The following is a 40,902-nucleotide window of genomic DNA, read 5'->3' as shown; positions in this document are numbered from 1 at the left end:
AAGTGTCAAAGCCTCAATAATTACAATTTTATCCTTAACTTAATGACATTGTTTTGAAAAAAACCCCGTCCCCAATTGAAGTTTAACCTGTCCATTTTTGAATTGTGCAATTTTGGTACACATTTTGAAAAGGGAAAACTTATTGGCATACTGGATATTATCAATGAAATTTGTTATAATAGTGACACATATAAAAGCAGGTGATTCGAATGAAAATGGAAAAGAAAGATCCGCTATATCGAAGTTTCGGCTATGCCTTTCAGGGGATTTTTACTTGTGTCCGGAAAGAACGGAATATGAAGATTCATTGTGTGGCGGCAGTGCTTGTTGTGATTGCGGGTGTGATTTTGAAGATTTCAGCGATTGAGTGGTGCATCTGTATGGTGCTGTTCGGACTGGTCATGGCGCTGGAACATGTGAATACGGCAGTGGAAGCGGTGGTGGATATGGTGACAGAAGAATACCACCCGTTGGCGAAAGTTGCGAAAGATACCGCAGCGGGAGCAGTGCTCATTGCGGCAATTATGGCAGCAATCGCAGGGTGCATTATATTTTTGCCGAAGATAGCGCAGATATTGCAGTAATCCAATTTAGAACAAGACTTCCGTGATATAGAAGTTTTAGAATAGACGTAAAGGAGATATGACTTATGGAAAGATTAGGAGAAGGATTAAAGAAACTGGCACTTGCAGGAATCGGAACAGCAGCGTATGCAGTGGAGAAATCTGCAGATATTCTGGATACTCTTGCAAAAAAAGGTGAGGAGACAGTTGAGCAGGGAAAGGTGCTCAACAAAGAGTTAAAGCATAATGTGAAGTCTACGATCAAAGATTACAAAGCTTCCAATGGAAAGATGCATACGGTACATGAGGCAGAGGTTGTGGAAGCGGAGGTCGTAGAGGACGATGATATTCCAGGTTCAGCAACTGAGGTGGAAGATGTCGATGACCATGAGGAAACGGAGACAGAAGAAGCTGAAACTGACAGTAAAATGGAAACTGTAGAAGAAACTGAGACAGAGGAAGAATAACGTGTCCGAAAAGAAAAATGAAAATGGATACAAAGGAAGATTTCGTGAAATAGCGGCGGTTCTTCACAAGCATGAAATTTCAAAAGGAATCACTCCGGAAAAGTTGAGGTTGATTTTGGAAGACTTGGGACCGACTTTTGTTAAGGTCGGTCAGTTGATGTCTCTGAGATCAGATATTTTACCGAAGAATTATTGTGATGAATTGCAGAAGTTGTGTTCCGATGTACCTCCGATGCCTTTTTATGAGGTGGAGGAGGTGCTTCGGGACTCTTTTGGATATGAGTGGCAGGAAGAATTTGAGTGGATCGATGAGACACCGCTTGGTTCAGCGTCTATCGCGCAGGTGCATCGGGCACGGTTAAAAACTGGAGAAGAAGTGGTCATTAAGGTACAGCGAAAAGGTATTTATGAGACCATGGCGCGAGATATCGGACTCATGCACAAGCTGGTATCCCTTGTTCCACCAATCAGTATCACTGACATGGTGGATTTTAAAATGGTATTGAATGAGCTGTGGAAGGTCACTCAAGAGGAAATGAATTTCATCATTGAAGCCGGGAATATGGAAGAGTTCAAAGAGAAGAACAGGGACGTTGCATTTGTGGATACGCCGGTTCTTTTTAAAGAATACACCACGTCTTCGGTTATTGTGATGGAGTACATTGATGGTTACGCCATTGATGATAAGGAACATTTGCTGGAAGATGGCTATGATATGAATGAAATAGGAAGCAAATATGTGGACAATTTCATCAAACAGGTCATGGATGACGGTTTTTTTCATGCGGATCCGCACCCGGGAAATGTACGAATCCGGGATGGTAAAATTGTCTGGATCGACATGGGTATGATGGGACGACTTACAGAACGCGACCGGGAACAGATTGCCAAGGCAGTGGAAGGTGTTGCCCTTAATGATATCGGCATGATCCAGGATGCTGTGCTGGCGCTTGGAGAATTTCGCGGAGAGCCAGATCCAAGCCAGCTTTATAAGGACATTCGAGGTTTGATGGCAAAGTATGGAACGGCAGATATGGGAAATATTGACGTGGCAGAAGTCCTTCAGGATCTCATGGATGTCATGAAGGAAAATAAAATCACCATGCCCCACGGACTGACTATGCTGGCGAGAGGACTTGCTCATGTAGAGGGGGTGCTTGCGGATATCAGTCCGCAGATTAATATGGTAGAGATTGCAGCATCCCGGCTGAAAAGTCAGTTTATCCAGAATCATGACTGGAAAAAAGAAGCAAAATCCGGGGCGAAGAGCATTTATCTGTCTATGAGAAAAGCAGTGGATATTCCGGCTCTTGTGGCAGATCTTTTAGACGGTTACATGAAAGGTCAGACGAGGATCAATCTGGATCTGCATGCAGGAGAAGACCTGGCGAATTTGTTGCGCCGCGTCACGAGAAATGTGGTCATGGGTCTTTGGGTCATGGCGCTACTTATTAGTTCCAGCATTATCTGCACGACAGATATGAAGCCGAAGATTCTGGGCATCCCGGCACTTGGTGCAATTGGATACTTAGGCGCATCTGTAATTGTACTCTATGTGTTTATAAAACACATTTTTTCAAGAAAATGATCGAGCCTGAGGCAGAGGCAGCCTGAGGCTTGGAAAGCTATGCTTCAATATCTGAAAAGTGATAAGGAATAAAATATGAGGAGAGGTTAAAATGGAAGTACAGTCGGTTATTAATGAGTCAGCATTAAAAGAGGCGAGAAAATATCTGATCAAGCCGGGAATCCGTAAGATCAGTGCAATTGCCAGTGCAGCATTTGTGCTGCTGGCAGCATATTGTATGTTGGCAGGAAGACCGTCTACGATGTTGCTGGCAGTATTTGCAATTGTCATTTTTTATGGGGAATTAAAAATGATCGAGAGCAAACAGATTAAAGGATTCCTGAAAAAATTGGATGAGCTTTATGGAAAAAAAGAAGTGATCGCACCAATTGTATTTCGTGATGCAGATATTCTGATCCAGAATCCGCTTTCCGGTGGGAAAAATGCAGTCAGATATGAAGTTATGGATACATTAATTGAGACAGAGCATTATTTCCTTCTCTTTACAAAGGAGTGGCAGATCACAATCATTGAGAAAGATGGAATGGATTCAGGAGAAAAAGACAGGTTCTTGAAAATGATGGAAGAAAAGATGCCGGGCTTAAAGAGAAAATATGGAAAGAAATAATCCAGAATATATGTAAAATGGAGAAAATACAGAAGTAGGATTTAAAGGCAATTTTTATTATGGAGAGAGATTTGACGAGTGGCAGTGTGTTCAAGACGGTAGTTTATTTTTCTTTACCGTACTTGCTGTCATACTTTTTACAGACATTATATGGAATGGCAGATCTGTTCATTGTAGGGCAGTTCGGAGGAGTCAGCAGTACGACAGCAGTGTCGATCGGAAGTCAGATCATGCATATGTTAACGGTAATGATAGTGGGACTTGCCATGGGTTCGACAGTGATGATCGGTCGTAGTATCGGTGCAAAAAATAAACGGCAGGCAGCGGAATGTATCGGAAATACGGTGACGATGTTTATGGGAATATCTATGGTTCTGATGGCAGTCCTTCTTGTGCGTGTCCGACCAATTGTGGGAATAATGTCTACTCCGGCGGAGGCAGTAGAAGGGACAGTTCGTTATCTGACTATTTGTTTTATAGGGATTCCTTTTATCACAGCTTATAATATTATCAGCTCCATTTTCCGGGGGATGGGGGATTCTAAGAGTCCGATGTATTTTATTGCGGTGGCATGTGCGGCCAATATCGGATTGGATTATCTGTTTATTGGGTTGCTGGGGTTGGATGCAGCCGGTGCTGCCCTTGGAACGACGATCGCACAGGCAATCAGTGTAGTTGTATCGATGGTTGTGATTTTGAAAAGAAAGAGTGGAATTCGTTTGGAAAAATCGGATTTCAGACCGAAACGCATGACCATGAAAAATATTTTAAAGGTCGGAATTCCGGTGTGCCTGCAGGACGGTTTCATCCAGGTATCTTTTGTTGTAATCACGATTTTTGCAAACCAGCGAGGACTGACTGATGCGGCAGCAGTTGGAATTGTGGAGAAGATTATCAGTATTTTATTCCTTGTTCCATCGTCTATGATGTCTACAATCTCAGCACTTGTGGCGCAGAATATCGGAGCGGGAAAACACGACCGTGCAAAGCTGACATTAAAATATGTGCTGATGATTACGGTGACATATGGATTAATTATGACGATTATCATACAGTTTGTGTCAGTTCCGCTGGTAGGATTATTTACAAATGATGGTGCAGTTGCAGTAAGTGGAGCCGGATATCTTCGCAGCTATGCGTCAGACTGCATTTTCGCAGGAATTCATTTCTGCCTGAGTGGATATTTCTATGCATATGGTCTGTCAGTGATTTCGTTCATTCATAATTCGATATCGATTGTGTGTGCGAGAATCCCACTATCCTACTATGCGTCAGTGCATTTTAAGGATACGCTGTTCCCAATGGGATGTGCAGCTCCGGCAGGCTCACTCATTTCTGTGGTGATTTGTGTTGGTGCCTTTATCTGGCTGGAGCACCACGAAGATAAGTATCAAAATACATAGTAAATGCATTGATTTTGATATCTGTAATGTATTGTTTATTAGTCTCAAATTCCGTCTCGTTTTTTGCACCTTTTCTATTGATTTTGCAGTTGAATCAAGATAAAATCGGTTGTAAAAGTGAGGCAAAACGGAACAAAAAAGAGGAGGCGGAATATGAATCAGGCAGATATTGAAAAATATGCATTTTTGTATTTTTGTGGAGAGAAGGACAGAGATATTTTACTTGAAAATAGAAAAATGACATTTGAGGATTTGGAGCGGTTTAGTTATCTGACAGATCTTTTCGGGTTTCAGAAATATCATGCACAGATCTGGAACAAATTTTCCGGGCAGTTTGAAGAAAAATTCGAGGCGTTGGAACATTTATATGAAGAAAGTGCAGATATTGTTCGAGACAATTATATTTCACAAGATCAGGAAGTTTTAAACGATACTGACCAACAGACACAATGGAAAAATGATTTCTTAAGAAATGCACCTTGCCATAACTTAAAGTTATGACAAACTGCGCTTTTTATATATTTTTCAAATCTTCTTTTCTCTTGTATAGTGTAATGCATGAAGAGGATAACAAAAAACATGGGAAAAGGAGATTTTGATATGATTCAGATAAAGTATGATATTGTAGGTTCTTTCCTCCGCCCGGAGGCAATTAAAAAAGCGAGAGCAGAGTTTAAAAGTGGTGCAATCACAAGAGAAGATTTGAAAAAGGTTGAGGACGAGGAGATTGCAAAGCTGGTTAAAAAAGAAGTGGAGCATGGCCTTCCATTTATCACAGATGGAGAGTTCCGCCGCCGCTGGTGGCATCTGGACTGGCTGAAAGAGTTCGATGGATTTGATACAATTCATTTTACGAAGGAAATCAATGGAACGAGCAATGAAATCGAGCTTGGAACAGTGACAGGAAAGATTTTCTATGACAAGAATAAGGTTCACCCGGAGGTGGAAGCATGGGATTATCTTCACAGGCTGGCATCCCAGTATGAAGGCGTGACTGCGAAGAAATGTATTTCCGGTCCGAATATGATTCTGATCGATCACTTCCTTCAGCTTGGCAACAAAGAAACTCCGTATTACGAAAGAGATTTAAAAGCTTTGATTGATGATATTGCAAAGGCTTATCAGGATGCAATTTTGGATTTTTATGATCATGGATGCCGTTATCTGCAGATTGACGATACTTCATGGACCTACCTGATCGATGAGAAGTTTTTACAGAAAGTAGAAGCACTTGGTTATACGCAGAAAGAGGTGTTGAACTGGTTTTGGAATGTGTCCACAAAAGCACTGGAAAAGAAGCCGGTTGATATGGTTGTTGCAACACATTTCTGCAAAGGAAATTTCAAAGGGAATCCGTTATTTTCTGGATTTTATGATGCAGTGGCACCAGTCATTGCAGACATTCCGTATGATGCATTCTTTGTAGAGTATGACGATGCGCGCTCAGGTTCTTTTGAACCTTGGAAAGTGTTAAAAGATAAGGACGCTCTCTTTGTGGCAGGTCTGATCTCCACAAAGAATCCTGTTCTGGAAGACCACGATGAAATTAAGAAACGTTATGAGGAAGCAAAAGCGGTAGTGGGAGAGCAGATTGCACTCTCCCCGCAGTGTGGATTTGCTTCCGTGGAAGAAGGAAACTGTATTGACGAAGAGACGCAGTGGAAGAAGATAGACCTTCTCGTATCCTGCAAGGACTTCTTATAAGAAATCTGTTTGCCAGGCAGACTGAAAATTCACATTGAGGATTATGAATGAGTCTTGAAAATATATATCAGCTGACTAAATGAGAAAATCACTTATTTAGTCGGCTTTTTAGCGTGTGTGCATATGACAAAAGGGTCTGGAAAGCTTAGCAGAGTGCCGAAACTCCATAGTTTCTTAAGGAAACTCATAAATTTTATTAAGATATTCTAAAGTATGTTGTTATTTTATTTTCTGCGTATAAAATAGGTATTATGAACAAATTAAGCAGAGAGAAAATGTGTAAAAAAGAGAAAAAAGAAATCTTAAGAATTTTATTGCCACCGATATTTACATTTTTGTTGAATTCTGTGGTATACTGGAGTGCACCCTTAATCAAAACAGGAATTGTGGCACACAATCTGTCGAGTTCTGTTGACAGGATTGTTCCATTTATGCCGCAATTCATCATAATTTATTTTGGATGCTATATATTCTGGGTTGTGAATTATCTACTCATTGCGGCGCAGAAAGATGAGCACAGGTATCAATTTTTTACTGCTGACTTTTATGCGCGGCTGATCTGTTTTGTCTGTTTTGTATTTTTCCCAACTACAAATACAAGACCGGAACTTACAGGCAGTGATATCTTTACTGGTGCAGTTCGTTTCCTGTACCAGATTGACAAGCCGGTAAATTTGTTTCCGTCCATTCACTGTATGGCGAGCTGGTTTTGCTGTATAGGACTTAGAAAATGTGAAAATGTTCCAAAGTGGTACCAAAATTTGTCTGAGATTATCGCAGTTCTGGTATTTATTTCTACCCTTGCGCTCAGACAGCATGTACTGGTTGATGTATTTAGTGGAATTTTGGTGGCAGAAGCAACATGGCAGATAAGCAGACGTACGAATGGATATCAGATTTATCAGAGAATCGTTGAATATATGTCAGATTGGCTGCAACATATCATTAACCGGCTGAAACATGTATGGAAGGATTTTTTTTTCGGGCCAAAAGGAAACAGCTGACAGGGGGAAGGAAGAATGGCAGATAAGAAGAAAATGATATTTAATATAGTATTCCTGATCCTTGTATTTGCCGGAACACTGTATGGCGTCTTTCACGGGGAGGATCTGGGAGAAATCGTCCACATTGTGAAGACAGTGGATCCGCTTTGGCTGATTCCAGGTGTGATCTGTGTCGTGATTTTTATCTGGGGTGAATCCATCATCATTTTTTATATGATGCATACGCTTGGAATCAAACTGAAAAAATGGACCTGTTTTTTATTTTCCTCGGTCGGTTTTTTCTTTAGCTGTATTACTCCGTCAGCGACAGGCGGACAGCCGGCTCAGATATATTATATGAAAAAAGAGAAGATTCCGATTCCGGTGTCTACGCTTGTTCTTATGATCGTGACGATTACATATAAGCTGGTACTTGTGGTCATCGGAGTTACACTGACAATTTTTGGTCAGGGCTTTATTAAGGCACACCTTTACCGGGTTCGTCACATTTTTTATCTGGGGACGGCACTCAATGTATTCTGTGTGTCAGGAATGCTGGTACTTGTATTTCATCCGATGCTTGCAAGATCAATTCTTGTAAAAGGACTTGACCTTCTGGAAAAAATGCATTTGATGAAGAAAAAGAGTTCAAGACTTGAAAAGTTGAATGCTTCTATGGATCAGTACCGTGCTACGGCGGTGTATCTGCGGGAGCATGTATGGGTGCTTGTGGGAGTGTTTGCAATTACAGTATTCCAGAGATTTGCATTGTTCGCGGCAACCTGGTTTGTATATAAAGCATTTGGACTCTCCGGAAGTTCTGCGTTTGTCATAATTATATTGCAGGGAACCATCTCTGTGGCTGTGGATATGTTGCCACTGCCAGGAGGAATGGGAATCAGCGAACAGTTATTTTTAAGAATATTTTTACCAATATTTGGAAATAAGTTATTGCTTCCGGGAATGCTCTTAAGCCGTGGCCTGGGATATTACACCGAGCTGCTCTTAAGTGCACTGCTTACAATTTTTGCGAATTTTACAATAGGAAGAAATGTTAAAAAGGGATAAGAAAGTTGAGGAAAATGAATGATGTTAGGTGTATATGATTACACAGTAGTGCTGACTTATGTAAGTGTATTGATTTCGATGGGAGGAATGCTGTTTTCTATGAATGGTTATCCGAGAATGGCGATTGTCTGTCTGGCACTGTCAGGATTTTGTGATATGTTTGACGGCAAGATTGCCCGGACGAAAAAAAATCGTACTGAAGTGGAGAAAAAGTTTGGAATTCAGATTGATTCGTTGGCAGATATTATCTGTTTTGGTGTGGGTCCGACATTGATCGCATATCGTATGGGAATGAACCATGGTATCGGAGTTGCGATTCTGATGTTCTATGTGCTGGCAGGACTGATCCGTCTGGCATGGTATAATGTGTCTGAAGAAATCCGTCAGGAAGAGACCACGGAAAACAGGGAATGTTATCAAGGACTTCCGATTACTTCTATGGCAGTTGCACTTCCTATTTTATATGTGTTCCGTCCGATACTTGGCAAAGATTTTATCATTGCCTTGCATGCGCTTGTACTGATCATCGGACTTTTGTTTATCACAAATTTCAGACTCCGCAAGCCGAAGAAGCTGGGACAGACTGTCATGGTTGTCATTGTCGCACTGGCAGTGCTGCATGGACTGCATATCTGGTAGAGAATTCCTGCAAAGCCAGGTGGAATCGTGAAAGAATATATGAGAGATTGAACATTAAGTGAGGGAAAAGACATGGCTGTGACATATATCACTCGTGATGGAACGAAAATAGACGGAACGACTGGACAGGATCACCTGTTAGAAGTTATTTATGGTCATGCGCTGACCAGAATGCTGCTCCGCCCATTTTTGTCTCCGGCAGTTTCTGATATTTGTGGAAAGTTTTTAAGTACAAGACTTTCCAGGAGGATAATCCCTTCCTTTGTAAAAAAGAATCACATTGATCTTGGCATTTATGAAAAGCAGGAATTTGATTCCTATAATGCATTTTTTACAAGGAAGATCAAGGCGGAGCAAAGACCGATCAATGAACAGAAAAATATTCTGATCAGCCCAAGCGACGGAAAAGTCACTGCATATCCAATCACGCAGAAAGGGAGATTCTGGATCAAACACACACAGTACACGGCAGCGCAGCTTTTAAAAGATGAACGTTTGGCAGAACGTTATATGGGTGGCTGGATTTATGTGATCCGTCTGACAGTGGATGATTATCACCGGTACTGCTATGTAGCAGATGGACGAAAGTCAAGGCAGCGGAAGATTCGCGGCGTACTTCATACCGTGAACCCAGTGGCAAATGATTACTATCCAATTTACAAAATGAATTCGAGGGAATATTGTCTTCTAAAGACAAAGGAGCTAGGAACAATCCTTCTTATGGAAGTAGGAGCTTTGATGGTTGGAAAAATCAATAATCATGAAGAAGATTCTGCTCAGGTAAAACGTGGTGACGAAAAAGGAATGTTCGAATTCGGTGGTTCTACGATTGTGGTGATGACAGAGCCTGGCATGGCAGAACCGGACAAGGATATTATCCATAATACAAAAGCACAGGCAGAGACATTGGTAAAAATGGGCGAGCCTATTGGGGGTAAATATGAATAATTCCGGGCGTTAAAAAAATATAATCTTATGTTGACATTATGAAAAATGAGTGTTATATTACAAGTAGAACAAAAAGAGTTCTAAAGTAATCGAGAAATTATGTTTTATGGCAGATATGATTACCCCACAGGTAAATTCCTGTGGGGTAATTTAAGATATCAGAGGGTATCAGAATACAATCTGCAGACATTCTTGAATATGAAAAACAGCAAACTAAGGGAGGAACAGATTATGTCAGCAAAAAGAGATTATTATGAAGTCCTAGGAGTTAGCCGGGATGCAGACAAGAACACAATAAAAAAGGCATATCGGAAACTGGCAAAAAAATACCACCCGGATACAAATCAGGGAAATGCACAGGCGGCAGAGCGCTTCAAGGAAGCAACAGAAGCCTACAATATATTAAGTGACCCGGAAAAGAAAAAAATGTATGACCAGTTTGGTCATGCTGCATTCGATGGAAGCGGTGCAGCAGGTGGTGCTTATGGTGGCGCTTATAGCAGAAATGGAGGCGGTACTTACCAGTATGCAGGACCGGACGGTACATTCCATGAATATCATTTTGAAGGAAATGGCGATATGGACGATTTCCTGAAGAACATTTTTGGAGGAAGCTTTGGTGGCTTTGGCGGCGCTACAAGAAGTTCTTCGAAAGGATCAAGGAGTGGCTTTAGTGGAAGTGGCTTTGGAAGAAGTGGCTTTGGCGGCACTGGTTTTAGTGGAAGTGGCTTTGGAGGAAGCGGCTTTAGTGGAAGTGGCTTTGGCGAAAGTGGATCGTATGCAAATTACAGCCAGGGCGGAGCAGATGTTACAGCAGAAATTACAGTAGGATTTGACGAAGCTGCCTTTGGTTGTGAGAAAGTCATACATTTGACGGAAAATAATGGAAAAGTAGTAGGCAAAGCATTGAAGGTAAAGATTCCGGCCGGCATTGATACGGGTAAGAGTATTCGGCTTCGCGGAAAAGGAAATCCGGGAATCAATGGCGGAAAAGCAGGAGATCTTCTTCTGAAAGTGAAAGTCGCATCAAAACCAGGATATGAACGGAAGGGCATGGATGTTTACACAACAGTCAGAGTTCCATTCACAACAGCAGTACTTGGCGGTGAGGCGAAGGTTGAGACACTTCACGGAAATGTATTGTGTAAGATTAATCCGGGAACTCAGTCCGGAACAAAGATTCGTTTGAGAGGCAAAGGAATTGTTTCTATGAAAGATAAGAATCAGCAAGGAGATCAATATGTGACGGTCCAGATTGATGTGCCGGGAAATCTGAGTGAAGAAGCAAAAAGAAAATTAAGAGAATTCGAAGTAGCATGTAAGAAAGGACAACAAGGTGTAGCATAATAATAAAAGAATAGATTTATAATATAGATTTACAGGATAAACCTAAACCTACAGTTTAACGAATTACTGTGTTCGTGTATTGACGCTTTCTTAAGAAAAGCTTATAATGAACAAAGATATTGTCTGCGTAGATATTGCTTGCGTAGATATTGCTTGCTTTGAATCTACGCTTTAAGCATAGATAATATAAGGAAAGCAGGCAGATTATAAAGACATGTAATTGTATATGGATACAGATTATGTAAAATATATGCTAAGGAGAACAAAAAATGAAGAAAATTATCTTAACCGGTGACAGACCAACAGGACGTCTTCATGTGGGACATTATGTAGGATCACTGCAGGAGCGTGTGAAATTGCAGAATTCCGGTGATTATGATGAAATCTATATTATGATTGCAGATGCTCAGGCATTGACAGACAATGCGGAACATCCAGAGAAAGTAAGACAGAATATTATGAATGTGGCACTGGATTATCTTGCTTGCGGAATCGACCCGGCAAAATCTAATATTTTCATTCAGTCTATGGTTCCGGAACTGACAGAGCTTACATTTTATTATATGAATCTGGTTACAGTGTCCAGGGTACAGAGGAACCCTACAGTAAAAGCCGAGATTCAGCAGAGAAATTTTGAGGCAAGCATTCCGGTCGGATTTTTCTGCTATCCGATCAGTCAGGCAGCAGATATCACGGCGTTTCGTGCAACAACTGTACCGGTAGGAGAGGATCAGCTGCCGATGCTGGAGCAGTGTAAAGAAATCGTACACAAATTCAACAGCGTGTATGGTGAGACACTGACAGAGCCAGATATTATTCTTCCATCTAACAAAGCATGCCTGAGACTGCCAGGAATCGACGGTAAGGCAAAGATGAGTAAATCACTTGGAAATTGTATTTACCTGTCAGATGAAGCAGAAGACATTAAGAAAAAAGTTATGTCCATGTTCACGGATCCGAATCACTTAAGAGTCGAAGATCCAGGGCAGGTAGAAGGCAACCCGGTATTCATTTATCTTGATGCATTCTGCAAGCAGGAATATGTAGACGAATTTCTTCCAGATTATGCAAACCTGGAGGAACTGAAAGAACATTACAAACGCGGTGGACTTGGAGATGTAAAAGTAAAAAAATTCCTGAACAATGTAATGCAGGCAGAACTTGCACCAATTCGCGAGAGAAGAAAATCATGGGAGAAGAGACTCCCGGATGTATACGACATTCTCAAAGAAGGAAGCAAGGTTGCAGAGGCAAAAGCTGCAGAAACACTTCGAGATGTAAAAAATTCTATGAAGATAAACTATTTTGAAGATCCAGACTTTTTGAAATAATTGGAATTGTTTTGACGATTACAAAAAGGGACAGGTTAAAGTTTAATTGGGGACGGGGTTTTTTTGAAAAAACCCCGTCCCCAATTATATATTTTCAAAATTGTATATATAATATTACTAGCGATTTTGGGTAGAAAGAGGTTTTTAAATGCATACGTTAAAGAGATTTATTCAATATTATGCGCCGTACAAAGCTGTTTTTTTCTTAGATCTTGTCTGTGCAGCGATAATCAGCCTGGTGGATCTGGCTTTTCCTCAGATTTTACGGACACTTACGAGGACGTTGTTTGTGGAAAATGCGTCTTCAATTATGCGTAATCTTGTACCGATAGGGATTGTGTTGTTCTTGATTTATGTTCTTCAGGCATGTTGCAAATATTATGTCAGTTATCAGGGGCATATGATGGGAGCACATATGGAGCGAGATATGCGCCAACAATTGTTTGATCATTATGAAAAATTATCATTTTCTTATTATGATCAGAACAATTCCGGACAGATGATGAGTAAACTGGTATCGGATCTGTTTGATATTGCGGAGTTTGCGCATCACGGACCGGAGAATTTATTTATCTCGCTGATTAAAATTATCGGCTCTTTTGTATTTTTATTCCTGATCAACTGGAAGCTTGCGATCCCACTTCTTGTGATGGTTGTATTTATGATTTTCTTTTCAGGCAGCCAGAACCGGAAGATGCAGACAACATTTATGGATAACAGGCAGAAAATCGGGAACGTGAATTCCAGTTTGCAGGATACGCTTGCCGGAATCCGTGTCGTACAGTCTTTTGCAAATGAAGAGATTGAGCGGGAGAAATTCATGGAGAGCAATCATGGATTTCTTTTATCTAAGAAAGCGAACTATCAGTGTATGGGAAGCTTTATGAGTGGAAATCTGTTCTTTCAGGGCATGATGTATCTGATTACGCTTGTATTTGGAGGCTGGCTCATAGCCCATGGTCAGATGGAAGTAGCTGATCTTGCTATGTATGCGCTTTATATCGGAATCTTTATCAGCCCGATTCAGATTCTTGTGGAGCTGACTGAGATGATGCAGAAAGGTCTGTCCGGATTCCGGAGATTTCTGGACGTGGTCGAGACAGAGCCTGAGATTACGAATGCACCGGACGCAGAGACGCTTGATGATGTGAAGGGAGATGTGAATTATGAAAATGTTTCCTTTCATTATAGTGATGATGACACGCCGGTTCTGGAAAATGTATCGTTCCATATTCCGGCTGGAAAATCAATTGCGTTGGTTGGTCCTTCTGGAAGTGGCAAGACAACAATTTGTTCCCTGCTTCCGAGATTTTACGATGTAACAGGTGGAAAGATTACGGTTGACGGAAAAGATGTGAGAAAGCTGACCCTTGAGAGTCTGCGTAATCAGATTGGTCTTGTGCAGCAGGATGTTTATCTTTTCTGTGGAAGTATCCGTGAAAATATTGCATATGGTAAGCCTGACGCTACGATGGAAGAGATTGAAGATGCGGCAAAGAAAGCCAATATCCATGACTTTATTATGGAACTTCCGGATGGATATGAAACATTTGTCGGAGAAAGAGGAACCCGACTTTCCGGTGGACAGAAGCAGAGAATTTCTATTGCCAGAGTTTTCCTTAAGAATCCGCCAATCCTGATTCTGGATGAGGCAACCAGTGCATTGGACAATGAAAGTGAACGTTGGATCCAGCAGAGTCTTGAAGAGTTGGCAAAGAATCGTACGACCATTACAATTGCACATCGTTTGTCCACGATTCGTAATGCAGATGAGATTCTGGTCGTTGCCGACAATGGAATAGCAGAACGTGGAACACACGATGAGTTGATTGCACGTGGGGGTATTTACGCACATTATTATGAAATGTCATAGTTTTTACAAAATGTAGATAAAATTGGCACATAGATTTAGATAATATGGAAATTGATGTGTCACTTAGAAAATGTTATTATAATAACAATCTTTACGATTTAAAGTATTTAAAGAATGAGGTACGTACTATGAGTTCATTAGATAAACAGATAGATTTTACAGAAAACTCATGCAAGGAGTTTATTGATGTCCTTGCAAGCAGTGCCCCGATTCCGGGAGGCGGCGGAGCTTCTGCTTTAGTTGGAGCAATCGGAGTGGCACTCGGCAATATGGTGGGAAGTCTTACTGTCGGTAAGAAGCGTTATGCAGATGTAGAAGAAGATATTATCCGTTGTAAAAAAGAAGCAGATGAAATTACAAAGCGGCTTCTTGAACTTGTGGCAAAAGATGCCGAGGTCTTTGAACCATTAAGCAAAGCGTACAGTCTGCCAAAGAGTACGCCGGAAGAACTTGCAAAAAAGGAAGAAGTTATGGCAGTTGTGTTAAAAGATGCATGTGAAGTACCGCTTGAAATTATGAAAACCTGTGCAAGAGGATTAGACCTGATGAAAGAGTTTGCTGAAAAAGGAAGCCGGATTGCACTTAGTGATGCAGGAGTCGGAGCAACACTTTTGAAGTCTGCACTGCAGGGCGCGTCATTGAACATTTATATTAACACAAAATCTATGAAAGATCGTGTCTTAGCTCAACAGTTGAATGATGAGACAGACAGTCTCAGAAAAACTTATGAGAAGAAGGCAGATGAAATATTTGAAAATGTATGCAATGAGATTCGTTAAGTCACGGTAATGAAAAAGGAGAATCGTAAAATGGCACAGATACTGTTAGGTAAAGAAGTAACTGCTTCATTGAATGAGGAGATTGAAGAAAAAGTAAAAACATTAAAAGAGCATCAAGTGATGCCGAAACTTGGAATTATCCGAATTGGTGAAAAACAGGATGATATTGCATACGAGCGCAATGCTGTCAAGCGTTGCGAAAAATTATCTGTGGCATATGAAAAGTTTCTGCTTCCGGAAGATGTAACGGAAGAAATAGTGATTGATACGATCCAGAAACTAAACAAGGCGGAAGATATTCACGGAGTATTGGTTTTCCGCCCGCTGCCATCTCATCTGGACGAAGAGAAAATCTTAAATACATTGGCTGTAGAAAAGGACGTAGATGGAATTACCAATCTTTCCATGGCAGGTATATTTGCTGGAAAAGAGATGGGCTATGCGCCTTGTACCGCAAGTGCATGTATCAGGATACTGGATCATTATGGAATTGACTGTACCGGAAAAAAAGCAGTGATCGTAGGACGAAGCCTTGTAGTCGGAAAGCCGGTATCTATGATGCTTCTGAAGAAAAATGCAACAATTACAGTCTGTCATACAAAGACTAAGAATCTGGAGCAGGAAGTACAGGCGGCAGATATCGTAGTTGCGGCAGCAGGAAGTGCAGGATTTATAAAGAAAGAACATTTAAGACCGGGACAGGTTGTTATCGACGTGGGAATCAATGTGAACAAAGAAGGCAATCTGTGCGGAGATGTAGCATTTGATGAGGCAGAACCGATTGTAGATGCAATTACACCGGTTCCAGGAGGAGTTGGCGGAGTCACGACTTCAATTTTGGTGGAGCATGTGGTAAATGCAGCACTTTTGAAAATGAAAGCCAGTGAGAAATAGTATTACAAATATGTGAAAAGGTTAAAAAACATCAAGAAAAAGGTTAAAATTGTTTCTTGAAATTTCTGCTCATAAGTATATAATATCAATTTGTAAATAAATAATAGTTCACCGAAATTCGTTGATGAGAACAATGCCATATCAATTGTTATTTCACAGAGAGCCTGTGTGTGGTGGAAGCAGGCAGTAGCAAGATAAGGATATCCTCTCTGAGAAGCGGGTTGAAAGTTATATCAGTAGACTTCGCCGGTATCCTCCGTTACAGGGAAAGCGTATGATAGTACGTGACAGAGTGTCGTAAAATATTGTATTTTACGGAATCAGGGTGGTAACGCGGAATTTTATTCGTCCCTTTTCAGACTATGGTCTGGGAAGGGACTTTTTGCATTGTATGCTATACAAATATGCATGGAATGAGAGTAGTTTTGGTGGACATGTAATAGCTTAAGGAGGACTTGAAAATGAAAGCATTACAAAAAGCAAGCAAATTTTTATCAGATTACACGTCGGTTGTAGTAATCGCAATTGCGATTGTTACATTTTTCGTACCATCTATGATGGGGTGGGTCAATTACTCCCTGTTTACAGATATGGTAGCCAATAAATTCACCAGTCAGTCTATTATCATTGGTGTCATCATGTTCAGTATGGGTCTGACACTGACAACAGAAGATTTTAAGATACTGGCACAGCGTCCATTTGATATCTGTGTAGGTGCGATCGCACAGTATCTGATCATGCCATTTCTGGCGTTTGCACTGACGAAGTTATTACATCTTCCTGACGGAATCGCACTTGGACTGATTTTAGTAGGCTGCTGCCCAGGAGGCGTATCTTCCAATATCATGTCTTATCTGTGTGGTGGAGATGTGGCATTTTCTGTAGGAATGACAACAGTATCTACACTGGTTTCCCCGGTTATGACACCGCTTATGGTATCATTTCTCGCAAGAGGAACTCAGATTACGATCAAAGGACTTCCAATGTTCGTATCTATCATTGAGACAGTAATCCTTCCTGTAGGATTTGGATTTTTACTGAATTATCTGTATGGTAAGAAGAAAATGTTCCATGAGATCCAGCAGATGATGCCAGGGGTTGCAGTTCTTGGACTTGCATGTGTTGTTGGTGGTGTTGTATCTTCACAGGGATCAAAATTCTTCCAGTCCGGCGTTGTAATTTTTGTTGCAGTACTGCTTCACAATGGACTTGGATATCTGTTCGGATACGGTGCAGGAAAACTGGTCGGAATGAACACATCCAAAAAGAGAACGATAGCGATCGAAGTCGGAATGCAGAACGCAGGACTCGCCACAAATCTTGCTACAACGACAGCGCAGTTCGCGTCCACACCGGAGTCAGCAATCATCTGTGCAGTCTCCTGTACATGGCATTCTATCTCAGGAACATTACTTGCAGGAATGTTTGCAATGTATGATAAAAAGAAAGAAAAAGCTGCTGGAAAAGTAGTTACAGAACAGTAAAAATATTAAAAAAAAGCTGCCGGGAAACAGTCGGAACGACTCGAAACAAGGCAGCTTTTTGCGTAGTCAGAGAGCCCTTAAAAAACGTGCTGTGCAAAGAAAGGTTGTTCTTTTTGAAAAAATAGTATATAATGTCTTAGTGTTAACCCCAAAACAAACAAGAAAGGATTACATTTATGAACATGCATAAGAAACGGATCGCAAGACGCGGGGCAGCCTTTGTCTGTGCGTTCGGTGTCGCACTGTCAGCAATGCCGGTGCATGCAGCGGAGGTCAAAAGCCTCGAAGATAAGACCAGTAATCTTCAAAGTCAACTGGAAGGGATTAATCAGGATTTGGTTACGCTCAGCAATAAGATTGCTGAGACAGAAGCGGAAATTGAAGAGTCGAACAATGAAGTATACCGCCTGGAGGCATCACTTCAGATTTCTCGTAATAACGAGGAAAAGCAGTATGAAACGATGAAGACTCGTATTAAGTACATGTATGAAAATGGTTCAGAGACAATGATCACTATGCTGTTTACTGCAGACAGTATGGGAGACTTCCTCAACAAAGCCGAGTTCATTCAGAACATTACCGATTATGATAAGGAAATGTTGGAGAACATGATGGAGATACGTCAAGGTATCGAGACGCAGGAAGAGGATCTTAAGAGCCAGCAGCAGGAACTGACAGATTTACAGAGTCAGTTAAATACTGAGCAGCAGAATCTTCAGGCGAAAGCAGCAGCAACTTCCACAGATCTTGCGACTGTGAATGCGCAGCTTCAGGCAGCGCGTGAGGCACAGGCAAAGCAGGAGGAAGAAGCGCAGAAAAAAGCACAGGAAGAAGCGGCAAAGCAGGCATCAGCTTCCACTGGAAATAATACTTCCGGAAGCAGTTCCAATAATAACAGCTCTTCCAAACCTTCTAATTCCGGAAGTAATAATAACTCCGGGAGCAGTTCCAGTAATGGAAAGTATAATATTCCTTCCGGTGGTCTGACCCCATCCAAAGGGAGAATCTGGTTTAACGGACATACTGAAACCTATTATTCACAGAAGGTACTTCCGGGAGCAGGACTTAACATTCCGGGACGTCATATTGCGAGTGACGGAACAATCCGTGACAAAGATGGTTATATTGTACTTGCCAGTGATGACTATCCAAAAGGAACCGTGGTCGAGACATCTCTTGGAGCTGGAAAAGTTTATGATAGTGGAAGTGGAAAAGGTAATATCGATTTGTATACCGACTGGTAGGAAAAGAAAGAGTGAGAACTCATATGACAGAAAAATTGCTCAGACCGTGTAAGGTCTGAGCAATTTTTTGTCATATAGAATGTGTACTAAATTTTTGGCTGATACCGCATATTGGAAACTTTGTAGATTGTGATAAACGCCTTAGGATCCACCTGATTGATGTATTTCATCAATTTCTGGTATTCTGTTTTATCCACAATGGTGATAATTTCATTATGCTTTTCCATTGTGTAAGCACCGATGGCTTCATAGATAGTAGCCCCGCTGTGCAGTTCATATAAAATGAAGTGGCGCAGCTCTTCTTCTTTCTGGGTGATGATGCAGACGCGCCGTTTCATATCTTGATTGAAGATAAAGTGATCCAGTACGATTCCGTTAAAATAAGTACCGAGGACACTTAAAACTACAGTTTTCTTATCGTACACAAGTGCTGCGGACAGAGCCACACACATACCGGACAGTGACATAGCTTTTCCGAGATCCATATGCAGATATTTGTTCATGATTTTGGCTACAATATCTAGTCCGCCAGAAGAGGCATTTCGATTGAACAAAATTGCAAGTCCGACGCTTACGACCAGTATATAACAGAGTACATCTAGTTCCTGGCTGTCGGTCATGGAGTAAAAATCCGGGAAAATCTTTTCGAAAAGCCCCAGAAACAGTGGAAGCATAATGCTTGTATAGACAGTTTTTGCTCCGAATTCCCGACCGCATGTAAAGAATCCGATAATCAGAAGCACTATATTTAAGATCATAGTGATTGCTGACAATGGAAGCGGTACAAAGTTTGACAGAATGATTCCAAGACCAGAGATACTGCTGACAGAAGCGTGGCTTGGTACAAGGAAGAAGTAGACTGCAGCGGCAATAATTGCCACAGCAAGCGTCAGAATCAACGTTTCCTTTACAGAGTCTGCGTATTGATTTTTCTTATTCATATGTAACAATCCCCCACAAATAACATTTGCAACATTCATTTGCAAAGTATATTTTAACTGGTTCTGTGTGGAATAACAAGGTGTCTGTTGTATAAAATTGACAGAGATTTATAAAGAGCAGTATAATTAAAAAAGTAATAGCAAATGAGGGGATGGATTGGGAGGAGATGTATGGGAAAAAGAAAAGCCGTTTATTGGATCCTTCTTGCTTTGATAATGGTTACAGTGACAGGTTGTGGCTATACGCTGGAAGAAAAGAGAGAAATGAAGCGTTATGAAAAGCAAGGACGGGAAAATGCGAAAAATTATATAAGAGAAAAATATGGAATTGATGCAAAGATTACAGAGATAAACTGTGAGAAATACAGTTCAAGTCCGGTGCCGGATTTTTTCCCTTCTCCCACCGGAAATGTATTCGTGAAAATGAAGTACAAGGGGGCAGATTTTTTAGTTGCGATATCAGGGCAGAAAAAGAATACGGACGGGCTTGATAACTATCAGTTTCAGGAGATTGCCACAGCATTTGCACAAGAAATGTATAACATCACAGGACTTCACGCAGAGAGTGCCTATGTATGTTATGGTGAGTATGGAACGGTAAAAGACGAAAAAAATGGAATGATCCACACATTTTATGATGGGGATAATCTGGCAGAAGTCTTACAGAAGGAATCTGCAAGAGCTGTTGTATCTTATGCCAATCAGGACGTAGAACAGATTCCTGTATCGCAGATAAGTCAGAAGACAGGCGTTGATACAATATTGCTTACGGATTACGAGAGCCGGGAAGCATATCAGACGGTTGGGTGTCCATATTATAACCTGGCTGGCTGGCCGATTGAAAATGGAATAGAGAATCAACTATATCTGATGAATGGATATCGTGTTGTGGGTGCGGGTGAAGATACCTATGTAAAATGTGAGAAAAAAATTCAGGAGGATATTATCCTGATTACAGAAAATCCAAAGGATCAGATCATACTTGAAAAAACCAGTCTGGATTCACAGGAAAATTGGAATGGGAATGGATTTATTGATGCGAAGCAGGTGGCCAGTGCCTATACATTTGACACAAATTCTGAAAAAGTATATGTGTATTTTCCGGTGGAAAAACTGGACACGAAAGAAGTGAAAGAAGCTCAGTTAGTCAAGCAGTATCAGTACAAAGGAGAAACATGCTATGACAATATCATCAGCAAAGTGACTGATAATGGCAAGTATATTCATGGCATCGTCTATACAAGAGACGAGACGGAGATAAAAATATCCGTGTTTATAGATCAGTAGGTGAAGAAAGCAATGAAGAAATTACCGAGTGCTCTTGACACAAAATAAAAATCGATTTATACTAGGCATTGTAAATAAAAGGGGAGCTTGTGATAGCAGGCTGAGAGGAAGTCTTCAATTTCGACCCAGAACCTGATTTGGATAATGCCAACGTAGGAACGTATAAGATGATATTACGGGAGATACCTTGGTGTATCTCCTTTATTTTTTCATAGGAAAGACCTTGTTATGTTAATATATTAAAGCAATTGTTAAAAAGGTCTTTCTTATAAAATAAAACGCTCCGCGAGGATGCGCACTCGCGCGAATGAGAATTTTTCTAAGCAGGTACAAATTATAGAATATAGGAAATTTTGAGAGTGAACAGAGTTCATGAAGGGGTGCACCACCGCGGGTGTATTTCTTTGTGAACTCTGTTTTATATAATAGGAAATTACATTTCCTTTTATATAAAAAGCCTCCGGCAGGAGGCGCACTCACATTTCCGGAAAGGAGCAGCCATGATTACAGTCAATGGAGAGAACAGAATATTGGAACATCCAGTGTCGGTAACGGAATACTTGAAAGCATGTAATTATATTCCGGTGCAGGTAGTAGTAGAATTGAATGAGGAGATCATCAAAAGAGAAAATTATGATACAACTGTACTGAAAGATGGAGATGTTGTAGAGATTCTGCATTTTATGGGCGGCGGAAGCTTCTAAGCTTCACGATATGCGAATAGCAGGTATCATAATTTATGAGTAAACAAAGAAAGGTGGATAAAAAAATGACAACAACAAACACAAATGAAGACAAATTAATCCTGGGAGGACATGAATTTACTTCCCGTTTTATTATGGGATCTGGAAAATTTTCATTGGAGCTTATGAAAGCATGTATTGAAAAAGCAGGAGCACAGATCGTAACACTTGCTTTGCGCCGTGCTAATGAAGGCGGACTTGCTAATATTCTGGATTATGTGCCGAAGGACGTAACACTTCTTCCGAATACATCCGGTTCCAGAAATGCGCAGGAAGCAGTTCGTATTGCAAGACTTTCCAGAGAGCTGGGTTGTGGAGATTTTGTAAAGCTTGAAGTTATTCACGATTCGAAATACCTTCTTCCGGATAATTACGAGACAATCAAGGCAACAGAGATCCTTGCAAAAGAAGGGTTTGTTGTTATGCCATACATGTATCCGGATTTGAATGCAGCCAGAGATCTGGTAAATGCAGGGGCAGCCTGTGTGATGCCTCTTGGTTCTCCAATCGGTTCAAATAAGGGAATTTGTACAAAAGAGTTTATCCAGATTCTTATTGATGAGATTGATCTTCCGATTATCGTTGATGCAGGAATCGGTCGTCCGTCACAGGCATGTGAAGCTATGGAAATGGGTGCTTCAGCAGTGATGGCCAATACTGCTATTGCGACAGCAGGAGATGTCCAGGTTATGGCTGAAGCGTTTAAAAAGGCAATTGAGGCAGGAAGAAGTGCTTATCTTTCCGGATTAGGAAGAATACTGGATAAAGGAGCAAGTGCGTCTTCACCATTAACAGGATTTTTGCATGAGTAAATTGCACTGATAACAGAATACAAGTATAAAGATATACAAGAAAAGATATACGAGAGGATCAATGTAACAGCGATGGTAGAAACAATGCAGACCAGTAAAAAAGATGGTCATTTTAATGAAAGTATTGTAAATGAAGAAATACTGGAAGATATGAAAAAGAATCGTATCGATCATATGAAGTATCTTCCGGATATGGAGCAGTTGGAAGAATCTGATGTGATGGACCAGGTTATTTCTGCAATGAAAGCATATGATTATGATAAATATACAGAAGCAGATGTAAGAAGAGCACTGGCGCATGATAACCGGATACCAGAGGATTTTCAGGCACTGCTTTCGCCGGCAGCACTTCCGCTTTTAGAGGAGATTGCGCAGCAAGCACAGATTGAAACAAGAAAGCATTTTGGAAACAGTGTGTATATGTTCACGCCAATTTATATTGCAAACTACTGTGAAAATTACTGTATTTACTGTGGATTCAACTGTTATAATAAGATTCGCCGTGCACAGCTTAATGAAGAAGAGATTGAAAAAGAGATGGCTGCTATTGCCAAGACCGGACTTCAGGAAATATTGATTCTTACAGGTGAGAGTAAGACAAAATCTAATGTGGAGTATATTGGAAAGGCATGCGAGATTGCACGAAAATATTTTAAAGTGGTAGGTCTTGAAGTATATCCGATGAATTCGGATGAGTATGCATACCTTCATAAATGCGGAGCAGATTATGTGACAGTCTTCCAGGAGACTTACAATTCAGATAAGTATGAAACATTACATTTAGCAGGACATAAAAGGATTTTTCCATATAGATTGAACACACAAGAACGTGCACTTAAGGGTGGCATGCGAGGTGTTGGTTTTGCGGCACTTCTTGGACTGGATGATTTTCGCAAAGATGCTTTCGCGACAGGTTATCATGCATATTTGCTTCAAAGAAAATATCCGCATGCAGAGATTGCATTTTCTTGTCCAAGATTGTGTCCAATCATCAATAATGATCGCATTAACCCGATGGATGTTCATGAGCCGCAGTTACTTCAGGTAGTCTGTGCATATCGTCTGTTTATGCCATTTGCAAGTATTACGGTGTCTACAAGAGAATGTGCCCGTGTTCGTGATAATCTGGTAAATATTGCAGCGACCAAGATATCCGCAGGAGTCAGCACAGGAATTGGAAGTCATGTGGAAGATATCGAAGATAAAGGTGACGACCAGTTTGAGATTTCAGACGGAAGAACGGTGGATGAAGTGTTCGATGCGCTGAAAAAGAATGGTTTACAGCCAGTTATGAATGATTATATATATTTGTAGATGTGAAATGTCAGACTACAAATAAATATTTTTTTAATGATTGCAGGGAACGGAGGTTTTTAGTATGAGAACGCGAGAAGAAGTTTTGCAGTATGCGCTATCTTTCCCGAATGTGTATGAAGAAAGACCATTTCGCGATCAGGGCTGGCAACTGGTAAGAGTAAAAGGAAGTAAGAAAACATTTTTATGGATTTATGAAAGAAATGGATATGTTAATTTAAATGTTAAAGTTGATCCGCAGTGGAGAGATTTCTGGCGCAGTACTTATGCCTCTGTTATTGCAGGGTATCATCAGAATAAAGAACATTGGAATACCATCATTTTAGATGGTTCTATTCCTGAAAATGAGATTCAAAGAATGATTTCCGAGAGCTATGATCTGATTACGTACAGCCCGACAAAAAGAATCTATGAGGCAGTGAAGAAAATTCCAAAAGGTCATGTTGCGACTTATGGTAAAGTTGCAGAGCTGGCAGGAGATGCAAAGATGGCAAGAGCAGTTGGGAATGCGCTTCATAAGAATCCGGATCCGGAACATATTCCTTGCTTTCGTGTGGTCAATGCGAAAGGAGAATTAGCCGGCGCATTTGCCTTTGGAGGAGAAAGTGTGCAGGCACAATTGCTGGAAGCAGACGGGATTGAGGTAACTGATGGAAAAGTAGATTTAAAAAAATATGGGATATAACAAAAAATAAAAAGTAAAAGAACCCAACGTGCCGTTTAAGATGTGGGCTGCATTGGGTTCTTTTATTTTTTTTGCTTTAAAGCAGAAAAGAAACCGTGTGAAATTACAGTTATGTTTCACACGGTTTTTTAGAATATACAGTTAACTAAAACTAATAATCCTTTTTATTCCATAATGTTTCCATCAATACTTATCGTTACAACCTGCCAGGGAATAAATTTTCCGCTGTTTTGAAGAGCCTTTTTGGCAGCCATTTCCAGACCGCCGCAGCATGGAACTTCCATTCTCACGATGGTTACACTTTGAATGTTGTTATTTTGAATGATTGCAGTCAGTTTCTCGCTATAATCCACCTGATCTAATTTCGGACAGCCAATTAATGTTACCTTATTCCGAATAAAATCCTGATGAAAGCTTGCGTAAGCATAAGCAGTACAATCGGCTGCAATTAAAAGCTTTGCATTGTTAAAATAAGGTGCACTGACTGGAGCCAGTTTAATCTGTACCGGCCAGCTCTGAAGTTTTGATACTGAATCTGTAGCTGAAGATGGTTCTTCAGACTTTGGTGTTTCTGTTCGTCGGATTTGCATGATTTTAGATCCCGGACAGCCGGTGTGAGGAGGCATTGCCTGTTTTTGAACGGCGATTTTTTTCTGTGCTTCTTTCACAGCTTCTTCATCATATGCAGGTGCTTCTCTTTCTTCAAATGAAATGGCACCGGTAGGACATTCCGGGAGACAATCACCAAGTCCGTCACAGAAATGTTCTCTTACCAATTCTGCTTTTCCGTTAATGATGTCAATGGCACCTTCGTGACAGGCAGTTGCACAGGCACCACATCCATTACATTTTTCTTTATCGATTCGAATAATCTTTCTTATCATTTTTACCCTCCATCAATAACATTTAACTTTTGTTTCTATCAGAATTATAGTATGATAAATACAACTTGTATGTTTGATTTCCAACAGGAGGAATGATTTTGGAAAAATATTTACCGATTTTAAAAAACAGTTCATTTTTTAAAGGTCTTACGGATGACGAGATATTATCTATCTTGCATTGTGTAGAGGCAACAGCAGTTTCAAAAGAGAGAGATTCTTATATTTTCAGAGCAGCAGATTCTACAGAAGTAATGGGACTCGTGGTGTCAGGCTGTGTTCTTGTGATTCAGGAAGACTTATGGGGACATCGAAATATTTTATCAAAATGCCATGCCGGCGATTTTTTTGGAGAACCGTATGCAGCAAGCCCGGGGGCTGTTCTGAATATCAGTGTGGTAGCAGAGGAGGATTGTGAGATTATTTTCCTAAATATCCAGAGGCTGCTGGTCACTTGTCCAACTGCATGCGGGCATCATCAGAAGCTGATCCGCAATCTGGTCAGTGTCCTGGCAAATAAGATACTGCTCCTGAACGATAAGATCACACATGTTTGCAAGCGAACGACAAGGGATAAACTATTATCATATCTGTCTGCAGAGTCCATCAGACATTCGTCTTTGTCCTTTGATATTCCTTTTGACCGGCAGCAACTGGCGGATTATCTTTGTATTGATAGAGCAGCAATGTCTACAGAGATATCAAAGTTACAAAAAGAGGGCTTTATAAAAACAAATCGAAATCATTTTGAATTGACTGTTTTTTAAAGATGTGGATTCAAGAATGAAAATGTAATATACATTATGGAAAACATAGAATTAATTTGAGAGATGTTAAAATGTGCAAGAGGAGGAAAATTTAGATGATAAATAAATTACATTTGGCAATGATTGAATTATATAAAGGAGATGCAAAGAGAATTCAACATTTCTGTAAAGTGCATAGCTATGCAAAATTGATAGCAGAAACGGAGAATGTAGATAAGAAATGTTTATTTACCATTGAAGCAGCAGCTTTGACACATGATATTGGAATTCATTTCTGTGAAGAAAAATATGGAAATTGCAATGGAAAATTACAAGAAAAAGAAGGCCCGGCAATCGCAGAAAAGCTACTCGGAGAATTAGGCTTTGATCAAGATGTATCTAATCGGGTTCAGTATCTGATCGCACATCATCATACTTATGATAACATTAATGAAATTGATTATCAAATATTAGTAGAAGCCGATTTTCTGGTTAATATTATGGAGGATGGTTTATCGAAAGAAGCAGCTTTAAAAGCCTATCATAGTATTTTCAAAACAACATGTGGAAAAATGATTTGCAGGGAGATGTTTGATATTGGCGTCAGATAGCACACCAGAGAGAAAAATTAAATCCTGAGAAAATACTAAATATTCTCTATTGTAAGGAAATCAAACTTTTGATAGAATAAATGTATTAAAGTGTCTATTATCAGGAAGGAGCTGCATAGGTGATGGTTATAAATTACAATGTCCAAGTAAGTCTGAACTGTGTACTTTTTCCTCAAAAAGAATATAGAAAATACAGAGATTGAAGCCATTTTCAACTACTGAATATGTAGCTGGGAATGGCTTTTTGTAGTATCGGAATATTCATGAAAACAGATGCATATATAAAAAGACACTTGACAGACAGATAAGGAGAAAAAGGATAATGAGAGCAGAGCAGACAGGATTTCCGTCCGTAGATAAGCCATGGCTGAAATATTACAGTGAAGAAGCAATTCAGGAAAAGCTTCCAGAATGTACAATGTATGATTTGATATACTAGAAAAATCAATCAAACTTAAGTCATACAGCGCTGAATTATTTTGGGAAAAAGATTAGTTATAAACTTTTTTTGAAAAAGTAAATGAATTTGCAAAAGCATTTCAAGCTTGCGGAATAAAAAAAGAGGATGTTGTTACGATTATGTCACTTCATACTCCGGAGACAATTTACAGTATATATGCTTTAAACCAACTTGGAGCAATTGTAAATTTGATTTATTTGACATTGAATGCAGAAGAGATATTAAAGCAAACAGACGAAGTGGGTTCTAAAATGTTTTTATATCTTGAGAACGTTCAAGATAAAGTAAAAGAGATTAAATCCAAAATGAAAGCAGAACAAATTATATATCTCCCAATTTGGAATTCCATGCCATTTCCATTAAAACAGATTGTAAAACAGAAAAGCTGCCGAGACAACAGTCTGGATGAGTTTCTAAAAAAAGGGTCAAAGGAAATAGTTCTTAAAAAAGAAAGATATCAGCCGAATATGCCTGCAGTTATTGTGTATACAAGTGGCACTACAGGTGAACCGAAAGGGGTATTGCATACGAATGATAGCTTAAATGCAATGGCTTTTCAGTATAAATTAGCAGATATGGGATTAACGACAAATTCGCGAGTATTAAATGCAATTCCGCCATTCTTAGGATTTGGAATTACTGTTGGAATTCATACACAACTTGTTTTGGGATTGGAGGGGATTCTACAGATTGACCCGAATGCAGATGCTGTTGCTAAAGCTATGATGAAAAAGAAGCCAGAACATATGATTATAGGACCAGCTTTTATTTCTGCGATTATGAAATCATGTAAATGCAATATGAGATGGTAAAAAACATTAGCTGGTGGCGGTGGCGCAATTTCTGATGAAGAAGAAAAAAGCTGAATGAGATTCTTGCCAAGTGTCATGCTACAGTGGAGTATACAGTAGGATATGGAATGACAGAATTAGGAGCAACAGTTTGTACCAATATGAATCGGTGTAATCAGTCAGGTTCTTTAGGAATTCCACTTCCAAAGGTAAATGTGAAAATCATCAATCCGGAAACTGAAGAAGAACTAGGCTATGGAGAAAAGGGAGAAATCTGCTTTTCATCACCTAGTATAATGCAGGAATATGTGAAAGATATAAAAGAGACAGAAAAAGCAATCTGGATTAAAAATGGAGAGAAGTGGATTCATATAGGTGATTTGGGATATGTAGAAAAAGATGGATTCCTATATTTTGCAGGAAGAATAAAAAGAATATATATCACCAGAGGAGCAGATGGAATTGTTTATAAATTATTTCCAGACCGAATTGAGAATGTATTGAAAAATGTAAAGGGATAAATCAAGCAGCAGTGAATGTAGTTGAAGATGAAAAAAGAGTTCATGTTGCCAGAGCATATATAGTAGTTGATGACAGCTATGAGTGTTATAGTGATCAAATTGAAAAAGTGTTACAAGAAGAATTACCAGAGTATGCAGTTCCTGAAAGAATCAATATAATTAAGAATATGCCAGTAACTGAGGGTGGGAAAATTGATTATAGAAAGCTGAAAAATTATGAAAAGTAAGAGCAAGAAAAATTTTGTTTGACTTTTTGAAAAAGAGGCAATATAATTACAAGAAACGAGTAGCAAGTAAGCGTAAATCCAGTTTACCGGCTACTCGTTTTTGTTTTGCAAAAAGTAAATATCGCCATGAAAAAGTGTGTAGCGTGTCAGCGTAAGTCCAGCTTATATGACAGGGTACGCACTTTTTTTGTGTCAAAAAGAAAGGAGTTAAAACGAAATGGCGGAAAGCAACAAGATGAAGGAGATGCCGGTGAATAAGTTGATGGTCCAGATGGGAATCCCGATGATCTTATCCATGGCATTGCAGGCAGTCTATAACATAGTAGACAGTGCGTTTGTGGGAAATATGAGAGTAGGCAGTGAAGCAGCACTAAATGCTTTGACACTGGTATTTCCGGTGCAGATGCTTATGGTGGCAGTGGGGATTGGAACTGGAGTAGGAACCAATGCACTTCTTGCAAGGACACTTGGACAGGGAAATAGTAAAAAAGCTGCAAAGGTAGCAGGAAACAGTCTGTTTCTGGGAGTGATTATTTATGTGGTCTGCTTATTGTTTGGTATCTTTGGGGTGAAAGCATATATTTCATCGCAGACAGTAGATGCAGAAGTATTGGAGATGGGAGTCAGCTATCTGAGGATATGCTGCGTAATCTCTTTTGGTATTATTTTCTTTTCTTTATTTGAAAAGTTATTACAGGCAACAGGACGTTCTCTTTATTCCACGATTGGACAGGTGGTTGGCGCAGTTGTAAATATCATCCTTGATCCGATTATGATCTACGGTATTGGACCCTGCCCGGAAATGGGAGTGAAAGGAGCGGCTTATGCAACTGTAATTGGTCAGGTAGCATCCGCGGTATTACTGCTCATTTTTCATATCAAATTAAATAAGGAATTCGAGCATGGGGCGAAATACATGAAGCCGGATGGCGGAATTATCAAGGAGATCTATACAATCGGACTTCCGGCAATCATTGCACAGGCACTGATGTCCATTATGGTTTATGTCATGAATCTGATTCTAAAATTCAATCCGTCAGCACAGACAGCTTATGGATTATTTTATAAAGTTCAGCAGTTTGTACTGTTTCTTGCTTTCGGTCTGCGAGATGCGATCACTCCGATCATTGCATTTGCTTATGGAATGAGAAGCAAAAAGAGAATTCAGGATGGAATCAAATATGGTCTGATCTATACGGTTATATTAATGATTCTGGGAATTGTAATTACAGAGATTTTTCCAGGGGGATTTGCAACGCTGTTTAATGCAGGGCCGTCCAGAGAATATTTTATCGGAGCAATGAGGATAATCTCAGTAAGCTTCTTGTTTGCCGGAATCAATATTGCTTATCAAGGCATTTATCAGGCATTGAATGGTGGTGTGGAATCACTGGTTATTTCGCTTCTGAGACAGCTTATTATTATTCTGCCGCTGGCTGGAATTTTTTCCGTGTTTGCCAGAAATGGTCAGATGACAGTTTCGCTGATCTGGTGGGCATTTCCGATTACTGAAATTATTTCATGCTTTGTAGGATATGTGTTCTTGAAGAGAATCAGTAAAAATAAAGTTGATGTTTTGAATTAAGCAGGAGGGATCAGAGATGAAAAAAAGAATTATTACAATCAGCAGGGAATTTGGAAGTGGCGGACGTTTTATCGGAGAAGAAGCAGCGAAGAAACTTGGGATTGCTTATTATGATAAAAATATCATTAATGAGATTGCAGAGAAGTCTGGTTTATCTCCGGAATATGTCCAGGAAAGTGCAGACTTATCTCCGAAGAAAGGATTATTTGCATATGCATTTGCCGGACGTGATATCACAGGAAAATCCATAGAAGATATAGTGTATGAGGCACAGAGAAAGGTTATTTTAGAAATGGCTGATAGGGAATCTTGTGTAATTATCGGAAGAAATGCAGATTATATCCTGAAGGATCGGGATGATGTATTGAACGTATTTATCCATGGGGATATGCCGGAAAAAACACAACGTATTATGAACTTATATAATGTAGGAGAGAAGGAGGCTGTCAAAATGATGGCAGATACAGATAAAAGACGTATGACAAATTATAATTTTTATACAGAGCAGAAATGGGGAAAAGCCAGCAACTATACGTTGAGTCTGAACAGCTCGCAGCTTGGATATGACAGATGTGAGAAGATTATTATGGAGTGTAGTTGTAATTCTTGATGAGGCAACTGCTTACACAAATCGTACTTATAACATGAAATCTCCCTATCCGGAAGAATTTAACAGGCAGGCCATTGGACTTATTGCCAGCCTGCATTTTGCACCGACTCAGAAAGCAGCGGATGCACTGTTGAAAGAGGGTAAGGATCCAGAGCAGATTTTTGTCACAGGAAATACAGGAATTGATGCTCTGCACTATACGGTGCGAAATGATTTTTATCACCCGGAGATAGAATGGGCAAAGGACAGCAGGCTGATTGCTGTGACGGCACACAGAAGAGAGAATCTGGGAGAACCTATGCGTGATATGTTCCGGGCTATACGTAGGATTGTGGAGGAATTCAGGAAGAAGCGCCTGCGTTGGGAAAACCGGTACTGGTCATGCGGGATACAACAGAACGTCCGGAAGGGGTGGAAGCAGGAACCTTAAAGCTTGCAGGCACGAAGATGGATGATATATACAGAGAATGCAGGCAGCTCCTTACAGAACCAGAGATTTACAGAAGGATGAGTGAGGCCAGAAATCCTTATGGTGATGGAACTGCAAGTATCAAAATCAGAAAAATTCTAGAGGATATAGATGCATGAGCATAAACAAAACCAATGCAAAAGAAAAGTGAAACTTTTTACAAAAAAATTAGCACTCACCATTTGATAATGGAAGTCGATTTTTGCCCTGTTTTCTAATAACTATATCTTAGACATGTCTGTTACGACACAGGGATTGTTACAGTTATTCAATAAGATTATTGAAGTGTAAAATTAGTATTGCTATTGTACGGACATTTGCATATAATAAAGATGGATGGAAATACTACTCACGAAAGGAGATGTTTTATATGGCTACAAAATCAGCAAATTTATATGCAAGGATTGAACCAGATGTCAAAGAAAAAGCAGAAAGTATCCTGTCTACACTTGGTATCCCTGCTTCCAGTGCTATCAATATGTTTTATAAACAGATTATCTTACAGAGAGGACTTCCGTTTGAAGTAAAAATACCATCTGCCAGACCTGTTGATATCAGCACATTATCAGAAACAGAGTTCAATGAAGAATTGGAGAATGGATATGCGGATATGCAGGCTGGACGAACAAAAAATGCGAAGAAAGCCTTTGCTGACATTCGCAAGGATTATGGCTTATGATAATATATGAAGTAGAAGTATCTGAACAGGCTGACAGTGATTTGAGAGGAATTTTTGAATATATTGCTTTTGAATTACAATCGCCGGAAAATGCAAGCGGACAACTTGACCGTCTGGAAGAACAGATATTAAGTCTGGATACGATGCCAGAGCGTTATCGAAAATATGAAAAAGAACCGTGGAAAAGTCGTGGACTTCGTGTATTACCAGTAGACAATTATGTGGTACTTTATATTCCAGATAGCGATAAAAAGGTTGTAACAATACTTAGAGTAATGTATGCCGGACGGGACATAGACAATCAGTTAAATCTCCACACAAAGCAATAGACCATCAGTTGATTTTTGCATGGCTCGTAGCGTTCACACAATCTTCATAAATAATTAGCACTCACATCTTGACAGTGCTAATAACCTGTGATATTGTTATATCGTAAATAGAACAGATAAACAAAGGAGGTTGTCTCTATGAACATAAATAAATTTACACAGAATTCATTACAGGCAGTTCAGAATTGTGAGAAGATCGCTATGGATTATGGTAATCAGGAGCTTGCGCAGGAACATTTGTTATATGCACTTCTTACACAGGATGACAGCCTGATCGCAAAGTTAATGGAAAAGATGGGACTGGATAAGAACATGGTCATTAACCGTGTGGAAGAGTCCTTAAGAAAACTCCCGAAAGTACAGGGAGGTCAGCAGTATGTCGGACAGGCACTGAACAATGTTCTTGTACATGCGGAAGATGAAGCAAGGCAGATGGGCGATGAGTATGTATCAGTAGAGCATCTGTTTCTTGCTATGATAAAGTATGCTGGTAAAGAGATGAAGAGTATCCTAAGGGAGCTTGGAATCAGTCGAGATGGATTTTTACAGGCACTTTCCAGTGTCAGGGGTAATCAGCGAGTGACCAGTGATAATCCGGAAGCTACTTATGATACCTTGAACAAATATGGATCAGATCTTGTGGAGCGTGCAAGAGAGCAGAAACTGGATCCAGTCATTGGACGTGATTCTGAAATTCGGAATGTTATCCGTATCTTGTCCCGTAAGACGAAGAACAATCCGGTTCTGATCGGTGAACCTGGTGTTGGTAAGACAGCAGTTGTAGAAGGACTTGCACAGCGTATTGTGCGTGGTGATGTGCCGGAAGGACTGAAAGATAAGACGATATTTTCACTGGATATGGGAGCACTGGTAGCAGGAGCCAAGTATCGTGGTGAATTTGAGGAACGTCTGAAAGCAGTGCTTGAGGAAGTGAAGAACAGTGACGGTAAGATTATCCTCTTTATTGATGAGTTGCATACGATTGTCGGCGCCGGTAAGACAGATGGTGCTATGGATGCAGGCAATATGTTAAAGCCCATGCTTGCAAGAGGAGAACTTCACTGTATCGGTGCAACAACACTGGATGAGTATCGACAGTACATTGAAAAAGATGCGGCACTGGAACGTCGTTTCCAGCCGGTTATGGTAGAAGAACCAACTGTAGAAGATGCAATTTCTATCCTTCGTGGACTGAAAGAGCGGTATGAAGTATTCCATGGTGTTAAGATTACAGACGGCGCATTGGTAGCGGCAGCAACGCTGTCAGACCGTTACATTTCCGACCGTTTCCTTCCGGATAAAGCAATCGATCTGGTTGACGAGGCATGTGCACTGATTAAGACAGAGCTGGACTCTATGCCGACGGAGCTGGATGAGCTGAACCGTAAGATTATGCAGTTAGAGATTGAAGAGACTGCTCTAAAGAAAGAAGAAGACCGACTTAGTAAAGAACGCTTGGAGCATCTGCAACAAGAACTGGCAGAACTGCGTGCAGAATTTGCAGGCAAGAAAGCTCAGTGGGATAATGAAAAAGTAGGAGTTGAGAGAGTTCAGAGACTTCGTGAAGAGATTGAGCAGGTAAATAAAGACATTGAAAAAGCACAACATTCTTATGATCTTGACAAAGCAGCTGAATTGCAATATGGTAAATTGCCACAATTGCAGAAGCAGTTAGAGCAGGAGGAAGAAAAAGTCAAAGATGAAGATCTCTCACTGATACATGAAAGTGTTACAGATGAGGAGATTGCCCGTATTGTGTCACGGTGGACTGGAATTCCGGTTGCAAAGCTGAATGAGAGCGAACGTAATAAGACATTGCATCTGGCAGATGAACTTCACAAGAGAGTCATTGGTCAGGATGAAGGTGTGGAGCTTGTGACAGAAGCAATTATTCGTTCTAAAGCCGGAATCAAAGATCCGACAAAACCGATTGGTTCATTCCTTTTCCTTGGACCTACCGGAGTTGGTAAGACCGAGCTTGCAAAAGCACTGGCAGCAAGTCTGTTTGATGATGAGAATAATATGGTGCGTATCGATATGAGTGAGTACATGGAGAAATACTCCGTATCCAGACTGATCGGAGCTCCTCCGGGATATGTAGGATATGACGAAGGCGGTCAGCTTACTGAGGCAGTCAGAAGAAAACCTTACTCCGTTGTACTTTTTGATGAGATTGAGAAAGCCCATCCGGATGTGTTCAATGTCCTGTTACAAGTATTGGATGATGGACGTATCACGGATTCACAGGGACGTACGGTAGACTTTAAGAACACGATTCTTATTATGACTTCCAATATTGGTTCTCAGTATCTGCTTGATGGCATGGATGACCATGGCAACATCAGTGAGGAGAGCCAGACTATGGTTATGAATGATCTTCGTGCACATTTCCGCCCAGAGTTCCTAAACCGTTTGGACGAGACGATTATGTTCAAACCATTGACGAAAGACAATATTTATGACATTATTGATTTACTGGTGGCAGATGTGAATAAACGTCTGGCTGATCGGGAAATTCAGATCAAGCTTACAGAAGAAGCAAAGAAAATGATTGTGGATGGAGGATATGATCCGAATTATGGTGCGAGACCTTTGAAACGTTATCTGCAGAAAAATGTAGAGACATTAGCTGCAAAACTGATGCTTCAGGGAGATATCGGCACCGGAGATACAATTGTGATTGATGTGGAGAATGGCAAGCTGGTCGCAAGGAGTAGGTCATAAACGGTGATAATCTTTCATATAGATGTAAATTCAGCTTATCTTAGCTGGACAGCAGTAGAACAACTAAAGAATGGAGCCAGGACAGATATCCGTACAATACCAGCCATTATTGGCGGGGATCAAAAATCCCGCCACGGTATTGTGCTGGCAAAATCTGTCCCGGCGAAGAAGTATGGCATTCGTACCGGGGAACCGGTTGCGAATGCCTTTCGTAAGTGTCCGAATCTTTACATGGAAGCACCGGATCATGAAATGTACCATAAGCACAGCAGGGAGCTTATGGCTTTTTTGCGTTCTTATACTCCTGATATCGAGCAGGTCAGTGTCGATGAATGTTACATGGATTTTACGGGAATTTCAGGACGATTTGCATCACCTGTGGAAGCTGCATTTGAGATCAAAGACGAAGTAAAAAAACGGTTTGGATTCACAGTTAATATCGGAATCTCAGACGTGAAAGTGTTGGCGAAGATGGCATCGGACTTTGAAAAGCCGGATCGTGTTCATACACTTTTCAGGAAAGAAATTCAGGAAAAAATGTGGCCGCTTCCAATTTCAGATCTTTTTATGGCAGGGCATTCCAGTGTGGAGACATTGAGAAAACTGGAGATTCAGACGATTGGTGATCTGGCAAAGGCTGATCCAAAGCTGATAGAATTGCATTTGAAAAGCCATGGAAGGCGTCTGTGGGAGTTTGCCAATGGAATGGATGACTCTATTGTAGAATCGGAAAAAGCTGAGGCAAAAGGAGTCGGAAATTCGACTACTTTATCCAAAGATGTGTCGACAAAAGAAGACGCGCAGAAAGTCTTACTTTCTCTAGCCCAAAGTGTGGGAGGACGTCTGAGAAAACATGGATATCATGCAGGTGTGGTCAATGTGGAAATCAAGTATGCAGATTTTACCGTGAATTCACATCAAAAACAGCTTGAAAGAATGACGGCAAGTGATCAGGTCATTTATCAGACTGCAGTGGAATTATTTTGTGAAATGTGGAATGGAAAACCAATTCGCCTGCTCGGAATCCGGACTTCCAAGCTGTCGCAGGAGGGTGAACCACAACAATTGAGTCTCTTTGATCTGAATTTCCACAGCAGCGATAACATTTCTGAAGAAGTCAAAAGTTTTGAAAACAGCCAGAAACATGAAAAATTAGATCAGGCACTGGATGAAATCCGAAAAAAATTTGGGAAAGATGCAGTTGTCCGTGCCAGCTTTTTAAAAAAGCCGGAAAAAGAGGAAAAGATGTGAAAAAGCCGATTAGTAAAATTGACATTCCTATATAAAAACGCTAGAATAGTAAACAAGATTACGTTTATAGAGCGCACTCTAAAAGTGCCCCGATATTCGAAGGAGGAATTAGGAAAATGTCAGAAGTAAAAAAAGTGATTATGCTCGGTAATGAGGCGATTGCCCGAGGAGCATATGAGGCGGGTGTGAAAGTATCTGCCGCATATCCTGGAACACCGAGTACTGAGATCAGTGAGAATCTGGTCAAATACAAAGACGATCTTTACTGTGAATGGTCTCCGAATGAGAAGGTCGCAACAGAAGTTGCGATTGGAGCATCTGTCGCAGGTGTCCGGGCTATGTCTTGTATGAAACATGTAGGATTTAACGTGGCAGCAGACCCGGCTTATACCGTATCTTATATGGGAGTCAATGGAGGACTTGTCATTGTCGTAGCAGATGATCCGGGACTTTACAGCTCTCAGAATGAGCAGGATACAAGAATGGTCGCAAGAGCTGCACAGCTTCCGGTACTGGAACCTTCCGACAGTTCTGAGGCAAAAGAATTTATGAAGATTGCATTTGATCTGAGTGAAAGGTTTGATCGTCCATTTGTATTTCGCACAACGACAAGACTGGCACATTCACAGGGACTGGTAGAGTTATGTGACCGTGAAGAGATTCCGGATAAGCCATATGAAAAAAATATCCGCAAGACAGTTATGATGCCGGGAAATGCAAAACTCCGCCATGTGGAGATTGAGAAACGCAACCTGGAGCTTGCAGAGGCAGCCAATACACTCCCAATCAACCGTGTAGAGATGAACGATACAAAGATTGGTGTGATTACAAGTGGTATTCCATATCAGTATGTAAAAGAGGCACTTCCGAATGCTTCCGTACTGAAGCTTGGAATGGTGAATCCGCTTCCAAGAAAATTGATTGAAGATTTTGCTTCTAAAGTAGAGAAGCTTTATATTGTAGAAGAATTGGATCCGGTTATTGAAGAGCAGGTGAAATCCTGGGGAATCAAGGCAACTGGAAAAGAAATCTTCACGGTTCAGGGCGAGTACAGTGCGAATATGCTAAGAGAAGCAATTCTTGGGGAGGAATTAAAGCTTGATGCACCGGCAGCCGCACCTGGAAGACCTCCAATCTTATGTCCAGGCTGTCCACACAGAAGCGTGTATTATGTACTGAATAAGTTAAAAATGCATGCGGCAGGAGACATCGGCTGTTATACACTTGGTGCAGTGGCACCGCTTAGTGTTGTCGATACAACGATCTGTATGGGTGCAAGTATTTCCAGTCTTCATGGAATGGAGAAAGCAAAAGGCAAAGAATATATTAAGAACTGGGTAGCCGTAATCGGAGATTCCACATTCCTTCATACAGGTGTGAACTCTCTTATGAATATGATGTACAATAAGGCAACCGGAACAGTGATGATACTTGATAACTCTACGACAGGTATGACAGGACATCAGGATCACGCTGCAACTGGTAAGACACTGCAGGGAGATCCGACTTATGCCATTGACATTCCGGCATTATGCCGCGCGATTGGTGTGAAAAATGTCATCGAGGTCAACGCATTTGACATTGAGCGTCTGGAGAAAGTCATCAAAGAAGAAGTGGCAAAAGATGAAGTTTCTGTCATTATTACAAAAACACCATGTGTACTTTTGAGTAAAAAGAAAAAACCGCTTTACGCAGAAGAACCAGATAAATGTAAGAAATGTGGTATGTGTATGAAACCGGGCTGTCCGGCTATGACAAGAAATGCAGATAAGACGATCCATATTGATGATACCATGTGTACCGGATGCGGACTTTGCAAGAGTCTGTGTAAATTTGACGCTATCAAATTAGTAAGGGAGGGTGACAAATAATGGCTACTAAGAATATTATGATCGTAGGTGTCGGCGGCCAGGGAACACTCCTTACAAGCCGTATTCTCGGAGGACTGGCACTTGCCGGAGGATATGATGTTAAGCTTTCTGAGGTACATGGAATGGCTCAGAGAGGTGGAAGCGTTGTTACATATGTGCGTTACGGTGAAAATGTAGCAGAGCCAATCGTAGAGGAAGGACAGGCAGACGTTATCATCGCATTTGAGAAGCTGGAAGCCTTAAGATATGCACATTTCCTCAAAAAAGACGGTGCATTGATCGTCAATGACTGGAGAATTGACCCGATGCCGGTTGTGATCGGAGCGGCTGAATATCCGGAGAATATTTTGGAGAATCTGAAAAAAGATCACAAAGTCTATACGGTAAATGCAACGGAAGAAGCGAAAAAGCTTGGAAATTCCAGGGTATTTAACTTAATCGTGCTTGGAATCGCAGCACAGCATATGGATTTTACAAAAGAGCAGTGGTATGAAGTAATTGAAAAAACAGTACCTCCAAAGACGATCGACATCAATAAAAAAGCATTTGATGTAGGATATCAATTATAATAATACTATCAGAAAAGAGAGGCAAGAAAGCAATGGCAAGAGTAGCATTGGAAGATTGGCAGGAACAGATCCGTGACCCGAAGATTGAGTGTATGAGCCGCGATGAGATGACTGCCCTTCAGAGTGAGCGTCTGGTACGCCAGGTAAAGAATGTTTATGAAAATGTAGCATTTTACCGCAAGAAAATGGATGATATGGGAGTGGAGCCGGGAGATATCAAAGGAATCGAAGATATCGGTAAGCTTCCATTTACAACAAAAGAAGACTTAAGAGCCAATTATCCATTCGGACTTCTGGCAGTTCCGCAGGAGAAAATCGTCCGTGTACAGGGAACATCAGGAACGACCGGGAAACTGACCCTGGCATCTTATACAGAAAAAGATGTAGATGTATGGGGAGAGTGTGTTGCCAGAGGACTTACAATGGCAGGACTTAATGCAGCAGACCGTATCCATATCTGTTACGGATATGGACTTTTTACAGGTGGACTCGGGCTTGACTTCGGAGCCAGAAAGCTTGGCGCAATGGCAATCCCGATGTCTGCAGGTAATACAAAGAGACAGCTCATGTGTATGGAAGATTTTGGAGCCACAGCATTTGCATGTACGCCATCTTATGCCCTTTATCTTGGTGAGGCTGCAAGAGAGGCAGGAGTGGTTGATCGTCTGCAGTTAAAGGCTGGTATCAATGGAGCAGAGCCTTGGACAGATGAGATGCGCCGTAAGATTGAGGAACTTCTTAATGTCAACAGTTTTGATATTTATGGACTTTGTGAGATTACAGGACCGGGTGTTGCACTTGACTGCATTCATCACAAAGGTATGCATGTGCAAGAGGATTATTTCTATCCGGAAGTCTTAAATCCTACAGATCATACACCATGTAAAGATGGAGAGACGGGTGAGCTTGTATTTACAACGCTTGTAAAAGAAGGTATGCCGCTTTTGCGTTACAGAACAAAAGACCTGACAAGTATTGATCATTCAAAATGTGAGTGTGGAAGAACACTTCCGAGAATCCATAAATTTACAGGACGTACAGATGATATGAAAGTCATCCGTGGTGTGAATGTATTCCCAACTCAGGTCGAGACTGCACTTCTGTCAATGGGTGGCGGAGTTGCACCACACTATATGATGATCGTTGACCGTGAGAACAATCTGGACGTATTGACTGTAGAGGTAGAGGTTGATGAGAAGTACTTCTCAGATGAGATCCGTAAGCTGGACGGACTTCGTAACCGTGTAGCAGCAACTTTGAAGCAGGCACTTGGTGTAGCAGTTAATGTAAAACTGGTAGAGCCTAAGACAATTCAAAGAAGTGAAGGTAAAGCAAAACGTGTCATCGACAATCGTGACATGTAGGAAGGAGGATTGGATTATGGGAATCAGTAATACAATTCAGCAGTTATCTGTATTTTTGGAAAACAGAGAGGGACGTTTGGACACCGTGCTTAAGATACTGGCTGAAAATGATGTAAATATCGTGGCATTAAGCCTGGCAGATACTTCTGATTATGGAATGCTCCGTATGATCGTATCAGACCCACACAAGGGAAAAGCTGCACTTAAGGACGCTGGAATCACAGCTATGCTGACAGATGTTGTGGCTCTTCGCGTACCTCATGCGACTGGTTCACTGAGCAAAGCGATGCATCAGATCGTGGAAGGTGAAATCAACGTGGAATATATGTACGCATTTGCAAATGGTGCAGACGCTGCAGCAGTTTTAAAGAGTGATGATCCTGCGAGAGTGATTGATATCTTAAAAGGAAGCGGATTTGACGTATACACAGCCGATGAGGCATACCAGGCAAATCGCTGATATAGCCTCCGGCAGGGCGCACATTGTCCGGTGGACAATGGTTTTGCGCC

General features: G+C 40.7%; 41 protein-coding genes, 1 pseudogene, 1 riboswitch and 1 other annotated feature. Of the genes and pseudogenes, 40 read left to right on the top strand and 2 right to left on the bottom strand.

Translation table 11 applies throughout. The features are described from left to right. The first annotated feature begins 209 nt into the window (after positions 1-209). The 18 genes from LI149_RS11055 to LI149_RS10970 all read left to right on the top strand — a co-directional run bounded on the left by LI149_RS11055 (position 210) and on the right by LI149_RS10970 (position 18,922). On the top strand, positions 210-584 hold the full coding sequence (locus LI149_RS11055) for a diacylglycerol kinase family protein (RefSeq protein WP_117606626.1): 375 nt from the start codon (positions 210-212) through the stop codon (positions 582-584). 65 nt (positions 585-649) lie between these two features. After that, on the top strand, positions 650-1,030 hold the full coding sequence (locus LI149_RS11050) for a hypothetical protein (protein ID WP_118145316.1): 381 nt from the start codon (positions 650-652) through the stop codon (positions 1,028-1,030). Between the two features lies 1 nt (position 1,031). Further along, complete coding sequence (locus LI149_RS11045) at positions 1,032-2,618, top strand: AarF/ABC1/UbiB kinase family protein (RefSeq protein ID WP_227079285.1); 1,587 nt, start codon at positions 1,032-1,034, stop codon at positions 2,616-2,618. Between the two features lie 91 nt (positions 2,619-2,709). Next, positions 2,710-3,225, top strand: coding sequence for a YcxB family protein (locus LI149_RS11040; protein WP_227079284.1), 516 nt, complete (start codon positions 2,710-2,712; stop codon positions 3,223-3,225). A 59-nt stretch (positions 3,226-3,284) separates the two neighbouring features. After that, positions 3,285-4,628 (top strand): MATE family efflux transporter, encoded by a 1,344-nt coding sequence (locus LI149_RS11035; protein WP_227087276.1) that lies wholly within the window; start codon positions 3,285-3,287, stop codon positions 4,626-4,628. A 153-nt stretch (positions 4,629-4,781) separates the two neighbouring features. Then, positions 4,782-5,129 carry a hypothetical protein gene (locus tag LI149_RS11030; RefSeq protein ID WP_227079282.1) on the top strand — a complete coding sequence of 116 codons (348 nt, stop codon included), beginning with the start codon at positions 4,782-4,784 and terminating at the stop codon, positions 5,127-5,129. A gap of 99 nt (positions 5,130-5,228) precedes the next feature. After that, positions 5,229-6,332, top strand: coding sequence for a 5-methyltetrahydropteroyltriglutamate--homocysteine S-methyltransferase (locus tag LI149_RS11025; RefSeq protein ID WP_227079281.1), 1,104 nt, complete (start codon positions 5,229-5,231; stop codon positions 6,330-6,332). A gap of 479 nt (positions 6,333-6,811) precedes the next feature. Further along, positions 6,812-7,336, top strand: coding sequence for a phosphatase PAP2 family protein (locus LI149_RS11020; RefSeq protein ID WP_319638906.1), 525 nt, complete (start codon positions 6,812-6,814; stop codon positions 7,334-7,336). Between the two features lie 15 nt (positions 7,337-7,351). Then, complete coding sequence (locus LI149_RS11015; protein WP_227079279.1) at positions 7,352-8,383, top strand: lysylphosphatidylglycerol synthase transmembrane domain-containing protein; 1,032 nt, start codon at positions 7,352-7,354, stop codon at positions 8,381-8,383. An 18-nt stretch (positions 8,384-8,401) separates the two neighbouring features. Beyond that, a complete protein-coding gene (locus tag LI149_RS11010; protein WP_227079278.1) occupies positions 8,402-9,022 on the top strand; it encodes a phosphatidylcholine/phosphatidylserine synthase in 621 nt (206 codons plus the stop codon). A gap of 72 nt (positions 9,023-9,094) precedes the next feature. Continuing rightward, the gene (locus LI149_RS11005; RefSeq protein ID WP_173786565.1) at positions 9,095-9,970 is read left to right on the top strand and encodes a phosphatidylserine decarboxylase; all 876 of its coding nucleotides are present in this window, start codon (positions 9,095-9,097) and stop codon (positions 9,968-9,970) included. Positions 9,971-10,201: 231 nt separating this feature from the next. After that, positions 10,202-11,317, top strand: coding sequence for a DnaJ C-terminal domain-containing protein (locus tag LI149_RS11000; protein WP_173786566.1), 1,116 nt, complete (start codon positions 10,202-10,204; stop codon positions 11,315-11,317). 269 nt (positions 11,318-11,586) lie between these two features. Then, the gene (gene trpS, locus LI149_RS10995) at positions 11,587-12,648 is read left to right on the top strand and encodes a tryptophan--tRNA ligase (protein WP_117493999.1); all 1,062 of its coding nucleotides are present in this window, start codon (positions 11,587-11,589) and stop codon (positions 12,646-12,648) included. A gap of 148 nt (positions 12,649-12,796) precedes the next feature. Next, positions 12,797-14,521 (top strand): ABC transporter ATP-binding protein, encoded by a 1,725-nt coding sequence (locus LI149_RS10990; protein ID WP_173786295.1) that lies wholly within the window; start codon positions 12,797-12,799, stop codon positions 14,519-14,521. Between the two features lie 128 nt (positions 14,522-14,649). After that, positions 14,650-15,300 carry a cyclodeaminase/cyclohydrolase family protein gene (locus LI149_RS10985; protein WP_227143352.1) on the top strand — a complete coding sequence of 217 codons (651 nt, stop codon included), beginning with the start codon at positions 14,650-14,652 and terminating at the stop codon, positions 15,298-15,300. 30 nt (positions 15,301-15,330) lie between these two features. After that, entirely contained in the window at positions 15,331-16,194 is an 864-nt protein-coding gene (locus tag LI149_RS10980; protein WP_227143351.1) for a bifunctional 5,10-methylenetetrahydrofolate dehydrogenase/5,10-methenyltetrahydrofolate cyclohydrolase, read from the top strand. A gap of 112 nt (positions 16,195-16,306) precedes the next feature. Continuing rightward, positions 16,307-16,550 (top strand) — a binding site (T-box leader). Positions 16,551-16,655: 105 nt separating this feature from the next. Beyond that, positions 16,656-17,678: a bile acid:sodium symporter family protein gene (locus tag LI149_RS10975; protein WP_173786298.1), complete on the top strand. Its 1,023-nt coding sequence runs from the start codon at positions 16,656-16,658 to the stop codon at positions 17,676-17,678. Between the two features lie 176 nt (positions 17,679-17,854). Further along, on the top strand, positions 17,855-18,922 hold the full coding sequence (locus LI149_RS10970) for a hypothetical protein (RefSeq protein WP_117493994.1): 1,068 nt from the start codon (positions 17,855-17,857) through the stop codon (positions 18,920-18,922). Between the two features lie 86 nt (positions 18,923-19,008). On the opposite strand, the gene LI149_RS10965 is transcribed toward LI149_RS10970, so the two are convergent. Further along, the gene (locus LI149_RS10965; protein ID WP_227143350.1) at positions 19,009-19,863 is read right to left on the bottom strand and encodes a YitT family protein; all 855 of its coding nucleotides are present in this window, start codon (positions 19,861-19,863) and stop codon (positions 19,009-19,011) included. A gap of 171 nt (positions 19,864-20,034) precedes the next feature. Between LI149_RS10965 and LI149_RS10960 the strand changes: the two genes are divergently transcribed. The 5 genes from LI149_RS10960 to LI149_RS10940 all read left to right on the top strand — a co-directional run bounded on the left by LI149_RS10960 (position 20,035) and on the right by LI149_RS10940 (position 24,704). Next, positions 20,035-21,150 (top strand): hypothetical protein, encoded by a 1,116-nt coding sequence (locus LI149_RS10960; RefSeq protein WP_227143349.1) that lies wholly within the window; start codon positions 20,035-20,037, stop codon positions 21,148-21,150. A gap of 69 nt (positions 21,151-21,219) precedes the next feature. Then, positions 21,220-21,326, top strand: a riboswitch (TPP riboswitch). Between the two features lie 324 nt (positions 21,327-21,650). Next, positions 21,651-21,854, top strand: a complete 204-nt coding sequence (gene thiS, locus LI149_RS10955; protein ID WP_227079168.1) for a sulfur carrier protein ThiS — start codon at positions 21,651-21,653, stop codon at positions 21,852-21,854. A 65-nt stretch (positions 21,855-21,919) separates the two neighbouring features. After that, positions 21,920-22,705 carry a thiazole synthase gene (locus tag LI149_RS10950; protein WP_227143348.1) on the top strand — a complete coding sequence of 262 codons (786 nt, stop codon included), beginning with the start codon at positions 21,920-21,922 and terminating at the stop codon, positions 22,703-22,705. A 72-nt stretch (positions 22,706-22,777) separates the two neighbouring features. After that, entirely contained in the window at positions 22,778-24,019 is a 1,242-nt protein-coding gene (thiH, locus tag LI149_RS10945) for a 2-iminoacetate synthase ThiH (RefSeq protein WP_173786300.1), read from the top strand. Between the two features lie 64 nt (positions 24,020-24,083). After that, positions 24,084-24,704, top strand: coding sequence for a methylated-DNA--[protein]-cysteine S-methyltransferase (locus tag LI149_RS10940; protein WP_227143347.1), 621 nt, complete (start codon positions 24,084-24,086; stop codon positions 24,702-24,704). A 164-nt stretch (positions 24,705-24,868) separates the two neighbouring features. On the opposite strand, the gene LI149_RS10935 is transcribed toward LI149_RS10940, so the two are convergent. Further along, positions 24,869-25,588, bottom strand: coding sequence for a 4Fe-4S binding protein (locus tag LI149_RS10935; protein WP_227143346.1), 720 nt, complete (start codon positions 25,586-25,588; stop codon positions 24,869-24,871). 92 nt (positions 25,589-25,680) lie between these two features. Between LI149_RS10935 and LI149_RS10930 the strand changes: the two genes are divergently transcribed. The 17 genes and pseudogenes from LI149_RS10930 (at position 25,681) to LI149_RS10860 (ending at position 40,852) form a co-directional block, all read left to right on the top strand. Beyond that, complete coding sequence (locus tag LI149_RS10930) at positions 25,681-26,352, top strand: Crp/Fnr family transcriptional regulator (protein ID WP_330382672.1); 672 nt, start codon at positions 25,681-25,683, stop codon at positions 26,350-26,352. 95 nt (positions 26,353-26,447) lie between these two features. Beyond that, a complete protein-coding gene (locus LI149_RS10925; RefSeq protein WP_117658034.1) occupies positions 26,448-26,942 on the top strand; it encodes an HD domain-containing protein in 495 nt (164 codons plus the stop codon). A 519-nt stretch (positions 26,943-27,461) separates the two neighbouring features. Further along, positions 27,462-28,214 (top strand): annotated as a pseudogene (locus tag LI149_RS15460) (AMP-binding protein); the annotation flags it as partial. Positions 28,215-28,297: 83 nt separating this feature from the next. Then, on the top strand, positions 28,298-28,714 hold the full coding sequence (locus LI149_RS15455; RefSeq protein WP_168933534.1) for a class I adenylate-forming enzyme family protein: 417 nt from the start codon (positions 28,298-28,300) through the stop codon (positions 28,712-28,714). 11 nt (positions 28,715-28,725) lie between these two features. After that, positions 28,726-28,941, top strand: a complete 216-nt coding sequence (locus tag LI149_RS10915) for a hypothetical protein (RefSeq protein ID WP_168933535.1) — start codon at positions 28,726-28,728, stop codon at positions 28,939-28,941. Positions 28,942-29,158: 217 nt separating this feature from the next. After that, complete coding sequence (locus LI149_RS10910) at positions 29,159-30,526, top strand: MATE family efflux transporter (RefSeq protein ID WP_147567044.1); 1,368 nt, start codon at positions 29,159-29,161, stop codon at positions 30,524-30,526. A 16-nt stretch (positions 30,527-30,542) separates the two neighbouring features. Continuing rightward, complete coding sequence (locus LI149_RS10905) at positions 30,543-31,136, top strand: AAA family ATPase (RefSeq protein ID WP_173786303.1); 594 nt, start codon at positions 30,543-30,545, stop codon at positions 31,134-31,136. After that, the gene (locus LI149_RS15620; RefSeq protein WP_330589636.1) at positions 31,099-31,566 is read left to right on the top strand and encodes a UDP-N-acetylglucosamine 2-epimerase; all 468 of its coding nucleotides are present in this window, start codon (positions 31,099-31,101) and stop codon (positions 31,564-31,566) included. The genes LI149_RS10905 and LI149_RS15620 overlap by 38 nt, the downstream gene beginning before the upstream one ends. Beyond that, positions 31,518-31,724, top strand: coding sequence for a UDP-N-acetylglucosamine 2-epimerase (locus tag LI149_RS15615; protein ID WP_330382678.1), 207 nt, complete (start codon positions 31,518-31,520; stop codon positions 31,722-31,724). Before LI149_RS15620 ends, LI149_RS15615 begins: the two co-directional genes overlap by 49 nt. 251 nt (positions 31,725-31,975) lie before the next feature. Then, entirely contained in the window at positions 31,976-32,284 is a 309-nt protein-coding gene (locus tag LI149_RS10895; RefSeq protein ID WP_227143345.1) for a type II toxin-antitoxin system RelB/DinJ family antitoxin, read from the top strand. After that, complete coding sequence (locus LI149_RS10890) at positions 32,284-32,613, top strand: type II toxin-antitoxin system RelE/ParE family toxin (RefSeq protein WP_106493242.1); 330 nt, start codon at positions 32,284-32,286, stop codon at positions 32,611-32,613. The genes LI149_RS10895 and LI149_RS10890 overlap by 1 nt, the downstream gene beginning before the upstream one ends. A 138-nt stretch (positions 32,614-32,751) precedes the next feature. Continuing rightward, complete coding sequence (gene clpB / locus LI149_RS10885) at positions 32,752-35,337, top strand: ATP-dependent chaperone ClpB (protein ID WP_227143344.1); 2,586 nt, start codon at positions 32,752-32,754, stop codon at positions 35,335-35,337. 3 nt (positions 35,338-35,340) lie between these two features. Further along, positions 35,341-36,588: a DNA polymerase IV gene (locus LI149_RS10880; protein WP_173790142.1), complete on the top strand. Its 1,248-nt coding sequence runs from the start codon at positions 35,341-35,343 to the stop codon at positions 36,586-36,588. Between the two features lie 116 nt (positions 36,589-36,704). Further along, positions 36,705-38,459, top strand: a complete 1,755-nt coding sequence (gene iorA / locus LI149_RS10875; protein WP_168933540.1) for an indolepyruvate ferredoxin oxidoreductase subunit alpha — start codon at positions 36,705-36,707, stop codon at positions 38,457-38,459. Continuing rightward, a complete protein-coding gene (locus LI149_RS10870; RefSeq protein ID WP_105308858.1) occupies positions 38,459-39,028 on the top strand; it encodes an indolepyruvate oxidoreductase subunit beta in 570 nt (189 codons plus the stop codon). The genes iorA and LI149_RS10870 overlap by 1 nt, the downstream gene beginning before the upstream one ends. Positions 39,029-39,060: 32 nt before the next feature. Then, entirely contained in the window at positions 39,061-40,392 is a 1,332-nt protein-coding gene (locus LI149_RS10865; protein WP_168933541.1) for a phenylacetate--CoA ligase family protein, read from the top strand. 16 nt (positions 40,393-40,408) lie between these two features. After that, positions 40,409-40,852: an ACT domain protein gene (locus tag LI149_RS10860; RefSeq protein ID WP_022279028.1), complete on the top strand. Its 444-nt coding sequence runs from the start codon at positions 40,409-40,411 to the stop codon at positions 40,850-40,852. Positions 40,853-40,902 lie beyond the last annotated feature (50 nt).

It is taken from the genome of Dorea sp. 210702-DFI.3.17 (genome assembly GCF_020560825.1).
Taxonomy (GTDB): Bacteria; Bacillota; Clostridia; order Lachnospirales; family Lachnospiraceae; genus Dorea; species Dorea formicigenerans.
The sequence above is the reverse complement of the archived record's forward strand: the minus strand, read 5'-3'. Positions and strand labels throughout refer to the sequence as shown.

Coding starts and splice junctions, on each gene's coding strand:
- LI149_RS11055 (WP_117606626.1), top strand. CDS start 210: ATGAAAATGGAAAAGAAAGATCCGCTATATCGAAGTTTCGGCTATGCC.
- LI149_RS10895 (WP_227143345.1), top strand. CDS start 31,976: ATGGCTACAAAATCAGCAAATTTATATGCAAGGATTGAACCAGATGTC.
- LI149_RS11005 (WP_173786565.1), top strand. CDS start 9,095: ATGGCTGTGACATATATCACTCGTGATGGAACGAAAATAGACGGAACG.
- LI149_RS10930 (WP_330382672.1), top strand. CDS start 25,681: ATGATTTTGGAAAAATATTTACCGATTTTAAAAAACAGTTCATTTTTT.
- LI149_RS10960 (WP_227143349.1), top strand. CDS start 20,035: ATGGGAAAAAGAAAAGCCGTTTATTGGATCCTTCTTGCTTTGATAATG.
- LI149_RS10980 (WP_227143351.1), top strand. CDS start 15,331: ATGGCACAGATACTGTTAGGTAAAGAAGTAACTGCTTCATTGAATGAG.
- clpB (WP_227143344.1), top strand. CDS start 32,752: ATGAACATAAATAAATTTACACAGAATTCATTACAGGCAGTTCAGAAT.
- LI149_RS11000 (WP_173786566.1), top strand. CDS start 10,202: ATGTCAGCAAAAAGAGATTATTATGAAGTCCTAGGAGTTAGCCGGGAT.
- LI149_RS10970 (WP_117493994.1), top strand. CDS start 17,855: ATGAACATGCATAAGAAACGGATCGCAAGACGCGGGGCAGCCTTTGTC.
- LI149_RS10910 (WP_147567044.1), top strand. CDS start 29,159: ATGGCGGAAAGCAACAAGATGAAGGAGATGCCGGTGAATAAGTTGATG.
- LI149_RS11035 (WP_227087276.1), top strand. CDS start 3,285: ATGGAGAGAGATTTGACGAGTGGCAGTGTGTTCAAGACGGTAGTTTAT.
- LI149_RS10860 (WP_022279028.1), top strand. CDS start 40,409: ATGGGAATCAGTAATACAATTCAGCAGTTATCTGTATTTTTGGAAAAC.
- LI149_RS10870 (WP_105308858.1), top strand. CDS start 38,459: ATGGCTACTAAGAATATTATGATCGTAGGTGTCGGCGGCCAGGGAACA.
- LI149_RS10950 (WP_227143348.1), top strand. CDS start 21,920: ATGACAACAACAAACACAAATGAAGACAAATTAATCCTGGGAGGACAT.
- LI149_RS10985 (WP_227143352.1), top strand. CDS start 14,650: ATGAGTTCATTAGATAAACAGATAGATTTTACAGAAAACTCATGCAAG.
- LI149_RS11010 (WP_227079278.1), top strand. CDS start 8,402: ATGATGTTAGGTGTATATGATTACACAGTAGTGCTGACTTATGTAAGT.
- LI149_RS10865 (WP_168933541.1), top strand. CDS start 39,061: ATGGCAAGAGTAGCATTGGAAGATTGGCAGGAACAGATCCGTGACCCG.
- thiS (WP_227079168.1), top strand. CDS start 21,651: ATGATTACAGTCAATGGAGAGAACAGAATATTGGAACATCCAGTGTCG.
- LI149_RS11025 (WP_227079281.1), top strand. CDS start 5,229: ATGATTCAGATAAAGTATGATATTGTAGGTTCTTTCCTCCGCCCGGAG.
- LI149_RS11050 (WP_118145316.1), top strand. CDS start 650: ATGGAAAGATTAGGAGAAGGATTAAAGAAACTGGCACTTGCAGGAATC.
- LI149_RS11015 (WP_227079279.1), top strand. CDS start 7,352: ATGGCAGATAAGAAGAAAATGATATTTAATATAGTATTCCTGATCCTT.
- LI149_RS10940 (WP_227143347.1), top strand. CDS start 24,084: ATGAGAACGCGAGAAGAAGTTTTGCAGTATGCGCTATCTTTCCCGAAT.
- thiH (WP_173786300.1), top strand. CDS start 22,778: ATGGTAGAAACAATGCAGACCAGTAAAAAAGATGGTCATTTTAATGAA.
- LI149_RS10925 (WP_117658034.1), top strand. CDS start 26,448: ATGATAAATAAATTACATTTGGCAATGATTGAATTATATAAAGGAGAT.
- LI149_RS10965 (WP_227143350.1), bottom strand. CDS start 19,863: ATGAATAAGAAAAATCAATACGCAGACTCTGTAAAGGAAACGTTGATT.
- LI149_RS10905 (WP_173786303.1), top strand. CDS start 30,543: ATGAAAAAAAGAATTATTACAATCAGCAGGGAATTTGGAAGTGGCGGA.
- LI149_RS11030 (WP_227079282.1), top strand. CDS start 4,782: ATGAATCAGGCAGATATTGAAAAATATGCATTTTTGTATTTTTGTGGA.
- iorA (WP_168933540.1), top strand. CDS start 36,705: ATGTCAGAAGTAAAAAAAGTGATTATGCTCGGTAATGAGGCGATTGCC.
- LI149_RS11040 (WP_227079284.1), top strand. CDS start 2,710: ATGGAAGTACAGTCGGTTATTAATGAGTCAGCATTAAAAGAGGCGAGA.
- trpS (WP_117493999.1), top strand. CDS start 11,587: ATGAAGAAAATTATCTTAACCGGTGACAGACCAACAGGACGTCTTCAT.
- LI149_RS10990 (WP_173786295.1), top strand. CDS start 12,797: ATGCATACGTTAAAGAGATTTATTCAATATTATGCGCCGTACAAAGCT.
- LI149_RS15615 (WP_330382678.1), top strand. CDS start 31,518: ATGCGGGATACAACAGAACGTCCGGAAGGGGTGGAAGCAGGAACCTTA.
- LI149_RS10975 (WP_173786298.1), top strand. CDS start 16,656: ATGAAAGCATTACAAAAAGCAAGCAAATTTTTATCAGATTACACGTCG.
- LI149_RS10935 (WP_227143346.1), bottom strand. CDS start 25,588: ATGATAAGAAAGATTATTCGAATCGATAAAGAAAAATGTAATGGATGT.